Genomic DNA, 57671 nt, shown 5'->3' on the forward strand with positions numbered 1-57671 from the left:
TTCACTTTTTTCATTCCAAAGGAAAAAACGCCATGAAAATATGACAAAATGGCAAACCCGCCAGGCCCTGTATTTATTGGGCTTGACGGGTATTTTATACTTATTTTCTTGCAAAAGTCAGGAAAGAGGATGATAATACAAGAATTTTCTTGGGATTTCTTTGGCTTTGAAATTTTTTATTAGAAAAAAATGGCATTTATATGCTCTTGACAAACATAGTTTCGATTTCTATAATAAAATATATCTAACAAAAGATTCGTTTGCAGACCAGAGAGCATGAATTCAGGGCTTGTACTGGTTTCGACGGGGGTCTGGAAGTTGGAGAAGCCATCCGTAGCGGGACACTACGATAAAAGTTTCAATTAAATATAAACGCAGACGAAAATTTAGCGTACGCTGCCTAATATCGGCAGCAGTCGGTCTTAGGTCATCCGCTGCTTAAGTAACCGGCTTCAACAAGGCGGAGCACTTCGTTTCCAAAGCTTTGAGGAGATGGAAGAACTTATGAAGCTACTAAAGTCAGTAACCTGTCATTAGGTGACTGACGGAGGGAATGTCAGAATAATGACTGTGATGGGAGATGCTCTGGTGGATGGGCTTTCGGACGCGGGTTCAACTCCCGCCAGGTCCACCAAAAGGTCCTTACTCGAACTTTTTACCATAAAAAAATTTGGTTCGTTCGATGTAAGTTCAGAATATATTGGATTTGGAGAATCTGAAACATGAAAATCACATCCGTAGATATTGCGGATGTGATTTTTTGTCGTCTCTATTAATTCACTCAATTTCTTTAGCCCACTCCTTCGTGCCTGATTAACGTGGGCTACGGTATCTTTTATCGGCTCCAATATAGTGTCGAAGGGTGCCTTAAATTCTACATTAATATTAAGCCCATCATTTCCGTTGGATACTAAAAACCTAGATATAAGAGCTTGATTAATTAGGCGTTTAGTCATATCGTCGGCAGCTCTGTAAGTTGTTCCGCAGTCCTCGATAAGATCAAGGGCTAAATGCAGATTGGCTAAAATATTTTCAAAAGTCACATTATGCATATTAATTTCATGTTCAACGCCCGCTAATTCTTTAGCGATTTTTTTCTGTTCACTTTTCATTAAGTCTAGTGGAATAGCGTCAGAGTAATGTGCTTCAAGTAGCTTTTGGCGTTTATGTTCTAGAGATATTTTTGTACGATTCAGCCCATCGAGCTCTGAGTTGAACTTTTCGCGCTCTTTCAGAATAATTACCCGTAGATATTCTTCCAGATCTTGGCGTATTTCTGGCGGAAGCTGATAATTATCGTAGATTTGCTCAATTTTCTTTTCGACCACATCAATTAATACGGCTTTCATCGTGCAATCTTTTACTCGTTTACTGTGCCGTCCCGCACAGACAAAGTAGGGATATACGTCGCCATTCTTTTTCTTTTCGTTACTAACCATTAGTCGCGAACCGCATTCTGCGCAGTATACGCTGCTCTTTAGGAAATGCGGATGTTTTACTGTTCGTTCGCCATTTATTCTAGAAGCAAGGATATTCTGTACTTTATCCCAAGTCTCAATGCTAACTATCGGCTCATGACTGCCTTCATACTGAACATCCTTGTATACTACAATCTCTAGTTAAGATTGAGAGAGGCATCCAGCACATTACTGGCGTACAGCTTCGCGGAATTAGAGATTGTCTTGAGACAACTTATGATGAGTTGCTAAAATGACGAAGAACGGATTCTGAATAACGGTTTCCGTTCTATTTGTTTTGTGCGCCATAGGTACGCTCTAACGAGCGTAAGCTCCGAACATGTCCAGATAGCGGGAAGCGTATGGCTGAACATCAAGAGTATTCATCGTGAGGTGAAATCTGAAGGAGGCTATAAACATCTCTGCGTTATAACGTCGCCCTTGATACAGGAAATAATATTCGCATCATAGACTTTACATTCTTTATGTACTAATTTTAAATAAAAATCTCACGGCTTAGAGTAAGAGTCGTGAGAAAATGAGTCCTTGCGCCAATTCCGAAATCTACATAGAGCAAAAGATAAGAAAAATGATGAGTTCTATAGATGCATAAAAATAGGAAAAACTGTAAAACCGAGAGAATCGCCACTATATCGACTCGTCTCGTCCTTCAATAGTTAGGCGGCTCCATAAAATTTGGCCGTGATACCCACCGTTATCTCCAACACCTTCAACTATGTGGTATCCAGTAGTTAATATCTCAAAAATATTTGTCATTTCATAACAATCATGTTTCTTGAAATTCATGAGATTAAAAATAAATTTTTCATCGGATAATTCATATACGACACCTTCATCGAATGTAGCCTTTCCTGTTCCTATATCTGGCATCCCTAAGAGATCGGTAGTGAAATCTCTTTTTACAAAATATAAATTCCAGTTTCCAGAATAGTCCATCGAAGCCTCATCTCTGACAAAATCGATAAAATCAAACTCCTCATTTGCGGTTTCCGGAACAGATAAGAACTTAGCATAAATAGACTTAATAATCTGATACTTTGTTAGTTTTTGGAAGCCTTTAATTATATTAGGATTACCGTCATGATTAAAGAATTTCAGATAAGCCTCATCATATTTTCCTAAAAAGGTATTACATTTTTGGCATAACGTTCTTGCGGTTCTACCGGCACGATATAGTGGCTTAGAGAGCTTTTCATCGCATATATCGCCCACCACATCTTCAAAAGCCACATTATTAGCAAGTTTATTCGTAATCTCATTTCGAAATTCTTTAGATTGAATTACGTCCATCGCCTTCACTATATCAAAAGCAACTATATCTTCATTACCAACACTTCTTGCAGGATAATGTTCGTCGCTCATTTCGTTTTCCAAAAAATATTTCCCACATAATTTGCATTTATAGCTCTTATCATTTAAATCCTTCATAATACTCGCACCTCTCCAGGAAATAACTTCTCTCTAGAATTAGCTTACTTCACATTTCGATTAGGCGTCCAGTATTATTTTTCAAAGATATGCTAATCTATAAATAGAGTAATATGGAGCAAAAATGCAAAAATACTATGATAGATTAGCTGAGCTATTAAAAAGCAATAGCGAATTTGTAATTGATGAGAAGTTGAATAAAAATATGCTTGCCGAACTGGCAAGAAAATATGACGCCGGATTGTTTAGCTTATTGTTAAGCGATAACATTATTAAGGAATTATTTTTCACAGAGACTGAAGCTGGATTAATTTTCAAGAAAGATGTATTTCTTCAGTTTATTTTGCAAAAGGAATTCTTGCCGGACTCATACACGCGATTCTCTTCAAAGATCGGCTTGGCTTCCGGTGATAATTTTATATCCGACGATAACCGGGTCGTACTAAACTGGCCGTATAAAGATTGTGTTCTAGAAGGCGGTCAGACTAAAGAGGATCAAAAGCGCGACGAAGTCTTTTTTAATGAAGTTCTCGCTCCGGATCAAATAACCACCATTCTCGATGACAAAGTCTTTACTAACTGGAAACGCTACGACAAAGACGGCGAGCATGAATTAGATGAGCTAAAACCAGACGATAATCTTATTATAGAAGGCAATAACCTCATTGTCCTTCATTCGCTCAAGAAACGCTTTGCTGGCAAGGTTAAGCTTATCTATATTGATCCGCCGTTCAATACCGACAACGATAGCTTTATGTATAACGACAGATTTACTCGTTCAACTTGGCTTACATTTATAAAGAACCGGTTGCAGGTGGCAAAGGAATTACTTTCAGACGATGGCTCTATCTTTATTCATTGTGACGAAAATCAAGATGGTTATTTACGCGTGCTTTGCGACGAAATCTTCGGTGAGGATAATCTCATGAATGAGATAATTTGGCGCTATCGAACATATGTCGGCCAAGTAAAAGATTATTTTCCCAAAAAACACGACACCATATTCTGGTACAAGAAACATAATAGACCAAAGTTTAATCTAATTTACGAAGACAACATCGAGGAGACCGTGGATTATAAGAGGTGGGGTAAATTTATCGTGGATGGAAATAAAATAAGATATGGTAATCATCCTACCACAGATAGCAGATTTGCTGCATACTTAAGGAAATATATAAAGCAGTATGGCCAACCGGATGAAGGTGAGGTGATATATCAAGTGAATGGGTATATTATTGATGATGTCTGGGAGGACATTATTGCTCTTGATCCTAAAAACCTTTCGGAAAGGACGAAATTTTCTGGTGGCCAAAAACCAGAGGCGTTACTGCAGAGGATTATTGGATCCGTTACCGATCCTGGTGATATTGTCCTAGATTATCACCTTGGTTCCGGAACGACTGCCGCCGTAGCACACAAGATGGGGCGCCAGTACATTGGTATTGAACAGATGCATTACATTGAAGATATTTCCATAAAGCGCCTTAAGGACGTTATTGGCGGCCATAAGGGCGGCATATCGAAATCCGTTAACTGGACCGGTGGCGGCTCATTCGTTTATTGCAATATCAAGAATGACGCAAATAAATTCCGTGAGCGCATAAAAATGAGCAACGGAGACAATATGTCGGAGTTGCTCGATGAAGTTCTTCATTCATCATTCTTATCCTATCGCGTAGATCCGAAGAAAGTTAATGCGGATGAGTTCGAAAAATTATCATTAGCGGATAAAAAGCATATCCTTCTTGATCTCATAGATAACAACACGCTCTACTTGAATTATTCCGAGATTGAAGATAAAACCTACAATATTTCTGAAGCAGACAAAAAACATAACAAAGAATTCTACGGAGCATAAAAATGACTCCAGATAAACCACTATACGAGAAATATAACATGGTGACGGCATCGGGAATATCTTTCCCGTCGACGCCTAAGCATATTCGTGAGAACCTCTCCCATAAATTACGTCCATACCAAGAACAAGCCATTGGCAGATGGATGCACTATATAGATAATGATTCGGTAAACAAAAAAGTTCCAATTCAGTTGTTATTTAATATGGCAACTGGTTCTGGTAAGACTTTAATTATGGCGAGCCTTATACTTGATCTGTATAAGCGAGGCTATCGGAATTTTATCTACTTTGTAAACAGCAAGAATATCATCGAGAAGACGCGAGATAACTTCTCCAATCCCGGAAGTAGCAAATATTTGTTTTCGAATAATATTCAAATTGATGGCGAGAAAGTTGAGATTTGCGAGGTTGAGAATTTTTCTGAGACAGATAATAATGCAATTAATATTATTTTCACGACCATTCAAGGATTACATACAGATCTGAATATTCCTCGCGAAAATAAGCTTTCATATGAAGAGTTCGACAATAAGAAAATTGTATTAATCGGCGATGAAGCGCATCATAATAATTCCTCTACGCTTCTGTCAAAAGATGATTTAGAAGATAACCGTAGTTGGGAGTCGACTATTTCTAATATTATGGATATTGCGAAAGATCCCATCCTCCTTGAATTTACAGCAACAATTGATTTAGAAGATCCAAATATTTACTATAAATATTTCGACCGTATTATCTACAGATATGACCTAAAAAACTTTCGTCAAGATGGCTACAGCAAGGATGTCTTCATCTACGATGTCGACTCTGATCTTAGGAGCCGTATGCTTCAAGCGATTATTATTTCGCAATACCGAAAGAAAGTTGCTCTCAGGCATGGTATTTGGCTAAAGCCAGTTGTTTTATTTAAATCGAAAACCATCGCAGAAAACAAAGCTAATTTTCGAATGTTTAGGGAACTAATAACTTCTTTGTCAGTAAATGACTTAATAGAGCAGAAATCCGGTGCTTCAAATATATTGGCAGACGCTTTTAAAAAGATTAACCTAGAATTGACTGATATTGTTGAGGAATTAAAGAACGATTTTATGTCGGAACGGCTACTCCTCATAGATGGCAATAATATTGATTCAGACAAGCAGATTAGGCTGAATTCTCTCGAAGATAAGGACAATGAAATTCGTGCAATTTTCGCCGTAGATATGCTAAATGAGGGATGGGATGTCTTAAATCTTTTTGATATCGTTCGGTTATATGATACTCGCGATGCAAGGAATGGCGCTCCGGGAAAGACAACGATTAGAGAAGCGCAGCTTATTGGTCGTGGAGCACGCTACTATCCATTCGTAGTAGATAACCCTGAGCAGAAATATGTCCGGAAGTTCGACAACAACGAAAATGAAGAACTTCGGCTCATAGAGCAACTTCATTATCACTCGGCAAGTAATCCAAAATATATTCAAGAAATTCGACAAGCATTAGTCACGTCTGGATTAATGGATGAGAATTACGTCGAAAGGACATTAGAATTAAAAGAATCCTTTAAGAAGACGCGAACCTATACCGATGGCGTTGTGTATATAAATGAGCGCGTATCGCGAACCGAAGCATCTATTAAAGATATTCGCAAGGCTACTCTATATGGTTTTGATTTTCCGGAGATTGTCGAAATATCTCTTCCTACAAACATTGGGCATATAACGTCGGTTTTTGATGAAGTCCAAAATGAGCATTATAGTGCAGACGAGATAGTAAATCTTGAATTTGATTTTGGTAGATTAATCCCGGCTAATATACTCCGCCATGCTATCGCAAAGAATAAGGCGTTTCGATTCAACCGGATATCTAAAAAGATATTCGCTTTAAATAGTATTGAAGAGTTTATGACTATGGTTGGCAAAGTAAAAATAATTGTCACGGGCTCAAAAAATACCAAGAATAGCCTAACTTCTCGACAAAAGCTATATATAGCTGAATATGTTCTTTCAGTCATAGAAGCTCAAATTGACCAGAATGACGAACGATATATAGGAACCGAGCAGTTTATTGCTAAACCGATATCGCAGCTGTTCAAAGATTCAATAAGACGTAAGTATCATACCGTAGATGCTGGAAGTGATAAGGAATATGGCATACCTCAATTCATTGCGCAAAATCCAAAATACAGGTTAAATCTTGCACAAAAAGACTGGTACGCATATAAGGAAAATTACGGAACTAGCGAAGAAAAATCACTTGTTGTAACACTAGATAGCATGATAGAGAATCTTTCTGAAAAATGGAGCGACATCTATCTCTTGCGCAACGAAAAGGCTGTTACGATATATTCATTTGACGACGGACGAGCATTTGAGCCGGACTTCTTGCTATTTGCTAATGACAGGAAAACTGGAAATGTATCGTGGCAAATATTTATCGAGCCAAAGGGTGGCCAACTCCTCGAAAGAGATAAATGGAAAGAGGATTTTTTGCTTGAGATTACCGAAAAAAGCGACTCCCATATTCTCTTTGAGAATGAAGATACAAGAATTATTGGCATGCCTTTCTATAACGAAGAAAAAAGAGCGGAATTTATTGCGAAATTAGAGAATATTCAATAAGCTAAAGTAACGATACAAGAAGCTCCGCTAATCTGACACTACGGGAATAATGCCATTCATGAAATAAAATGCAGACAATGTCCATGCGAGTAAAATACCGCCGAGTTTAACTCGGCGGTTTAAAAATTATCTTGCATTTACTCCATTCACGAAAGCCAAATAGCAGGCGAAGTCTCCGATGGCCTTTCGGTTATACGGATCATCTTCTTCGTAGCCGAGTTCGTCACGCCATGCTGCGGTTTTGCCCTGTTGTTTTAAGTAACGCGCCAGCATATTAAAATGTATTATCACGGAGTTGTGGCAGGAAGTCCTGCCGGAGTCCTGCTCGTTTTTCTCCTCACGGCTAAGCAGCGGCCAATTTGCCCGAATCGCAGCATAGCGAGTTGCGACCTTCATTAACTCGTCATAAAGCTCCAACGCTTCCATGTCAGTGCCAATCTCGACGAGCATTTCCGCATGGATCGTTTGCATTTTTTCAAATATAATCGCTTTTGGCTGTTTCAAATATTCATCGTAAGTACAAACCATAATAACCCCACCTTTCCTTTTTAGGAATATAGCTTACGGCATATTTGGCAGGAAGTCCAGTGGATTCTTAATTAATATTTCGGCAGAATCAGCCGCTTTTCTACCACCTCGGCCACCAACTGCAAAGTATTCTGGTAGCCGGTTTTCTGCAAGATATTCTTGATGTGGTATTTGACTGTATTGGGCGTAATATCCAGATCCGCTGCGATCTCCTCATATTTTCTGCCTTGCGCAAGCTCCCGGATAATATCAAATTCCCGACTGGTAAACTCGGCGCTGTTGCTGTACCCGATTCGAATCATCGGCGTGTCCTCGGGATAAACAAATTCGCCGTTCATCACCCGGTCGCAGACCTCCATCAAAGCGGTACTGCCATACTCCTTGTACCAAAAGCCATTACAGCCACAAGCCTTAGCCTTTTGGATAAAGGAATGCTCCGGCATGGAGGTCATAATAATAATCTTGATTTTGGGGTTGTACTGCTTGATCTTTGCCGCAGCTTTCAAGCCGGATTCTTCGTCGGCAGTACAGACATCCATCAGGATCAGATCGACACGCCCGCGCAGACAGGCAATTTCTGCATTCGCCGCGTTTTCTATGGAGGCATACAGGACATATTTTTCAGATTTGGCGATCTGGCTCTCAATGGAATCCCGGGTGATCCTGGAATCTTCTACTACTAAAACCTGTATCATTTCCGTCCTCCTTTCTGGGAGTCATCTAAATCAAAGGGAATATCGACAATAAGGGAAACACTGTTGTCGCAGAGCACTTTTAGGGAGGCTCCTTCCTGCTCCAGCCGCTGCCGCAATGCGCTAAGGCCGTTACCTTCCGTAACGCTTGAAACAGATACACTGCCGTTGTCGGATATCTCTATATGATAGCTTTTCTCGTCTTGCTCGATTTTTACTGTCAGTTCCGTAGCCTCTGCATGGCGTACCGCATTGGTGAGTGCTTCCCGAATGGCAGCATACAAAAGCTGCAATGCCTTGCGGCTTTTTGGTTGTTCTCCAAGGAATATGACCTTACAGCCAATCAGCTCTGCTACCTGAAGAAGCTCAGATTGCAGGGTAGAATCAGGAACCGTCCACACGGTGGGAATATTGGAAAAATCACGAATGGCACTGTTCCAATTTTCCCGCAGTACATCGGCGTTTTCGGCCAGACTGTCTTCCGTAATCGCCTTGGTGGTGACCAGCAAACAATGACCCAGCTCATCATGGATATGCATTTTCGCGGCAAGAATCTCTTTATTTAAATTGACTTCCACGATGCTGTCCAGCAAGGATTTCTGTCGTTTTTGCATCTCCTGCAGCCGAATGGTGTTCTCGTACAGTTCTTCACTGAGCCGGTAGAGTTTGGTAATTTCCGCCGCCTCAATCTGAACAGTATTGGAATCAAGAAATCTCAGTTCAAAACGCCAGATCGAGCTGTCGGAGAAGCGGAAGAACAACTGTTGGCGGGGGCTTTCATTGTCCGTATCTTTCGGCAGCCAGGATTGGGGCAGCTTTTCCGCCTTGCCGTTATTGGCAAAGTCTTCAAGTTCCTCCCATGTTACCTTTGCGTTCAGGATCGTGTGTCCGGTCAGCTCCAGTACCAGCTTATTCATCTTTTTATTGACGAGAATGACCCGGCCATCCAGCGCGGAGAAGCAGATTCCGCCGGGATAGGAGTCGATTGCCTTTTTAATCATTTTCGCCGATGGTTTCTTTTTCATCATTGCGCCACCTCTCCTTCTTTCAAAAGCAGAAGCCGATAGCCTGCCGGAATCATTTCTGTCTGGAACCGATAGCCGTCTTCTAAAGAATGAGGAGCGAACCCGTGATCTGTACCGGTAATCTCAAAGCAAACCGTATCGCTGATTCGGATTGCCACAGAAGTCAGGCAAAAATCCGCCTCTTCTAAAATCTCCTCCAAAGCTTTCATAATGAGAAGAATCAGCTCCGGTTCTAAATTCGATGTGGGGCAAAAATCCAAGCTTGTCCGGATTCCAAGGTTCTTCATACCTTTCGCCATATCCTGTAAGCTGATGGCTAAGTCTCCCACCGGAATCATCTGCTGCTCCTGATAAGTGAGCCGCAAGTTGCAGAACCGCTTGATATACGTGCCGATGAGGCAAATGCGGTTCCAGTCGTTCTCTGAAAGGGATTCTTTTGATAAAAGTTCTGTCAGCAAGGTAAGCTGCCCAGACACCTCCGAGGATAGGCTGTCATAAATATCATTGCGCGCCTGAACGCTTGCTTCGTCCGATTGGATATGGATTTCCTGTGCCAGCAGATCTTGTTCTTCTTCCAGTTCCGCATTCAGCCTCTGAAGCTCCCGGAAAGCCTGGTTGATCTGCGAGAGATCGGTCTGCCAGATCATGCATCCGCCCGGGATTTGGTGCAGGTGCAGGATAATATCTTCCGTAACAGAAAAATTCTGATTCTGCTTTAGGGCTTCCAGCATAGCGGGCGTGATTTCCGTCGCGTTTTCCGATGTTGTAATCGTCTCCCCACTTGGGGAAATAATCTGCATCGCCACCGTAGACCGCCGGAACACTTCCTCGTACTGCGTGTTTACCGGAATCAGTCCGACCAGGATATAAAGCTCCCAGCAAAGCACAAGAATGAAGATCAGTCCCGCCGAATATTCCACAAGCTCAAACCGCACCACGTAGGCCGCCGCCGCATAAGGGATACTGAACAGGAACAGTAAAATCGGTTCATAGAAGGGAATCAGCTTCCGGTAAAGCGGATCTGACTTTGTTGTACCATTTCGCTGGTAGATCACATGTACCTGATGCGCAATCATCCACAATCCCCACAGATAGATGATATAGGTACCGATGTGGGGGTGAAAATACAAATTCGGCTGGGGTTCCTCCTGCACAATGTAATACAGAAAATGATGGAGGTCGTTGGTCAGCGCCATCACACTCAAAAAGCAAGCCGGTATCAGGAGCAGATACCACTTTTTGCTGATCCGGTAATCCTCCGATCTGCCGAGATAGAATGCGCCGTAAAGACCGAACAGCGGAATGAAGACAGCCGCTATATTGATAAAGTATCCGGTAAAGCGCATCCACGGAATATTGACATAGAGGAAAGCATCCTGAACAAAGCGAACCGTTAAATACAGGATACTGACGATATTTTGTGCAGTCAGGTGGCCGCGCATGGATTTCTGCATGATTTTTGTTGTAATGGTATATTGCCAGCCGAAAAGCAGAAGCATATAGACCACCCAGACAAGATATGGCCGCAGAGAATCCTCCGGCCAATACCGCATACTGAGCTGCCGGTATGCGGAGACTGCAAACAACAGCGCCGCCGCCCCAAAAAGCCGGACAATCGATTTTTTACGCTCGTCCATCGTATTCCCCCTTAGAAAAGATTATTCTAACCAATCTGCGCAGTTAGATAACGATAAGAATATTATAGCATGAAAGGTCAAATCCGCCCTACACAAAAGGGTAGTTTCTTGGAATAGGAGTAACGAATAAAAAATCATGCCCACAAGCGCGGGACATAGGAAATATCCTTTCGCTTGTGGGCATGTTATCATTGATTAATGATTAGATTTTGTTTTTTCGTCTTACAAAATAAGTACAGCTTAATCCAGCCGCAGATACGAGCATAACGATTATCCACAAAGCAATGTTCGCTGAATCTCCGGTCTTTGGTGATGTTGTATCCGTGTTCGGATTTGCAGAATCGCCAGGCGTAGATGGCGTTGTGCCGGAAGTCAATTTAGGGATGCTTTCCGTTTTTGTCGCGCCACAGGTCTTACAGGTATACGTTTTGATACCTTCCGCATCTTTGGCGGCTTCCTTTGTGACTTTTCCTTCATCCCAAACGTGAGCTTCTTTCTGGACATGTCCGCAGGAGCAGGTACGCTGGTGATTGCTGCCATCCTTGCAGTCTGTCCATCCGCCATAAGAATGTGTATGAGGCTTGTACCCGAGCATAACAGGAGAGGTGCCTGTCAGGCGGAAGGAGATGCCGTTCGCGCTCTCTGTTACTTCAGGGGTCTCCACTTCGCCGGCCTTGTGTCCGTTCACATCTTCATCAAACATATGGACAACGGTAAAATCATATTCCGTGCCATTGGTTCCCTCCGGATAAGGAAGTGTTACCTCAATGCCTTCTGCCGGGAAGTTCTCGGCAGTGACCGGAGTCCAGGTTTCACCGCCATTCTCACTGGTTACAAACTCAATATCGTACAGTACGGTATTATCCGCCGAATACCCTTCGTTGGAAAGGATGGTTTCCGTCAGCTTGCTTTCGATCTTTTCAACGGTATCGTATTCCGTATTGCTCAGATCACCGGTCACTTCGCTGAGACCTTCGGTAATGTTGACTTTGTTCTCTGCTTGTTCAGATACTTTAAAGCTTTCAGTATACAAGGAATCGACATCATCAAATGAGTAAATCTCTATTTCATTTGTTTCTTCATCATAAAAACATGAATATGAACGTCCGTCCGGTGTCCATTTAATTCCTTCCCCGTCATATAAATAAGTTTGTGTGCCACCTTCTGTATATGTGACTTTGAATTCTAATCCCTTTAAAGTTGCGGCAGATCCGTTTTCCTGTATATCTTTGATGACGCTGTCAGGAACCGACAAAAGCTCCATGTTTTTTATGCGCTTTATTTTCACAAGTTCAAAACGAGCATTGTCTGAGGCTGGCTGTACATAAAACGAAATGGGATCGCTGTCTGTTGTATAGTAGGTAGGATGGTTTCCGAGAATTGAGCCTTTAACTTGTCCGGAGGCATTCTCTACCCAAAGTCTGTATCCAATGTAATTGCCTGTCTGGTCTTTTGGCGGCTGATACAGATAATATAAATATTGTCCGGCCTGATCGGATATGTTGTAAACGGTGTCTAATTCAATCTCTGTAGGCTCAACTACTTCAAAATCAAAACATGCTTCTACACATGGATCAGGACCGACGTTTTCAGTATATAAGATTAAACCATCAGGACGTTCAAGCGGCTTATTTCCGGTAATAGTAAATATATAACCGGTAGAGTATGTCGTCACTGTGATGTCAATATCAGTAGTTACATAAGTGTAGCCCCATTGAAGATCCATTTGTTCTGTACTCACAGGTGACTTCGTTCCGTCCGGGCGAGTTTCAATAACCTGCGCTCTATATTGGATTGGCTGTCCAATGACTGCAGTTACTTTGTCTAAAGGTGTATTTGCAGAGTCGTCCCATCTGGAAAGAACCCATTCATAGGTTGCCTCTTGTGATGGTTCTTCCGGAGGCGTGCCAATTGAGAAGCTGTAAGTTGCCGTGATTACCGGATTACCATTCTCATCTTTATTTACGGTAACCTTCATAGGCTCTCTTTCACCAGTGCCATTCATATATTGTACATAAACATTGTTTTTCCCAGACAATACATAATAGTAATCTCCATGATAAGACTCAAATGATTGGAACGTCATTTTCATCGTATATCGACTATTATTCTGGAACGTATCCGTATCCGCCATTTTTTCGCCTGTACTGTCGTAAAATTCCTGAGTGACTTTGACAACATCAAGAATAGTATCGTCGTCCCACGTTGGTTCGGCCTTAACAGCCAACCAATCATAAGCCGGAGTATCGACCAGTTTATCAAGCGAAGGGAGCTGAACGATTAAATCGTTCTCGATAACCTCCTTTTCCGCATATGGCCCTGATGCTGCTAGGGCTACTGTTGGGAGCATCGTGAATATCATGCATAATGCAAGTAAGAGTGCTCCCCATTTTTTTAGTTTCATTAAAAATTCCTCCTTTTCGCACATATAAGATAAAAGCTTATTAAAGCTACTTTATAGTAACACTCCCAAAAGGAAAGCGCCCCACACAATCAGGTAGTTTTTTGAAAAAAATAAAAATATGTCCGCATTGTTCTTTTTTCTGATGTAATCATCCACGAATCCGATCCGCTGACATAGCAATAAAAGCAAGAAACCTCTCCAAGAGAAATCCTCGACGCCCGCAGCAGTGACGAGGATTTTTATGTATGACGGGTACGCCGTCAATCTGTGATGAAAATCCACAAGGGGCGCAGTTGCCGGTGAACTTCCATAGCGACCCACAAGGTTCACATCGTGAGGTTTGGGCGAGAATATCTACTTCGTAGCAGAAACTAAGGACTCAATGCCTTCGATGCAGCTCCGTTTAGTAGAAGAATCCAAGATTCACTGCGCTCGTGAGCATTTCAAGGCAATTAGCTCTGAAAACGTAGTTTACGATGTCGTAGACAGCTATGACGCATTACTTAATAAGGTAATGAAGTAGTAATAACAATATGGACTCGCTATTTTATGGCGAGCCCCCTATCTTAAATAGACTATACTTCAGAATGGGATGAATATTGTCATCGAAGATATCGTATTACTCATAATCCCATCTCGTCCGATTGGTTGATATATTGTTTCTCCTCAAGCATTTATATATAGTTCCATCGCATACTCCGAACATCTTAGCAATTTGCTTAACGGACTTCCGCTCTTCAGTATATAGCCGGATGACTTCTTCGGTCTTATACTTCCGCCCTTCGACGTGGCCAGAAACATCAATTCCCATTCTTTTTAGATTGTTGCTGATGGTGTATCTATGGCACCCAAATTCCTGAGCTAGGTCATATGTGGATACTCCGGCAAGATATTTCTGAGCTATTAGTTCGAGTTCTTCGTCCGATAAATGTTTTTGTTGCTGTTTTATCTCAGTTTTGATATTATATGCAGTAGCAAAATCTGCAGACTCAGAACTATCAATAACAGGGGTCGGCAGGGCGTATTTGACTTTTTCTAGGATTATCTTATAATTCTTCGAGTTGATTTCCGATAGTCCCACTTCGGAAATGTCTGTTTGACAGGCATTTCTTTTTTGTTACAGCATTTTTGAATGGAGGCAGTAGGATGAATATTAGAGATTTGAATGTGTTTTTTGCAGTTGTAGAGACAAAACATCTGACAAAAGCGTCGAAACTTCTTTATATGACGCCTCAAGGTATCAGTAAAGTGATTAAAAACCTGGAGAATGAATGTGACTGTGAACTTTTCATACGCACCAGCAGTGGAATGGAACTGTCTGAATGTGGAAAATGTTTTTTTGAATATGCTCAAAAAGCAAAATTTGACTATCATAATATGAGAAATGAAATGTTACGCATTAAGCAGAAAGAGCATGGAGTAGTAGATCTGCTTTCTGCATTTGGTATTTTGCGTCTTGTAACACCGGAGTGTCTTTTGGATTTTAAGCGAAGGTATCCAGAGATTGATTTTTATCATAGAGAATGCCCGGACAAACAGGTGGAACGATGGTTTTTGTCTGGAGAAGGCAATGTTGCTTTTTCTCTGGCACCTTGTGATGAGAAATTATATGATGTATCTGAATTGGCATCATTTCCTGTAAAGCTTTTGGTTAACAAAAAACATCGTTTAAGTAAAAAAAGTTCTGTGTTAATTCAGGATCTGGAAGGAGAGCCTCTATATATAGAAAGCAGAGAATTTAAAATCCACGACATGATTGTTGATAAATGTCGGGAGGCGGGCTTTGAACCCAATATTATGTTTGAGACGAGTGGCTTTAGTCTATGTCATAAGATGGTTAGGGAGAATAAAGGGATATCTGTTACGGTAGATTTTGTCTCTGATGATATGGGGCATGAGGATATGGTTTTAATTCCATTTTCAGATGGTATCTATGAATGGAAGATTTGTATGCTTACACGGAAGAATGAGGTGATAGGTAATGGTGTGGATATTTTTCAGCGTCATGTAAAAGAGTGGTTAGACAAGATCCAGATTGGAAGTATCACAAGATAGTTGAAAGCAAGTAACAAAAAGTTGATGAAGCTTCAAAAGTTTTACCTTTTATACAAAAAAAGATAAAACTTTCGAAGCTTTTTTTTGGGAAATCTCTATATATAGAAAGATACAATATACTCATAAAAAACACCGATGATTAGCTTGAAAAAAGGTGTGTTACAATAATAACAAATGAAAAGTGTTACAAATTAAGGAGGACATTGTGATGAATATTGGAGTAACAGAAATCAGCCCAAGAGCGGTACAGCAGGTGGCAGAGAAAAAATTTAAAGAAGGTTATTATTGTTGTGAGGCGTTAATCAGCGCAATTCGTGATGAATTTAAACTGGATGTTCCAGAGGAAGTAATCGCTATGGCATCTGGTATGGCAGTTGGTGCAGGAAAGTCAGGATGTGTCTGTGGTGCATTTAATGGAGGTATTCTGGCGCTTGGAATGTTCTTTGGACGTACTGAGCAGGATGGCCCTACTAATCCGAAGAGTGTAAAATGTATGGAACTTACCAAGGAACTTCATGACTGGTTCAAGGTAGCAAATCAGAAGAATGCGATCTGCTGTAGGGTCCTTACAAAAGAGTTCGATAAAGGACGTGGAGAACACAAGGAACAGTGCATTTTCTTTACAGGTCTTTGTACATGGAAAGTTGCTCAGATTGTCTGTCGTGAGTTGGGTATTAAGAATCTGGACGAGATTGATGAGCCGGCACCAAGACGTACGATTGCTGAGATTTAAATATAACGTTAAGCCAGAAAGGAATAGAGTGACATGAATATAATTAAAAAAGTTCCAGTGCCTCTTTGCGGTGTAATGCTTGGATTTGCAGCACTTGGAAATCTGCTTCAGAGTTATGGAGAGGGTATTCGCTTAGTATGTGGAATTGTAGCTGCATTTTTATTGATTTTGGTACTTTTAAAACTGATCATCTTTCCAAAGATGATCAAAGAAGATATGCAGAATCCAATCATGGCAAGTGTATCTGGAACATTTCCGATGGCATTAATGCTTCTTAGTACATATGTGAAACCATTCATAGGGCCGGCAGCAATGTATATCTGGTTCTTTGCGATCGGTCTGCATATTGTGCTGATTGTATATTTTACAGTGAAGTTTATCCTAAAACTTCAACTGCCAAAAGTTTTTGCTAGTTATTATATTGTATATGTTGGAATCGCAGTTGCAGCTGTTACGGCACCGGCGTTTGAACAGACAGGAATCGGTGCGGCAGCATTCTGGTTTGGTTTTGTGACATTGATTATCTTGCTGGTACTTGTTACGGTTCGATATGTAAAGTGTCCGCAGATCCCTGAACCAGCTCAGCCATTGCTCTGTATCTACGCAGCACCTACAAGTCTTTGTATTGCAGGATACGTACAATCCGTGACTCCAAAATCAAGAGGATTTCTTCTTGCAATGCTTGCAGTTGCAACCGTGCTTTACATCTTTTCAATTGTAAAAGCAATCGGATATTTGAAATTAAAATTTTATCCGAGTTATGCAGCATTTACTTTCCCATTTGTTATCAGTGCAATTGCAACGAAGCAGACAATGGCTTGTCTTGCCAATATGGGACAACCAATGCCAGTATTAAAATATGTAGTACTCATTGAGACTGTGCTTGCAGTAGTATTTGTGGTTTACACATTTATCAGATTTATGGGATTCCTTTTTATAAATCAGCCTGCTAAATAGAATGGATAGATGTACATAATAAAAATCAGGGAGAAATTTACAAAAAATTTCCCCCCTGATTTTTTGATATGTATTTATCATTACATAATTTAAATTAAAAAGTCAGATAAGCTTAAGTAAATTACTGTAATAATTCAATAAATGCACCGAGTCGTGTATCAATCTGAGCCTGATCGGCTGGCGAATAATCAGTATTGATTGCAATATAAGGAATATGCTTTTCTTTGGTAACGAATGTCTTTACAGCATCTGATTCAATGGCAAATGTATGACAGGCCTGTAATAAGACTTCTACGACACCGTCCACCTGATACTCATCAATCTGTACATCCAGTGCTTCTAAACGTCCTGGGTTTGGACTCATTACAGAACAGTTAACGCGAAGGTATTTTTCGGCAATTGCGGTAATTGGATCCTTTGTTTCATCGATCGGGTCTTTCTTCTCGCGAGGACCACAACAGTTCTCAAATCCAACAACGTCTGCGCCAAGTTCTTCAATTCGCTTGATAATCTTGTCCATAACGCCGGTGGTAGGGCAACCTGTAATGAGAATACGAGGTCTGGATGGTTTTCCTTTATATTCGCGCTCATAAAGGTCTTTTAATTCTGCAGTACGTTTTTCAAGAAAAGCAATCTTATCTTCCAGATTTGGAGAGAATTCATTGGAAGCAATCACTGTGGCAATCTCATAGCCCGTAATCGGAGATGGCTTCAGTCTGGCAACCTCAAAGAAATCAAGAACAGCTTTTCGTTCCCGGTTGCGAAGCTTGATAGCATCTCGTATCTTATCGTCGGTAATGGTTATATTGTAGAATTGTTCCAAATCTTCTTTTACACTAATGACTTCCTGTTTCCAGAATTCAAGAGCGCCGCGGCCAGTCTTTCCCGGTGGAAGCTGCATAATATGGCAGTGTTTTAATTCACCCATCAATTCATACATTTTTTTCTTACCGTCGCAAGTTGTCTCAGCAAGAACCATATCTGAGAAATAGAAGAAAGGACAACGATCGGTAACAGCTGCTCCATAACTGGCCTTGATCAGCGGGCACAAGTTTTTGGGAAGACGAACCTCAGCAGCAGGAATATTGTCATCTCCTATACCACATAACACAACTGCAACTGCATCAGCAGCCAGAATCAGTTCCCATGGAGTATAAGTACAAAAAACTCCAACAATACGATGCCCCTGTTCCTTCAATTCCTTCATTGTTAGAAAAGCTTTTTTGCGTGCTTCGGGATAAGTTTCAAAATTTTCGGGCAATGCAAATTCAGGCATGTCAGAATACCTCCTTTATGGATAGAAAATAATTATTAATTATATTATAGAAGCGTTAAAGAAAAATGAAAAATAGAAATGAATAATATATGTATAGAAGAAATCTATTAAAAAATGTCAAATGGGTACAGGGTGTTTTTTAAATGGGGACGTAGTAAAATGCAATTTTACTACGTCCCCATTTAAAAAATTCACAAAAGCGTCATAAATCCGTGCTATGATATAAAATATGAATAATAATTTGTTTGGGGTGATTTCATGGAGAAGATTAAGATATTAGTAGTGGATGATGAAAGTAGAATGCGCAAGCTGGTGAAGGATTTCCTGGAGCGGGAAGGATATGTTGTTCTGGAAGCTGGTGACGGTATGGAAGCGATGGAAATTTTTTATGAGGAGAAGGATATTGCACTGGTGATACTGGATGTTATGATGCCGAGAATGGATGGCTGGCAGACTTGTAGGGAGATTCGGCAGTCTTCTCAGGTACCGATTATCATGTTGACTGCGAGAGCGGAGGAAAGTGATGAACTTCAGGGATTTAATCTGGGAGTGGATGAATATATTTCCAAGCCATTTAGTCCGAAGATTCTGGTCGCACGTGTTGAGGCTGTCTTAAGAAGGTCCAATGCTATTGCGGCTGGTGAGACGATAGATGCCGGCGGAATTGTCATTGATAAAGCAGCACATCAGGTAAAGATAGATGGCGGGGAAATAGATCTGAGCTTCAAGGAATTTGAATTACTGACATATTTTGTGGAGAATCAGGGGATTGCGTTGTCTCGAGAGAAGATATTGAATAATGTGTGGAATTATGATTATTTTGGAGATGCAAGGACTATTGATACCCATGTGAAGAAATTGAGAAGTAAGTTAGGAGAAAAGGGAAATTATATTAAGACAATCTGGGGAATGGGATATAAATTCGAGGTTGATGAGGCATGAAACATTCTATTAAGCGACAGATGATTACGGTGTTTTTGGGGCTTTTGATTTTTCTTGTGCTGGCGCTTCTGGTAATTAATGTAAAGTTTCTGGAGCCGTATTATATTCGTAATAAAGAGACACAGTTTATCAATATGTATGAGAAGTTAAATGAAGCAAGAGAAAATGGAACTTTGGATGATGAAGAGGTCTCGAGTAATCTGGTGCATCTTGCAGAAAAAAACAATATTTCTTTTTTGGTGGAAGACGAACGAGGAGCTGTTTACACCAATGTGCATGATAAGAATCTGTTGAAAAACCAACTGGTAGGATATTTCCTGAATCAGGCACAGAAAGAAAGCAAGATATTGGAGAGTACGGAAGGATATCAGATCAATCAATCCTGGGATCCATGGAATCAGAATTATTATATTGAGATGTGGGGGACTTTCGATGATGGAAGCCAGTTCTTACTTCGGAGCCCACTGGAAAGTATCCGGGAAAGCGCAGCAATCTCTAATCGCTTTCTGATATATATTGCCAGTTTTCTGATCATAATATCAATTGTATTTATCTGGTATTTTTCTAAAAGACTTACCAATCCAATCCTTGAGTTGGCTGTGTTGTCTGATAAAATGGCCAACCTTGATTTTGATGCAAAATATACCAGTGGTGGAAGTAATGAGATTGGCGAGTTGGGTGCAAATTTCAATCGCATGTCTGAGAAACTGGAAAGCACGATATCGGAGTTGAAAAAGGCAAATAATGAACTGCAGAAAGATATTGAGCGGAAAGATAAGCTGGAACAGATGCGTAATGAATTCCTGGGCAATGTGTCTCATGAACTGAAGACTCCGATTGCTTTGATTCAGGGATATGCCGAAGGTCTGAAGGAGGGCGTCAGTGATGACCCTGAAAGCCGCGAATTCTATTGTGATGTTATTATGGATGAAGCGGCAAAAATGAATCAGATGGTGAAGAATCTTTTGACATTGAATCAGTTAGAGTTTGGAGATGAGGAGATTGAATTTACACGTTTCAATCTGACGGAGCTCATCAGAGGTGTTTTGCAGAGTATGGAGATTCTTGCGCAACAGGAAGATATTACCGTTATCTTTCGCCAGTCGGAGCCTGTCTGTGTATGGGGAGATGAATTCAAGATTGAGCAGGTCCTTCGTAACTATATCAGTAATGCATTTCATCATGTGAAAGGTGAAAAGGTAGTAGAAGTGAAGATTACGCTTGAACAACAGAAGGCGAAAGTGACAGTATTCAATACAGGTAATCCAATTCCTGAAAAGGATATTACGCACATCTGGGATAAGTTTTATAAAGTAGATAAAGCACATACCAGAGAATATGGCGGTAATGGAATTGGGCTGTCAATCGTAAAAGCAATTATGGAATCTTTCCACCAGAAATATGGTGTCAAGAATTATGACAATGGTGTTGAATTCTGGTTCGAACTTGATGTACAATAAGCCCATAGCAATGAGCGCAGAAGCAATCGGAGCAAGACAGGATGAGGAAAGGCGGGTTTGAACATTGATAGCAATTATAGATTACGATGCGGGAAATATTAAAAGTGTGGAAAAAGCCATGCAGTTACTGGGACAGGACGTAACCATCACCAGGGACAGAGAGACAATATTGCAGGCAGATAAGGTTATACTTCCTGGAGTTGGTGCATTTGGAGATGCCATGGGTAAGATACGTCAGTATGGTCTGGAGGAAGTCATTGGCGAAGTTGTAGACCAGAAGACTCCATTTTTGGGAATCTGCCTGGGACTGCAGTTATTATTTGAAAGAAGTGATGAGACACCGGGAGTGGAAGGCCTGGGAATTTTAAAAGGTGAGATCTTACGAATTCCGGACAAAGAAGGACTTAAGATTCCGCATATGGGATGGAATTCACTGAAGTTCCAGAATCAAGGAAGGTTATTTGCTAATCTGCCAGAAGAACCTTACGTTTATTTTGTACACTCTTATTATCTGAGAGCAGCAGATGAGGGGATTGTAACAGCAACAACAGAGTATAGTACACATATTCATGCTTCTGTTGAGAAAGACAATGTGTTTGCTTGTCAATTCCATCCGGAAAAGAGCAGTGATGTGGGAATTCAGATACTTAAGAATTTTGTGGAAATATAGGCGGAGGTTAAAGGATGCATACAAAGAGAATTATTCCATGTCTGGATGTAAATAATGGACGAGTAGTAAAAGGTGTCAACTTCGTTGATTTAAGAGATGCCGGTGATCCAGTGGAGATTGGTAAGGCATATGATAAAGCTGGTGCTGATGAACTGGTGTTTTTGGATATCACAGCATCTTCAGATGCCAGAGAAACTGTGATAGATATGGTTCGGAAGGTAGCAGAGACCGTATTTATTCCGTTTACCGTGGGCGGCGGTATTCGGACTGTAGACGATTTTAAGGCGTTGCTTCGGGAAGGAGCGGATAAGATTTCTATTAATTCTTCTGCTATTAATACGCCAAGATTGATTTCAGATGCGGCAGATAAGTTTGGCAGTCAGTGTGTAGTTGTAGCTATTGATGCCAAAAAAAGAGCTGATGGAAGCGGTTGGAACATATATAAGAATGGCGGACGTATTGATGTGGGAATCGATGCGCTGGAATGGGCTTCTAGAGTTGAAAAGTTAGGAGCCGGAGAGATACTTCTGACGAGTATGGATTGTGATGGAACGAAAGCAGGATATGATCTGGAACTTACAAGAGCTATTGCAGAAGAGGTATCCATTCCTGTGATTGCATCCGGGGGTGCCGGGACGCTGGAACATTTTTATGATGCATTGACGGACGGAAAAGCAGATGCTGCATTAGCTGCATCATTGTTTCATTATAAAGAACTGGAGATTAAAGAAGTAAAAGAATATCTGAAAGGACGAGGTGTGTCCGTACGTCTGTAGCAGAGAGGTGAATGTTATGGCTGCGATTAATAATGATTGGCTGGAGGCTCTTCAGGGAGAGTTTAAAAAGCCCTATTATAGAAAATTATTTGAAACGGTAAATCAGGAGTATAAGACGAGAAAAATCTTTCCGCCGGCAGATGATATCTTTAATGCGTTTCATCTGACACCATTACATAAGGTAAAAGTTGTGATTCTGGGACAAGATCCATATCACAATGATGGGCAGGCGCATGGACTTTGCTTTTCTGTAAAGAAAGGTGTAGATATACCTCCATCTCTGGTTAATATCTATCAGGAATTGCATGATGATCTTGGTTGTACGATTCCAAATCATGGATGTTTGACGAAATGGGCCGAACAAGGTGTTTTGATGTTGAATACAGTCCTTACCGTGCGTGCACATCAGGCTAATTCCCATCGCGGGATTGGTTGGGAGGAATTTACAGATGCGGCAATTATGGCGTTAAATAATCAGGATCGACCGATCGTGTTTATTCTATGGGGAGCACCCGCTCAGAAAAAAGAGAAGATGCTTACGAATCCAAATCATTTAATCCTGAAAGCGCCTCATCCAAGTCCGTTATCTGCATACAGAGGTTTTTTTGGCAGCAAACCTTTTAGCCAGACGAACTCATTTCTTGAAGAACATGGAATCGAACCGATTGACTGGCAGATTGAATAGAAGGGTAGAGATACCAGGAGGGATACGATGGGAAAACAATATGATCTTGTAATTATTGGAGCAGGTCCGGGAGGATATATAGCGGCAAAGAAAGCGGCAAAACTAGGGATGTCGGTTGTTATCATAGATAAGGGAGAGATTGGCGGTACTTGTATTAACCGTGGATGTATTCCTACAAAGGCTTTGATTCATGCGGCGACACTGTATCGTGAGATGACAGAGTGTGAGAAATTCGGACTTACTGCAGAGAAAGTTGGATTTGATCTGCAGAAGATATATGAATATAAGGAATTATCATCAGCCAGAATGCGAGAAGAATTGCAGAAAGAATTTGATGCACTTGGTATTGAATCCGTAAAGGGAACTGCTGTTATTCAAAGTGATCGCAGAGTGCGGGTAACAACATCTGACCAGAGAACAGAATATTATATTGGAAAAAATATTTTGATTGCAACGGGAGCGAAAGCACGGATGATAGACATTCCAGGAATGGATCTGCCTGGAGTTATGACAAGTGAAGAATTATTGACATCAGAAGAAAGCAGCTATGGCAGATTGTTGATTCTTGGCGGTGGAGTTATAGGAATTGAATTGGCAACAGTATTCAATGCACTAGGTGGTAAGGTGACGATTGTTGAGGTGTCTGACCGCCTTCTTCCGAATATGGATCAGGAATTTTCAGATGCATTAGAAGAGATTCTTACAAATCGTGGAATACATATTTGTAAGAAAAGTATATTGGAAAAAATTACAAAGGATGACAAAGGACTGGAATGCCGTTATGTATGTCAGGGGGAAAATCAAAAGACTTGTGTGGATGCGGTGCTGGTTTCTGTGGGCAGAGTTGCCAATACAACAGGATTATTTGATTCAGATGTTCCGATAAAATTAGAAAATGGCAGAATCGTTGTAGATGATTTCTATATGACGAATCTCCCTGGAATTTATGCGATCGGAGATGTGATTGGTGGAATTCAACTGGCACATGTTGCCTCTGCACAAGCGACATACGTAGTAGAACGCATGAATAATGTGGAGCCTTCTGTGATTGTGGAGATGGTTCCGAGCTGTTTGTTCACGTCTATTTCTATAGTTCCAAGTTGTCTGTATACAGATCCAGAGATTGCTTCTGTGGGAATTACGGAAGAAGAGGCAAGAAAGAAGGGAATACCGCTTCGCTGTGGAAAATACGTCATGAATGTCAATGGACAGTCCATTATTTCAAAAGAAGAGCAAGGATTCATTAAGGTATTATTTGCAGCCGATAGTGATGTGCTCCTGGGAGCGCAGCTTATGTGTCAGCGTGCAACGGATATGATTGGAGAATTGGCAACGGCAATTGCGAATGGATTAACATCTGCACAGTTAATGTATGCAATGCGTGCGCATCCGACATTTAATGAGGCAATCTCCTGTGCGGTAGAAAATAGCAGAGAAAGTCAGTCAAGATGGTAGAAATTCCTACAATATCTTGATTTTATATTAGATAAAAGAGTATAATAAAAGAGGTAGTGAGAACAAAAACGAAATGGAGGGCTTCATATGGAATTAAAACAAACGAAGACAATTTTGGATGTTCGCAGAGGTTACCTGATGACAGTTCTTGGGGTGAGCGTTGTCGCAATTATTGTAGCGGGGGTTATATCTAATTCATTTGTGCACAGCATTCCGATATTTACAATCTGTATATTTGCAGTTTTTATTATCATGCTGTCTTTGATCTACGATGTTTATATTAATTCAACCTATCGTATTTTTTTGGTTGATGATGATGTGTACATCTATTATCCAACTTATAGTTCAAGAGCCGGTAATGAATTCATTTTCTATAAAGTGCTCGAAGTAGACAATGCTACTGTAAAAGGAAGCTCTATTGTATTTAACGGAACGGTTTCAGTCGTAACTGATGCTATCGAGCGAAAAGGAATGAAAGAAGTTGCTAATCCAAAAGCATTATTTGAGGAAGTGTTTTCAGAAGATACATACTCTATTCAAAAGAGATTCCGTATATCCAGAATCTTTGACGGAGAGAATGAATTGATGGCAAAGCTTGCAAAGAAGAAAAAAGCAAAATAATGGGGAAATAAAAACAGAAGCGGGAATATACCTGCTTCTGTTTTTTTCTCTATAGGAAACTTCGTTTCCATAGAGTAAAAACCCTCCGGGAGGATGCGCACTCCGGCGAAAGCTGAAGATGTCGCAAGCGACCGCCGGAGGCGCGAGAGTTCTGCTCGCAGAACTCTTTGTTCTAGCAATGAAATTCGCAAAGTTAATCTCGTTTCTGCATAAATATATTGACAAAAGTATCAGAATGTGATTATATTTAAATATGAACATATGAATAATTGTTCATATGAAAAGATTTAACCAGCCAGGAGGATATAGATATGGAGAATCGGGAGAGAAGAAAGGAAACGGTATGTGAATGCGGCTGCGGACATGAGCACCACCATCATGAGATAGAAGAGCAAAGGATACCTTCAATGCCGGAAGGGGTAGAAAAAAGAGTTTATATTTTAGAGAATCTTGGATGTGCCAATTGTGCAGCTAAGATGGAACGACAGATTCGTGAGCTTCCAGGTGTTGAGATGGCAACGATTACATTTGCAACAAAACAATTGATTGTGGCAGCAGATAATCAGGAAAAGTTGTTGCCAGAATTCAGGAGAATTTGTGCTTCAATAGAAGAAGCAGTAATCGTAACACCAAGGGAAGATCGAAGTGTGAATAAGAAGAAAGAGAATCCTTTGGAAGAGAATAAGAAGGATATTCTGGCTATTGCTGTAGGTGCAGTTTTGTTCATCGCAGGTCAAATTGCAAGTCATATGCTTCCAGGTTCATGGATTGTGAGTATTGTATTTGTGGCTGCATATGTGATTCTTGGACTGGAAATTGTCTGGACAGCAGTTAGGAATCTGGCAAAAGGACACGTATTTGATGAGAATTTTTTGATGAGTGTGGCAACATTGGCGGCATTTGCAATCGGAGATTTTGCGGAAGCTGTAGGAGTTATGTTGTTCTATCGTGTGGGAGAAGTGTTCGAAGAGATTGCAGTAAGCCGTAGTCGGTCTCAGATAATGGAGGCGGTAGATCTTAGGCCTGAAGTCGTGAATCTGGTCAAGGGAGACGAAGTGAAGAGTATTCCGGCACAGGATGCAAAAGTTGGAGATATTATTCTGATTCGTCCGGGGGATCGTATTCCTTTGGATGGAAAAGTTATTGAAGGACGTAGTCAGATCGATACTTCACCGGTTACTGGAGAACCGGTACCTGTCAGTGTATTTCCTGGGAAAGAGATATATTCTGGATGTGTCAATGATCTGGGCGTGTTGAAGCTGGAAGTTCAAAAGCCGTTAGGTGAATCTATGGTGACACGTATTCTGGATTCGGTAGAAAATGCTGCGGCAAGCAAGCCAAAGATTGATCGCTTTATTACAAGGTTCGCCCGAATCTATACGCCAGTTGTTGTTTTTGCAGCGATATTGACGGCTGTGATTCCTTCCTTGATTACTGGTAACTGGAATTACTGGATCTATACGGCAATTACATTCCTGGTCATCAGTTGCCCGTGTGCATTGGTACTGAGTGTGCCGCTGGCCTTTTTCTCGGGTATTGGGGCTGGATCCAGACAGGGAATCTTATTTAAAGGCGGAATTGCGATTGAAGCGCTGAAAGATATAAAAGCTGTAGTCATGGATAAGACGGGAACCATTACCAAGGGAAATTTTGTGGTTCAGCGAGTAGAGTCATTGGGAAGATTAACGGAAAAGCAGATATTGACGATGGCAGCCGATTGTGAGCTGAATTCTACACATCCAATTGGAACCAGTATAGTGGCAGCAGCGAAAGAAAAAGGACTGGGGCTTGTCAGACCATTGGAAGCAGAGGAGATATCAGGGAAGGGAATCCGTGCAGTATTCCCGGAAGGAACAGTGCTTTGCGGTAATCGCGGATTGTTGGAATTATATGGTATAGATACCAATGATTATGAAGCAGGAATATATGGAACGGAAGTGTTGCTCGCCGTAGACGGCAAATTAGCAGGCTATCTGGTTGTTGCCGATGTGATTAAAGAGGAAGCGACTGATGCTGTGAGTCGGATGAAGTCTCAGAATTTGGTGACAGCAATGTTGACAGGAGATGCGAAGGATAATGCGATAGCTGTGGCCAAGAAGACAGGAATTGATGAAGTGCATGCTCAGCTCCTGCCTCAAGAGAAGCTGGAACATTTACAGAAGATTCGTGAACAATATGGTTCTGTTATGTTTGTAGGTGACGGGATTAATGATGCTCCAGTTCTTGCGGGGGCAGATGTAGGAGCAGCTATGGGAAATGGCGCAGATGCAGCAATTGAAGCAGCAGATGTCGTTTTCATGACTTCATCAATGAATGCAATTCCTGAAGCAGTAAAAATTGCCAGACAAACTGGTAAAATTGCAATGCAGAATGTCGCTTTTGCTTTGATTATTAAGTTCCTGATTATGATATTAGGAATTATGGGATATGCGAACATGTGGATGGCTGTGTTTGCGGATACGGGAGTTGCCATGTTGTGCGTGATGAATTCGATTCGTGTGCTGTATACTCAAAAAGAACGAATCAAATAGATATACAATAGTTACAAAATTATTAATTTTAATTTCATTTTATGCCAAATGGTTGAATTTGAAGAGGCCATTTGGCATAATTAATTGATAAGGTTTCTGATTTTTTGAAAGGAAGGAATGTATGAAGAGAACGGAAGCTGAGTGTTGCGAAGTTACATGTGTTCATACGGATACAGTTTACATGGTGAAGAACAAGATGCCGGAAGAAGATCTGTTAAAAGAACTGGCAGATTTTTATAAGGTATTTGCTGATTCGACAAGAATTAAGATTTTGTGTGTGTTATTGGAGGCTGAGATGTGTGTCTGTGATCTTGCCGAGGTGTTAGGCATGACGCAGTCAGCTATATCCCATCAGCTTCGAATATTGAAACAGATGAAGTTAGTGAAGAACCGCAGAGAAGGAAAGACCGTATATTATTCGCTGGCAGATGATCATATCCAGACAATTATCAGTCAAGGAATGGAACATATTATGGAGTAGTTTTCATATAGTGATTAAAGGGAATATCATATGACGGAGAAGTTGAAAAAAAGATGTATCATTTATAGTGTAGGGGTGTTGGTGTATGTGAGTGCGATTGAAGCTACCATACATCTGACGTTAACTGACAGAGTAAAATTTATATGGTTTCTTATTGCGTATCTGATCATAGGGTTTGATGCTTTTAAGAAACTGGAACAAAATCTGCTGCAGAAAAAGTTCCTGTCAGAATATACGTTAATAATCTTGGCCACAATTGGAGCTTTGGGAATTGGAAGGTATGTAGAAGGTGTACTTGTAATTCTTTTGTTTGAATTGGGAATGATTTTTGAAGCTTTTTCAAGAGACAGAGCGAAAAAAAATATTGAAGAGTTGATTAATATCCGTCCAGAATATGCAACAAGAAAGGTTCATGGAAGAGAATTCAAGGTAGATCCGTCCGCATTGAAGCCGGGACATATTATTGTGATTAAGCCGGGAGAGCGTATTCCGGTAGATGCTGTGATAACATCAGGCACTACGAGTATTGATACGAAGGCAATTACGGGAGAAGCAATTCCTCAATCTGCATGGCCGGGGGATAAGATTTATAGTGGATGTATTAATCTGAATGGTGTGATTGAAGCAAAAGTTTTAGAATTATATGTGGATTCTACCGTATCCAGAATCATGGAGATGGTGGAGGATGCGCAGAATAAAAAGGCAGAGAGTGAGACTTTCATCACCAGATTCTCCAGAATTTACACACCGCTTATGTTGTTGGGAGCTTTTGCGGTCATGATATATCCGTCACTGACATTTTCTTATGGAAATTGGGATACTTGGATTTACCGCGGATTGATTTTCCTGGTGATTGCCTGTCCCTGTGGATTGGTATTGTCAGTACCAATTGCATTTCTTGGAGGAATCGTAACGGCTGCACGCCATGGAATTGTAATGAAGGGCGGTAATTTCCTGGAAGATCTGGCAAAGGCTGATACATTTATTTTTGATAAGACAGGGACCCTGACGGAAGGTGTCTTTCATGTGAAGGAAGTCAAGGCAATTGGAATGCCGAACGAGGAACTCCTTAGGATCGCCGCACATGTTGAGTGCCACTCTAATCATCCGATTGCACAGTCACTGAGGGAAGCCTATGGGAAAGAGATAGCAGAGAATAAAGTATATAGAATGCGAGAGATACCAGGATATGGTGTCAATGCGACATTCGAAGGAGAGCGCGTCTATGTTGGAAATAACAGGCTGATGGAGAAGCAGCAGATACTTTGTGATGATGTCAGTCAGCCGGGAACTGTTATCTATGTAGCTGTCGGAAAGAAATATGCGGGATACATTGTTATTGCGGATACTATAAAAGAAGATGCCGTGGATACACTTCAATATTTGAAGGAAAAATGTAAGGCGGTATTGGTCATGTTGACTGGCGATACGAAGAGCGGAAGTATACAAGTGGCAAAAGAATTGGAGATGGATTATGCATATGCAGACTTGATGCCGGAAGATAAGCTGGAGCAGGTAGAAGATTTCCTGCGTATTCAGGATGGAACCGAGAGGCTGGTATGTGTAGGTGATGGAATCAATGACGCGCCAGTTCTTGCGAGAGCGGATGTGGGAATTGCCATGGGAGCGTTAGGTTCGGCGGCAGCGATTGAGGCAGCTGATATCGTATTGATGGAAGATGAACTTCCAAGAATTATAGATGCAATTAAGATATCCAGAGAGACATTAAGAGTAGTAAACCAGAATATTACTTTTGCATTGGTTGTTAAGGGATTGATTTTGATTCTTGCCATTATTGGCTATTTTGGTATGTGGGAAGCAATATTGGCAGAAGTTGGAGTAATGTTTGCTGCTATTTTAAATGCTGCGTGGGTAGCAAGATATAACGTATAGGAGGAAGTATGAAGCGTATAAGGGTAGTACTGTCCGTTTTACTTTTGGGAGTGTGTCTCAGCGGATGCGGGAAAAATCCTTCGGAAGAAGGAATAGAATATCTGGAAAATGGGCAGTATGAAGAGGCGATAGAACAATTTGAAGAGGCAATTGAAAAAGAGGTGAATGTGGGGGATGCCTACAGAGGAATCGGGATTGCCAAATGGGAACAAGAGGATTTTGAAGGAGCACGCGATGCTTTTGAAAGTGCACTGGAAAACAATGCGCAGAAGACAGGAACGATTTATAATTTTATTGGAATCTGTGAACTGAAATTAGAAGATCCGGATTCAGCAATTAATTATTTCCGTCTCGGTCTTGGTCAGGAAGATATCAGCGAGGAACTGAAGCAGGAGATGCAGTATAATGTAATTGTTGCATATGAACAGGCAGAGGACTGGGAAAGTGCAAAAGTGAAGCTGAAGGAATATCTGAATGATTATCCTGACGATCAGAATGCGCAGAAAGAACTGGAATTTCTGGAGACACGGTAAGGAAAGAGAAGATGATTGAATTAGATAAAGTAACCGAGCGGGTAATCTTAGTAGGAGTCAGTCTGTCGGATCAGGATGACACGCAGAAATCACTGGATGAATTAAAGGAGCTGGCAGCAACTGCAGGGGCAGAAACTGTTGGAACAGTAATTCAGAACAGAGAGCAGATGCATCCGGGAACGTATATCGGAAAAGGAAAGATTGAAGAGTTAAAAGACCTGTTGTGGGAGTTGGACGCAACAGGTATTATTTGTGATGATGAACTTTCGCCGGCACAGATGAAAAATCTTCAGGATGAGTTGGATACGAAAGTAATGGATCGTACGCTGGTGATTCTGGATATTTTTGCTTCCAGAGCATCTACCAGTGAAGGTAAGATTCAGGTAGAACTGGCACAATTAAAGTATCGTCAATCTAGATTGACTGGTTTCGGAACAGCGATGTCTCGTCTTGGAGGAGGAATTGGCACCAGAGGACCAGGAGAGAAGAAACTGGAGATGGATCGAAGACTGATAAAGAGTAGGATCGCCCAGTTGAACAGAGAATTGAAAGATGTAAAACGTCATAGGGAGGTTACACGAGAACAGAGGAACCGGAATCGAATTCCGGTCGCTGCTATTGTAGGATATACGAATGCAGGAAAGTCTACACTACTGAATTCATTGACAGGAGCAGGTATTCTGGCTGAGGATAAGCTGTTCGCTACTTTGGATCCAACGACCCGTGGATTGAAATTGCCAAGTGGGCAGGAGATTCTTTTGACAGATACCGTCGGTTTTATCCGAAAGCTTCCTCATCATCTGATTGAAGCATTTCGCAGTACACTGGAAGAGGCTAAATATGCAGATCTGATTCTGCATGTGGTTGATATGGCGAATCCGCAGATGGATGAACAGATGTTTATTGTATATGAGACGCTTAAGAATCTGGAGGTTACTGACAAACCAGTTATCACCATATTTAATAAGATGGATAAAGCTGGAAATCAACAGATCATTCGAGATTTTCATGCAGATTATACCGTAAAGATATCTGCAAAGATGAAAGATGGAATTTCAGAACTGCTTCAAACAATCGAGGCAGTTCTGCGTGAACAGAAAGTTGCAATTGAGAATCTGTATTCCTACCAGGAGGCAGGGAAGATTCAGTTGATCCGTAAATACGGTGAATTACAGCAAGAAGATTACCGGGATGATGGAATATTTGTAAGAGCCTTTGTACCGGTAGAAATCTATGATAAAGTTAGAACTTCAAAGTAAAGTCCCGGTCTCGCGTGGCGATTCATGGAAGAACTTCTTGTAAGCTCTGGAAAATGTAGAATAATCTTTAAAGCCACAATCAAAGCAAGCCTGTGTGCCTGACACACCGGTTAGTATTAATTCTTTTGCAAGCAGGAGCCGTTTTTGGGAAATATAGTGTCCAAGAGTGTAACCGGTTTCCTGCTTGAATAGTCTCATCATATAGTATTTACTGATGTAAAAATGATCTGAAAGGATATCGATGTTCAGATCATGGTTTAGATTTTCGTTAATATATTGCAGGATGTCCAGAATTTTGGTATTACAGTTATCTGTATCAATGAATTCCAGACGATTTTTTCTTGCAGCACGGTTCAGATGTATCATAAACTCCAGAAAGAGGACTTGGCGATAAAGATCGGAAGCGTATCCGTCATCGGAAAAAGATTTTTCTAATCGTGTGATTGACTGGAATAAAGAACTGTTTTTTAAGGAAGGAATTCTTAATACATTGGAATGCTCTTCTTCTGCTTTTTGAAAGCAATAACTTAAATCATAAGAATCTGTTTTGTATGCGTTCATAAAATTTGGTGAGATATAGACAATGATTCGTTCATAGATCTGGGAATTATCTACAACCAGACGATGTATGTCATTGTGTCGGACCAGAACAATGTCATAAGGAGACAATTCATAAGATTTTCCTTCAATCGTATAAATAACGTGTCCTTTGATAAAGATGGTAATCTTATCAAAATCATGATAATGGTATTTTACTTCACGAGTTTCTTGATCAGTCAGGTGGAATAGTCTGAATTCACTGTTCAGGTATCCTTTTTTTATATATTGTCCCATGAAAATCACCTCTTTCATTATCATATATGAAGAGAGCATTATTTGCAATATAATAAGCACTAATTACGTTGAAAAGGGAAAAAATGCCTGATATGATGTGCTTAGAACGACTTGGGGAAAACTCCCGTAAAAAAAGATGGAGGTATGTTATGAAAGTTGTATTGGAACGTTATCATGGGTTGGGAAATGATTATGTTGTATTTGATCCAAATAAAAATGAATTGGAATTGACACCGGAAAATGTAAAGATGATTTGTGACCGTAATGCGGGACTGGGCTCTGACGGTGTCCTGGAGGGACCAATCTTAAAAGAAGATGGCATGTATGTAAAGGTATGGAATCCAGACGGAAGTGAATCTGAGACTAGTGGTAATGGTGTTCGTATTTTTGCAAAATATCTGAAAGATGCAAGTTATGTGCAGAAGAAAAACTTCAAACTCTACACAGGCAATGGACCAGTGGAGGTGACTTTCCTGAATGAAGACGGCAGCCGTCTGCGTGTGTCAATGGGAAAATTATCTTTTTGGAGTGATGATATCCCAGTTACAGGGGAGCGTCGAGAAGTAATCAATGAAGATATGGTATTTGGAAGAACATTATATCCAGTCACTTGTGTCTCCATCGGAAATCCACATTGTGTCATTCCAATGCGTGAGATATCTAAGCCGTTGGTTTGCAAGATCGGAGATTACGCTGAGATTGCAAGATATTTTCCAAATCGTGTGAATACGCAGATTATGAAAGTTGTTGATAAAGAACATGTCTCTATTGAAATCTATGAAAGAGGCGCCGGTTATACACTGGCATCAGGAACAGGTGCCTGCGCGGCAGCGGGAGTTGCATATAAGCTGGGCATGACGAACAATAAAGTGATTGTTCATATGCCAGGCGGAGATCTTCAGGTTGAGATCGAAGATGACTGGAATGTCTATATGACTGGAGATGTATTCTATGTAGCAAAGATTACATTAAGTAATGAATTCGCGGAAAAATTAAGAAGTTTATAATATAGAATATATGAAGATAGTAGGGTCTGTCTGGCATCTGTCCGGCAGGCCTTTTCTATTGCCGTGCATCACTGATACAAGTGTGATATAATAAGCACAATAGCAATTCAGGGAGGGACAAGGATGTCTTTGCAATTTGTATTTGGGCCTTCTGGCTCTGGAAAATCACATGATTTATATCAGTACGTTATTGAAGAAGCCCGGAGATATCCGGAACGAAATTACATTGTTCTGGTGCCGGAGCAGTTTACTATGCAGACACAGAAGGATCTGGTGACGATGCATCCATGTCATGGAATTATGAATATTGATGTCCTGAGTTTTGGACGTCTTGCATATCGAGTGTTTGAGGAGACAGGTGGAGAGCCCCTTCCGGTATTGGATGATGAGGGAAAGAATCTAATTCTGCGAAAGATTGCGGGAGATTACGAGAATGAATTATGCGTTCTAAGAGGTAATATGAAAAAACTGGGATATATCAGTGAAGTAAAGTCTGTTATCTCAGAGTTTACACAATATGACATTGGCGAAGAAGAGCTGGAACGGGTAATGGAGACGGCAGGTGAGCAGTCGAGACTTTATTATAAGTTAAAAGATATCCAGATTCTATATCGTGGATTCTCAGAATATCTGGAGAAAAAATACATTACCAAAGAGGAACTTTTAGATGCTCTGAGTAAGGTAATCTGCAGATCAGATATATTAAAGAATAGTATGATCGTGTTAGATGGATTCACGGGATTTACACCGGTACAGAATCGTTTGATATTGGAACTGCTCAGGCATTGCCGTAAAGTGATAGTGACAGTTACGATGGATGACCGTGAAAATCCATATGTCTATCAGCACCCATATCAGTTGTTTGCACTGAGTAAACATACGGTTACTACGCTGATTCAGTTAGCTCAAGAGGAGAAAATTCCGATTGAAGAACCAATCTGTAAGTATGAAAAGCCGGTTTATCGTTTCCGTGAAAATGATGCTCTTGCGTTTTTGGAACGGAACTTGTTCCGTTATGGGAAAGATACATTTAGAAAAGAACAGGATTCGATAGGAATTCATGTTGCAAGAAATCCGAAAGAAGAAGCACTTGCTCTGGCAGGAGATATCCGGGCGCTGGTCAGACGAAAGGGATATCGTTACCGAGATATTGGAGTCATCGTAAGCAATATGGATGTGTACGGGGATTATCTGGAGCGGGCGTTTGAACTGTATGAGATACCGGTATTTATGGATCATAAGAGAAGTATCCTTTTGAATTCTTTTGTGGAGTATATTCGAAGCCTTTTGAATATGGCGGAACAGAATTTCTCCTACGAAAGTGTTTTTCGGTTCTTGCGCACGAATCTGGCAGGATTTACCTGTGATGAGATTGATGAATTAGAGAACTATGTGATTGGCCTGGGAATCAAAGGGTATAAGAAGTGGCAGGAAAAATGGGTACGTCGTCTGAAAGGTATGACGGAAGAAGAACTGGAACGTATGAATCATTTTCGCGTCCTTTTGGTGGAGAAGACAGATGCATTAATGTTTGTGTTAAAGCAACGAAAGAAAACGGTAAAGGATATTACCTTGGCGGTGTATGAGTTCATGGTCTGTGAAGAACTGCAGCTGCGCCTAAAAAAGCAAGAAGAAGAATTTCAGGCGATGGGAGAGCTGGCTTTGGCAAAAGAATATGCACAGGTATATCGGATAGTAGTGGAGCTCTTTGATAAGTTTGTGGAATTGCTGGGGGATGAGCCAGTAAGTTTGAAGGAATACTGTGAATTGCTGGATGCCGGTCTGGAGGAAGCAAGAGTAGGGGTGATTCCTCCGAGTATAGATCAGGTTGTAGCCGGTGATGTGGAGCGTACCAGGTTAAAAGATATCAAAGCATTATTTTTCCTGGGGGCAAATGATACGCAGCTCCCGGGTGCATTGTTGCAGACAGGGTTATTATCTGAACGTGATCGAGAGTGTTTTCAACGAGAGAAGTTGGCATTATCGCCTGGAGGAAAAGAAAAAGCTTATATTCAGAAGTTTTATCTATATATGAACCTGACGAAACCCTCTGATAAATTGGAAGTCTATTATAGTAAAGTATCTTCCGATGGGAAAAGTATCCGCCCTTCTTATCTGATACAGGAATTGCGTAGAATATTTCCTCTTATGAAGCTTCAGGATGAAGAAGAAAAAGAGTTAAAACAGCGAGAGTTTACAGAAAAAATGGGGCTGGATTGTATCATCCGGGGAATGCAGGGAACAGGAAATGGCATGGATGATACCTGGAAAGAATTGTATTCTTGGTATAGGAGAAATCCAAAGTGGCACGAGAAGGTAGAAAGCTTATTGAATGCTGGATATTATCAGCGTCCGATGGATGGATTGACGGAAGAAGTTGCAAAAAGACTGTATGGGGAGAATTTTGAGACAAGTATTACAAGAATGGAGCGGTTCTCGGCCTGTGCATTTGCACATTTTCTTACATATGGTTTGAACTTACGGGAACGACAGCAGTATGAGTTTCAGGCAGTAGATCTCGGAAATATATGTCATAGTGCGTTGGAGAAGTATTCACAAAAAGTGGAGAGAGGACATAAGGACTGGGTATGTTTATCAGAAGATGAACAGAAGTATTATATAGAAGAAAGTGTGGAAGAAGCAATTACTGATTACGGGAATTCTGTTCTCTATAGTTCTTCCAGAGATGAATATATGATTGTCCGTATAAAACGAATGCTGGAACGAACGATATGGGCATTGACAAAGCAATTGGAGGCCGGAGATTTTCGGCCGTCCGCTTATGAGTTCCGATTTGCCAATGGAAAAATTGACCGGATAGATACCTGCGAGGATCAAGAGAAAGTCTATGTGAAAGTAGTGGACTATAAGACCGGAAGTCAGGCTTTTGATATCGTATCGTTGTATCATGGCCTTCAGCTACAATTGATGGTCTATATGGATGCCGCTGTAAAGATGGAAACCCAAAAGCATCCGGGAAAAGAAGTAATCCCATCGGGTGTGTTCTATTATCGGATTCAGGATCCATTGGTAGAAAAGCAGAAGAAAGAAGAAATCGAAGATGCACTTTTGAAAGAATTAAAACCAGATGGCATGATAAACCTAAGTGGCGATACGTTAGAGCATCTGGATCGTAAGAAAAATGGAGAATCGCTTGCTGTTCCGGTAAAATATAACAAGAATGGGAGCCTTGCGAAAAGTTCCAAAGCGGTATCTGAGGAAGAATTTCAGATTATGATGCATCATGCTGTCCAGAAGATAGAAAAGACAAAGAGACAGATACTGGAAGGCAACACGGATGTGTCGCCTTATCGCAGAGGTCAGGAGACGGGCTGTGATTACTGTAAATATAAGCATGTCTGTGGTTTTGATACGAAGATACAAGGATATGCATATCGTGAGATAGGGAAAATGACTCAGGAAGAAGCAATTGCTGCGATGAAAGCAGAGACAAAAGAGTGGGAAGGAGAGGAATAGATCATGGGCGTGACATGGACGGAAGAACAGCAAAAAGTGATTGATCTGAGAAATCGGAATATCCTTGTCTCAGCAGCGGCTGGCTCTGGTAAAACAGCGGTTTTGGTAGAACGCATTATTACGATGCTGACAGCAGATGTGAATCCGATAGATGTTGATCAACTGTTGATCGTAACATTTACGGAAGCGGCAGCAGCTGAGATGAAAGAAAGAATTAGAAATGCGATAGAAAAAAAACTGGATGAATTTCCAGAGAATGAACATCTAAAGCAACAGGCAACTTTGATTCACAATGCTCATATTACTACGATACACAGCTTTTGTCTGTCTGTGATCCGAGATCATTTTCATGTGATTAATCTGGATCCTGGATTTCGCATTGGAGAAGAAGGAGAGCTGAAATTACTTCGTCAGGATGTTGTAAAAGAGATTCTGGAAGAAAAATATCAGCAAGGAAATCAGAGATTTTTGGATTTTTCTTTGGCATATGGAGGAGGCAAAAGTGATAAGAAGATAGAAGAGCTGATCTTGAAGATTTATGAATTTTCCAGAAGTTATCCAGATGCCAAAGAGTGGATAGAAAAATGTGTAAAAGCTTATCAGATAGAAGATCTTCAGGAACTGGAAGAATGTGATTATATTTGTTTCGCAATGAAGAATACAAGAAGCTATCTGGAAGAAGCTATGAAATTATTGGAGCAGGGAATCGCAATTTGCCAGACTGCAGATGGACCAGCGGTATATGAGACGACTCTTTTGAATGACAGTCAGGTCATTGAGAAATTGCGCTCTGCTGACACATTTGAGAAAATGACACAGGTATTTTCGGAAGTAAAGTGGGTGCGATTGGCGGTCAACAAAGACAAGATGGTATCAGAAGATAAAATAGAACAAGTAAAATCTATCCGAGAAGAAGTAAAAAAGATTGTAAAAGACCTAGAAGGACAGTATTTCTATCAGGATGTAAGGGATGTCCTGGAGGATATTCAGCTTTGCCGCCCGGCGATGGAGGAACTTGCGGAATTGGTGCAGATATTCGCAGAGCGATTTGAGGAGAAAAAACGGGCGAAAAATATGATTGATTTCTCGGATATGGAGCAGTATGCTCTACAGATTCTGACGGAGAAGACAGAACATGGTTTGTTGCCATCAGCAGCTGCCAGAGAATATCAGCAACAATTTCTTGAGATTATGATTGATGAGTATCAAGACAGTAACTTTATTCAGGAGACGATACTGACCAGCATCTCTAAGGTGTCTCAGGGACATTACAATATATTTATGGTAGGTGATGTGAAGCAGAGCATCTATCGCTTTCGTTTGTCCAGACCAGAACTTTTTATGGAGAAATTTCATACTTATAGTATGGAAGATAGTCAGACTCAGCGTGTTGATCTTCATAAAAACTTTCGAAGCAGGCGCGAGGTGTTGGACAGTGTGAATTTTATATTCAGACAGATTATGGTACGTAATCTGGGAGGAATTACCTATGATGATCAGGCAGCTTTATATGCGGGAGCGGACTATAAAGAAGGTAAGAATCTGAAGACAGAAGTCCTGGTGATTGACAGTGATCTGGAATCATGGCAAGGAGCAGACGTTGAGTTAAAAGAGGTTACCAGGATAACAGAGAGAGAATTAGAGGCGCGGGCAATTGCGGGCAGAATTCGAGAACTGTTGGCCAGCCATCAGGTGATCGACAAAAAAACCGGTGAGTTTCGTCCGGTACGATATTCGGATATTGTAATTTTGACCCGCAGTGTGAAAGGGTTTGCAGATGTATTTACAGAAGTTTTGAATCGACAAGGAATCCCGACATATGCAGGTACGCGAGAAGGGTATTTTGCAACGCAGGAAATAGGTGTTCTGTTGGATTATCTGAGAGTTTTGGATAATCGAAGACAGGATATTCCTCTGGCAGCAGTGTTAAGATCTCCTTTCGGTGAACTGACTGAAATGGAATTGGCATCTATCAAGAGCGTATATAGAGATGGTTCCTTTCATCAGGCAGTTACATCTTATTGTGCTGAGGGAAAAGATTCTGTGATTCGAGGAAAACTTGAAAAATGTCTGAAGAAGATGGATGAATTCAGGTCTATTCTGCCGTATACACCTATGCATGAACTTTTGTGGAAGATTCTCGAAGAGACTGGTTATGGTGATTATGTATCATCAATGCCCGGAGGAGAACAAAGAAGGGCGAATCTGGAGATGCTGGTTGAGAAAGCAAGAGCTTTTGAAGCCACTAGCTATAAAGGATTGTTTCATTTTGTCCGTTATATTGAGCAGCTTCAAAAATATGATGTGGATTATGGAGAGGCAAGTATTGAGGATGAGCAGTCAGATACCGTCCGTGTAATGACCATCCACAAAAGCAAAGGACTGGAATTCCCTGTCGTGTTTGTAGCTGGCTTAGGAAAGAAATTTAATATGCAGGATGCACGAAGCAGCGTGTCACTCCATGCCAAGATGGGGGTGGGACTGGATGCTGTTGATCTTGCGGCAAGAACCAAAAGCCCGAGTATCATAAAAAAAGTAATACAGAAAGAAGAAGCCTTAGACAGTCTGGGAGAAGAATTAAGGGTCTTGTATGTGGCACTTACTCGAGCAAAAGAAAAATTGATTCTTACGGGAACTATCTCGAATCTGGAAAAGAAAATGGCAGGGTATAAGATAGTGACTGAGCAGAAAGAAGATACGTTGTCATTCGAAAGATTAAGTAAAGCAGTAACTTATTGGGATTGGATTCTTCCTGCTATGCAGCGTCTGGGATCAGATGTTCCAATGGAGATGCGAATCTTAACAATTGAGGATATTGTACGGAACGAGGTGGAAGAAGAAACGGCTGGAAGACTTACCAGAACCATATTGGAAAACTGGGATACTCAGAAAATCTATGAAGAGGATGTTCATAAGATATTGCGGGAACAGTTCAGTTATCAGTATCCATATATGGACAGCCGACAGCAAAAGATGAAATTTACAGTGTCAGAATTAAAAAAGAGAAGCTATCTAAAGGAAAGTCTCGGAGAAGAGTTGGATGAATCAGGAGAACTTCTTTATGAGGAACCGGAAGTCGTGCCTCTTGTGCCTAGATTTTTGCAGGAAAAAGAGGAGTTAACGGGTGCTTCGCGTGGTACGGCATACCATCGGGTGATGGAGCTTCTGGATCTGTCGAAATCTTACGATACATTAACGTTACAATCTGCAATGGATGCTTATGTAGCAGACGGAAAGCTGGGACAAGATATGGCGGCATGTATCCGGACTGTGGACATAAAAGGATTTCTGGAATGCAGTGTGGGGCAGCGGATGAAAAAAGCCGCTGAGCTGGGGCATCTGTGGAAAGAACAGCCTTTTGTCCTCGGAGTAGATGCCCGAGAGATTTATCCGGAAGAGGAGGAGGGGGAGTTAATCCTTGTTCAGGGGATTATTGATGCGTATTTTGAAGAAGATGATGGTCTTGTTGTATTGGATTACAAGACAGATAAGATCTGCAGTCCAGACGAACTGGCTGAGAAATACCATGCGCAGCTCGATTATTATGCAAAAGCATTGGAGCAGATGACGCAAAAAAAAGTGAAAGAGAAGATCATCTATTCCTTTACGATGAAGAAGGAAATCGTTGTGTAGGAGGAAGTGTAGAGAGAGTACGGTGAGGAGTGGAGCTGGGCAGATGGTTTCAGATGTCTTTCGCTAAGAATCCATAAAAAAAGCAGGATAAAATTTCGCATGAGAATTTTATCCTGCTTTTTTAACACTTTCCACACAATATGTGTTGACAAACTATATTATACAACATATAATATAGGCATAAAAATAATATTGTATTTATAAATAATATTATAAATTCCAGCAAAGGAGTGAGAATATGGTATTTAACACCGGAGCTGCTCTCCTGGATGCAATCGTTTTGGCGGTTGTTTCGAGAGAGAAGGAAGGAACTTATGGGTATAAGATTACTCAGGATGTAAGAAAGACGATCGAAGTATCGGAGTCAACTTTATATCCGGTGCTGAGAAGACTGCAGAAGGATGAATGTCTGGAAGTATATGATCGGCAGTTTGATGGCCGGAACAGGCGATACTATAAAGTGACAGAAAAAGGAATGGTGCAGTTGAATTTGTATCGGACAGAATGGAAAAATTATTCTGGAAAAATCAATGAATTGTTTGAGGGAGGTGTAACTGCATGAATCGCATAGAGTTTATGACAGAATTAGCTTCATTATTACAGGATGTACCTGTGGAGGAACGAAAAGAAGCGATGCAGTATTATAATGACTATTTTGATGATGCCGGAGAAGAGAATGAACAACAGGTTATTGAGGAACTGGGAGAACCGGCAACTGTCGCAGCCAATATCAAAGCCGATTTGAGAGGAGATTTCCAGGATGCCGGCGAGTATACTGAAAATGGATATACGGATGCAAGATATGAGCAGAAGAATATGCCGACAGAACGTGAGAGTCATAAAGAATCTCAAGAGGAGTATCGTGGCGGCTATCAAAGCTATGAAGAACAACGTCCGCCGAGAACCAGCAAAATATTAAAAATTATATTAATTATTGCAATCATTCTTATGGCGGGTCCAGTTATTATCCCCGTTGCGTTGGGAATAGCAGCATTGATTATTGGATGTGTAGTTGTGTTATTTGCAGTATTTGTAGCACTTGTTATTGCCTCTATTGCAGTTGTGATTGCAGGAGTATCTGTCTTCTGTGTGGGAATCATTAATCTTATTCCGGAATTAGCGATTGGCCTTGCTCTTATTGGAACAGGATTGATTCTGTCTGTTCTTGGAGTGATAGCAACAGTGGCAAGTGTCAGACTTTGTATTATTGTGTTCCCAGGAATCTGTAGAGGAATTGTATGGCTTTGCAGAAAACCATTTCATAGAAGGGTGGTGGCGTAACGATGAGACGTGGCTGGAAGATATTCTGGATCGTGTGCGGAGTGACTGCCGGGATAGGTCTGGCATGTTGCGTGGCGGCATGGGGGCTTGGAGTTACGACAGAGGCATTGCATAGTAGATTCCCGAATGGAATTGGGTTTGGAGTGATTCATTGGGATGATGAATCAGAAGATGCAGGAGAATATATTGCGGAAGACATTCATCAATCTTTCCATGAAGTAAGAAAAATAAATGCAGAGATATTTGCAGGTGAAGTAGAGGTCCTGACATCGGACAGTGAAGATATAATCGTAGAGACAGACGGAATCAGTGAAAAATTGGGCTTTCGATGTTATATGGAGAATAATGAACTAAAACTAAGTACAAAAAAGAATCTGACACATATCAATCATATTGGAATTGGCACAATTCGAATCTATCTCCCAAAAGAAGCAAAACTGGGTGAAGTCTCTCTGGATATTGGCGCGGGAACATTATATGTGGAAGATGTATGCGCAGAAAGTTTTTCGGTAGATGTTGGTGCCGGTGAGGCAGAGATTGATCATTTTTCAGCTGCGAAGGTTGATCTTAATTGTGATACTGGTTCTCTGACTGCCAGAGGAAGTGCGGATCTAGATATGGAGATTGAATGCGGTGTTGGTGAGATTCAGTACACTGCAGAGGGGGAAGAACATGAATTTAATTATGATATTGAATGTGGCATTGGAGAAATTATTTGCGGTGAAAACAGTTATTCTGGTCTGTCAGTAGAAAAACGGATTGATAACGGAGCAAATAAGGAGATGCAGATTGAATGTGGTGTTGGAAACGTTACTGTTGAATTTGAAGAAATGCATCATGAAGAATAAAGGAGGATATGAGTATGGAACCTAAAAAGTTATACCGTTCAAGAAAAAACAGAATGATCTGTGGAGTATGTGGAGGAATTGCAGAATATTTTAATATAGATCCCACATTAATCCGACTGGCATTGGTACTTTTTGCATGTACAGGAACAGGAATTCTGGCATATTTTATTGCGGCAATTATCATTCCGGATGAACCGGCCAATTATTAAGGGATGGAAAACGTCTTTCTGAGGAGAGACGTTTTCTTTTTGGTAAAAGTTTGGACTTCCTTCCAGTATATTCTAAAGAAAACAGGTCAATACTTATGAAAAATGAAAGGGGTATGCATGGATATGGAAGAAAAGAAGAAAAGTATTCGACTTGATGAGCTGACGCAAGATGAAAAATTAAAATATGAGATAGCAGAAGAATTGGGATTGTTGGATAAAGTCATGGAAGAAGGGTGGAAATCACTTTCTTCAAAAGAAACAGGGAAAATTGGCGGATTGATGACAAAAAAGAAAAAAGAGACAGGGAAAAAATGACAAAAATATTAACAAGTGTGAACATTTGGACATAAAGGTTGAAAAGAGAATATCCATTTGCTATAATCGAAAAACTGGAAGTAATTTATGCAGGTGAAAATATGGACAGTAAGATTAGAGTTTTAGATGTAGATATAGATCAATGTTCAGCAAAAGAAGCAATGAAAAAAGCAATGTCTTACCTGGAAACAGAGCCGGTCAGTGTAATTGAGACCGCAACAGTGGAAGGATTGATGCAGGTCGATGACATGCCGTCAGTCAAAGAAGCTGTCAGTAAGTTTGATCTGGTTTTGGCTGGAGATAAGACGATCCTTGAGGCGGCAGATATTACAGACCGTAAGTTTTTACAGGAAACAGAAGGTCAAGTTTTCTTAAAAATGTTTATGAGATATCTCCACAAGAATCATAAAAGAGTCTATCTTTTGGTGGAATCAGAAGAAGAAGGACAGGAGATGTATAATTATCTTCAACGCCATTATGGGGGTACACAGATTATAGGTATGGCAAAAGTATCTGCACAAAATCGTGCGGATGATATGCTGGTCAATGCAATCAATGGAGGAGAAGTGGATTGTATTCTTGCAACACTTTCCTCACCTCTTCAGGAAACATTTATTATAAAGAACAGATCCCTTTTGGATGCGCGCTTATGGGTAGGACTTGGAAAGAAAAACACACCTGTGAAACAAACCGGTTTTGGGCAAGGATGGCTGGGACAATTCTTTATCAGGCATCTATTTAAGAACGAGATGGAAAAAAGAAAACGAGAAAAATAACTTTTCGTCACTATGTACATGACAAAAAAATGGATAAATGAAAATAAACTTGAGGAAATCAACAAAAAAATGTGATTTCCTCTTTATTTTTTTGTCTATATATATTAATATATAGTCTAGTAATGTGTGTTTTTAGAATTATTGAGCCTATTTTATTGTGAAAAATGCATATTGAAATGAGTGGAGGAGATGGAATATGATATCTAATCAAATACTTCAAAATACAATTGAAGGATTGAAAGGGATTACACGTATTGACTTCTGCGTAATGGACACCGATGGTAAATCTCTTGCAAGTACATTTACAGAACAGGAAAATTATGAGGATGAAATTGTTTCATTCGTAGAATCTCCGGCTGACAGTCAGGTTGTTCAGGGGTATCAGTTCTTTAAGATTTTTGATGAACATCAGCTGGAGTATATACTTCTTGTTAATGGCGGCAGTGATGATGTATACATGGTGGGAAAGATTGCTGCATTTCAAATTCAGAATCTTTTGATTGCTTATAAAGAAAGATTTGATAAAGATAATTTTATCAAGAATTTGCTGCTGGATAATCTGTTATTAGTGGATATTTACAACCGTGCCAAAAAATTACATATTGACACGGAAGTAAGACGTGTTATCTTTATTATTGAGACAAAGCACGAAAAGGACAGTACTGCACTTGATAATGTGCGGAATCTGTTAGGAAACCGGGCGAAAGATTTTGTTACGGCAGTTGATGAGAAAAATATTATTGTCGTGAAAGAACTGGAGCCTAATGATGGTCATGTGGAATTGGAGAAGATTGCTCAGAATCTGTATAACCTTTTGACAGAGGAAGGAGAAGAGGGAGTCCTGATTGCATATGGAACCATCGTCAATGATATTAAAGAAGTATCCAAATCATACAAAGAAGCAAAACTTGCTCTGGATGTAGGAAAGATCTTCTTTAGTGAAAGGAATGTGATTGCATATAGTGCTTTGGGAATTGGACGTTTGATCTATCAATTACCGATTCCATTGTGCAAGATGTTCATACGTGAGATTTTTGAGGGGAAATCTCCAGATGATTTCGATGAGGAGACGTTAACTACGATTAACAAATTCTTCGAGAATAATCTGAACGTATCAGAGACATCCAGACAATTATATATTCATCGTAATACACTGGTGTATCGGCTGGATAAATTACAGAAAAGTACCGGCTTGGATCTGCGTGTGTTTGAAGATGCAATTACCTTTAAGATTGCACTTATGGTTGTGAAGTATATGAATTATATGGAGTCGCTGGAGTATTAATAATCAGGAGGAAAATATGATTGAATTAAAAGAAGTAACGAAAGAGTACTCAAAAGGGGTTGCGGCCTTGAATGGTATAAATCTTACGATTGAACAAGGCGAATTTGTATTTATCGTAGGTGACAGCGGTTCTGGTAAATCAACTTTGATTAAGCTGATCATGAAAGAGCTTGAACCTACATCTGGAACTATTATTGTAAATGGTCAGAATCTGAATCGAATGAAACACAGAAAGATTCCGATGTATAGAAGAAATATTGGAGTTGTGTTCCAGGATTTCCGATTGCTGAAGGATAGAAATATATACGATAATATTGCATTTGCGCAGCGTGTAACAGAGACACCGACCAGAATTATCAAGAAGAAAGTACCGGCAGCATTGTCACTGGTTGGTTTAGCGCAGAAATATAAGTCATTTCCAAAAGAATTGTCCGGTGGTGAGCAGCAGCGTGTTGCGATTGCTAGAGCAATTGTAAATGAACCGGCGATTTTGTTGGCAGATGAGCCTACCGGTAACCTTGACCCGACAAATTCATGGGAGATTATGAAGTTGTTGGAGGAGGCGAATGACAGAGGAACGACCGTACTGGTAGTTACACATAACCAGGAGATTGTAAACGAGATGAAGAAGCGAGTTGTTACAATGAAAAAGGGAGTCATTGTAAGCGACGAGAAAAAAGGTGGGTATAATAATGAGAATTAGTACATTTGGATATTCGATGAAACAAGGGGTAAAGAACATAGGAAGAAATAAGATGTTTTCCGTTGCGTCTATTGCAACGATGGCAGCTTGTATTTTTCTGTTCGGACTTTTTTTCGCCATTGTTGTGAATTTTAATTATATGGTGGAAAAAGCAGAAGAAGGTGTAGCGATTACCGTCTTCTTTGATGAAGATGCATCTGATTCTACTAAAAAAGAGATAGGAAAACAGCTTGCAAATGCGGAAGGTGTGCTGGAAGTTAATTATGTAAGTGCAGATGATGCATGGGAGAACTTTAAAGAGGAATATTTTGGAGAATCCAGTGATCTTGCGGATGGATTTAAAAATGATAATCCGTTGGCAAGTTCAGATAACTATGAAGTGTATATGTCTGATGTGTCAAAGCAAAAGGATGTTGTAGAGTATGCAGAAAGTCTCGATGGGGTCCGTAAAGTTAATAAATCAGATGTAGTAGCTAAGACTTTGACTAGTGTCAATAAGCTGGTGGGATATATTTCTGCAGCAATTATCGCGATTTTACTTGCGGTTTCCATCTTCCTGATCAGCAATACAGTTACGATGGGTATTACAGTAAGGCGTGAAGAGATTGCGATTATGAAGTATATTGGTGCAAAGGATGGATTTGTCAGGGCGCCATTTGTAATAGAAGGTTTGTTAATTGGAGCAATTGGAGCAATTATTCCTTTGGTTGCATTGTATTTTATGTATGATAAGGCTGTAAGTTATATCATGACTAAGTTCAGCCTCCTGAATAATATTGTAGATTTCCTTCCGGTAATGGAGGTATACAAGACATTGCTTCCGGTTGGTATTGCTTTGGGAGTAGGAATCGGTTTTGTGGGAAGTTTCTTTACAATCCGTAAGCACTTGAAGGTATAATATCATAGGAGGTTACATATGATACGAAGAAAGAAGGCGCTTAGTTTTTTATTAGTGCTGGTATTGTGCCTTGGAATGGCGATTCAGGCGAATGCGACTGAAATCAGCGAAACGCAGAAAAAAGCGGAAGAGCTGGAAAAGAAGAAAAAAGATGCAGAGAAAGAAAAGCAGTCTTTGGAAAAACAGTTAGAGTCTATTGTCAGTGAGATGGAAGAGACAAAGACGAAGATTGAAGAGAAAGAAACAGAAATCAGTGCGAAAGAAGAAGAACTGATTCAGGCAAAGGTTGATGAAAATGACCAATACGAAAGCATGAAGAAAAGAATCAAGTACATGTATGAAAATGGAAATACACAGTTCGTTGAGATTTTGTGCGAGTCAAAAAGTATTGGTGAATTTCTGAACAATGCGGAATATATTACAACAATCTCAGAATACGACCGGACCATGCTGGTAGAGTTTCAGGCGGTTGTAAAAGATGTGGAAGAACAGGAAGCGGCGCTTCAGGCAGAATATGATGAACTGGAGACTATGCAGAATGATCTGATCACAAAGCAAGACAGTGTGACAGAGCTTATGGAAAGCAAGGATGCTGAGATTGAACAGATTAGCAGTGATCTTGGTGACACAAAGGATAAGCTGTCAGAACTGCAGGCAGCTGCGGCAGCGGCAGAGCGTAAGCAACAGGAGAAAAACAGTGGGTACAGTAATAATGCGGGAGCATCTGTGATTACTGGAAATGGAACATTTACACATCCTTGTCCGGGATATACTTACATATCCAGTGAATTTGGATATCGAGAACAGCCGATTGCGGGAGCAAGTACGAATCATAAAGGAATGGATTTTGCTGCTCCGATAGGAACACCAATCTATGCAGCAGCGAGTGGAACTGTGACTTCTGCAAGTTATAGTGGGAATGCCGGAAATATGATCGTAATCAATCATGGAAATGGACTTCAGACTTATTATATGCATTGCAATTCGATGTATGTCAGGGCAGGACAGACGGTGAGTAAGGGACAGAATATCGGTGCAGTAGGAAGTACAGGAAATTCATCCGGCCCACATCTGCATTTCCAGGTTATGCAGAATGGTACACCGGTGAATCCACGTAATTATCTGTAAGAATAAAGGTTGATATCTATGAAAGATAAAAAAAGTTTTGTTAAGGGGGCGCTTTTTGGCGCCCTTGCTATGTTATTGATTGCAGGACTTGTATCCTGTGGATTAAAACTGGGTGACAGCAGTAGGGAAGCTGTTACCAGTGAGACTGAAGAAAAAATTGCAGAATTAAAGAAGTTAATTGATAAAAATTATTTACATGACGTAGATGAAGAAGAACTTCAGGAAGGAATATATAAAGGCTATATTTCAGGATTGGATGATCCATACTCTGTGTATTATGATGAAGAAGAAACCAAATCTTTCTACGAAACAACAGAGGGAGAATATGACGGTATCGGTGCAGTACTGAGCCAGAATATGGATACTGGGATTATTACACTTGTTCAGATATATGATGATTCTCCGGCGATGAAGGCAGGACTTCAGGATGAGGACATTCTTTATAAGGTAGATAAAGAAGAAGTGACAGGAGAGGATCTGACGGAAGTGGTATCTCACATCAAAGGCGAGAAAGGAACTACCGTAGATATAACTGTGCTTCGGGGAGAAGAAAATGAGGAAGTTACAGTGACGGTAACTCGTGATACTATTCAGGCACAGACAGTAGAATATCGTATGTTGGAAGATAATCTGGGATATATTGCAGTTTCTGAATTTGACAGTGTTACTTATGATCAATATCAACAGGCATTAGAAGATCTTCAGAATCAGGGAATGCAGGGACTGATTGTGGATTTGAGAAATAATCCGGGAGGTAATCTGAGTACTGTCTGCGATATGCTGGATCTGATGCTTCCGGAAGGATTGATTGTCTATACAGAAGATAAAGATAGAAATCGGCAGGAAATGACGTCTGATGGTGAACATCAATTTAATCTTCCGATGACAGTATTGATGAATGGAAATAGTGCCAGTGCATCTGAAATCTATGCGGGAGCTATCCAGGATTATGGGCTTGGCAAAATTGTTGGAACACAGTCTTATGGAAAGGGCGTTGTGCAGCAGATCTTTGATTTGAAAGATGGAACTTGCGTGAAACTGACGATTGCAGAGTATTTTACACCGAATGGAAGAAATATTAACGGTGAGGGTATTACCCCGGATGTGGAAGTAGAATATGAAAAGGATGAAAATAACCCGGATGCAGATAATCAGCTTGAAAAAGCAATGGAAATCTTAAAGAGCGAATTGTAATAATTATACAAAGAGAAATACACAAGGTAGAAGGGAATGACCAAATTGGCATTCCCTTTTAGCATTCCATGTGATAAAATAAATTACAGTATGGAATGCTATATGGATATACTATTAATATGCTACCCAGTAGTGTAGACGACAGAAAGGACAATATATATGACGATTTTAATTCAGAATGGCCATGTAATTGACCCACTTACCAGAAAAGATGGATGTTATGATGTGCTGATTGAGAATGACCGAATCCAGAAAGTGGAAGAAAAGATTGAGGAAGAGGCAGATCGGATCATTGATGCCAAAGGATGTTATGTAATGCCTGGATTTATTGATCTCCATGTGCATTTTAGAGATCCGGGGTTGGAATATAAAGAGACCCTTGAGACAGGTGGTAAGGCAGCCGTGAGGGGCGGTGTTACCACGGTGTGTGCTATGCCTAATACAAAACCGGTTATTGATAACGGAGACAAGGTTTCGGCAGTACATGAAAGGGCAAAGAATGAATCTCTGTCTCATGTGATTCAGATTGGTGCGGTTACGCGGGAACAGAAAGGGCAGGAACTGGCAGATATAGAAGGAATGGCAAAGGCTGGATGCCATGCAATCAGTGAAGATGGCAAATCTGTGATGAATGCTTCTCTTTATAGAAAGGGAATGAAAATTGCAAAAGAAAATGGAATTGCAGTATTTGCTCACTGTGAAGACATTACCATGGTAGAAGGCGGCGTTATGAATGCAGATGAGAATGCTGAGCGTCTTGGGCTAAAGGGAATTACTAATTCGGTAGAAGATGTGATTGTAGCGAGAGATATTTTGTTGGCTAAAGAAACGGGAGTAAGACTTCATCTGTGTCACTGCTCGACAGCAGACAGTGTAAAAATGGTCAAACTAGCCAAAGAAGAAGGCCTTCCGGTAACTGGTGAGGTGTGTCCGCATCATTTTATCTTAAGTTCAGAAGATATCAAAGAAGATGATGGCAATTATAAGATGAATCCGCCACTTCGAAGTAAGGCGGATGTAGAAGCCCTAAGACAGGGACTGAAGGATGGCATTATGGATGTTATTTCCACAGATCATGCTCCACATGCAGCAGAGGAAAAGAATAAGTCTATTGCAAAAGCCGCGTTTGGAATTGTTGGGCTGGAAACATCTGCGGCACTTACGTATACCTCATTGGTAAAAACAGGACTTTTGAGTGTAATGGATATGGCCGAGAAGATGAGTTATAATCCTGCAAAGGTCTTAGGATTGGATGAAAAAGGCTCTGTATCCGAAGGAAAAATCGCAGATATTGTGATCTTTGACCCGGACAAGACATATAAGATTGATAAGAATACATTTGCATCAAAGGGCAAAAATACACCATTTGACGGATATGAAGTGACTGGTGAGGTTGCATATACACTTGCAGATGGAAAAGTAGTATACGAAAGATAACCGGATTGGAATAAGATGCTGATTGTATAATGAAGAAACTAGGAGGAATGAACAAGTGATTAACAAATTAGTAGCAAATATCAAAAGAACAGGAGCACCTATAGTAGTTGGGTTAGACCCGATGTTAAATTATGTACCGGAGCATGTGCAGAAAAAAGCATTTACAGAGTATGGTGAGACATTAGAAGGTGCTGCAGAAGCAATCTGGCAGTTTAACAAAGAAATCGTCGACAAAACTTATGATTTGATTCCGGCAGTGAAACCACAGATTGCAATGTATGAGCAATTTGGAATTCCAGGACTTCAGGCATTCAAGAAGACTGTAGATTATTGTAAAGAAAAAGGGTTGGTCGTAATTGGAGATATTAAACGAGGAGATATCGGTTCAACATCTGCTGCTTATGCAGTAGGACATCTTGGAAGAGTACAGGTGGGAAGCAACTCCTATGTTCCTTTCGATGAAGACTTCGCAACCGTAAATCCATATCTGGGATCTGACGGTGTGAATCCATTCTTAGACATATGCAAAGAAGAAAAGAAAGGTATCTTTGTTCTGGTCAAGACATCCAATCCATCTAGTGGAGAGTTTCAAGATCAGTTAATTGACGGCCGTCCACTCTATGAATTGGTAGGCGAGAAAGTGGCAGCCTGGGGAGCAGAAGCAATGGGAGAAGAATATAGTTACGTAGGAGCCGTAGTAGGAGCTACTTACCCAGAGATGGGAAAAATCCTTCGCAAAATTATGCCGAAAGCTTATATTCTGGTTCCGGGCTATGGCGCACAAGGCGGAAAAGGCAAAGATCTCGTACATTTCTTCAACGAGGATGGCTTGGGAGCAATCGTAAATTCATCCAGAGGAATCATCGCTGCATATAAGCAAGAAAAATACGCCAAATACGGTGCAGAAGCATTCGGAGATGCATCCAGAGCAGCTGTAGAAGATATGATTGCAGATATCAAAAATGCTATGTAAGGGACGTAGTATTTTTTAAAAGGTCTACGTCCCTAATTAACAAATGGGGTGTACCCAAATGAAAAATGGGGTGTACCCGAAAGGAGAAAACATGGATATGAAGAAAGAAAATGCTGTGGTTGTATCTCAGGAGATGCTGGCGGATGGGATCTTCAGTATGTGGATTCAAACGGATGCGGCCCAGACTGCGAAGCCTGGTCAGTTTATATCGATGTATACGAAGGATGGGAGTAAGCTTCTTCCGCGACCGATCAGTATTTGTGAGATAAATAAGGCTGATGGACAACTTCGTGTGGTCTATCGTGTGACAGGGGAGAATACAGGAACAAAGCAGTTTTCTGAGTTGAAAGAAGGAGACGAGATTCCGGTGATTGGTCCTCTTGGAAATGGTTTTCCACTGGAAAAAGCGGAGGGAAAGAAAGCATTTCTGATGGGTGGAGGGATTGGCGTCCCGCCAATCTTGGAACTGTCCAAGCAGTTATCCTGTGAGTGCAAGCAGATTGTGGTTGGTTATCGTGATGCGCATACGTTTTTGAAAGAAGAATTTGAACAAAACGGAAGCCTGTATATATCTACCGAAGATGGAAGTGTTGGAACAAAGGGGAATGTTATGGATGCAATTCGTGCAAATGCATTGGAGGCAGAGATTATCTATGCTTGTGGACCAACCCCGATGTTGCGCGCGATTAAGCAGTATGCGGAAGAAAATAATATTGTATGCTATATTTCGATGGAAGAGAGAATGGCATGTGGAATCGGAGCATGTCTTGCATGTGTATGCCAGTCTAAGGAAAAGGATCATCACAGCAATGTGCATAATAAGAGAATCTGTAAAGATGGTCCGATATTTCTGTCTACGGAGGTGGAAATCTAATGGATATGAAAGTAAATATTGCAGGTGTAGAGTGGAAGAATCCTGTGACAGTTGCTTCTGGAACTTTTGGCTCAGGTGCTGAGTTTTCTGAGTTTGTAGACTTGAATCAATTGGGAGCGGTAACGACCAAGGGGGTTGCCAATGTTCCATGGCCTGGTAATCCAACGCCAAGAGTGACGGAAGTTTATGGCGGTATGATGAATGCAATTGGACTTCAGAATCCGGGAATCGATTTGTTCTGCGAACGAGATATCCCGTTTTTAAGGCAATATGATACAAAGATTATTGTAAATGTCTGTGGAAAATCTACAGAAGATTATTGTGAAGTGGTAGAGAGACTTGCGGATGAAGAGGTAGATATGCTGGAAATCAATATCTCTTGTCCGAATGTCAAGGAAGGTGGAATAGCATTTGGTCAGAATCCGAAAGCAGCAGAGGATATTACAAAAGCAGTGAAAAAATATGCAAAGCAGCCTGTTATCATGAAGTTAAGTCCGAATGTAACGGATATTGCAGAGATGGCAAAAGCGGTAGAGGCAGGAGGAGCGGATGCCGTTTCATTGATCAATACTCTGACAGGAATGAAGATTGATATCCACAGAAAGACATTTGCCATTGCAAATAAAACTGGTGGAGTATCTGGGCCGATCGTGCATCCAATAGCAGTGCGTATGGTATATCAGGTGGCAAATGCAGTAAAAGTTCCGATTATAGGCATGGGTGGAATTTCATGCGCAGAAGATGCGATTGAAATGATTCTTGCCGGAGCAAGTGCGGTGTCTGTCGGAACTGCGAATTTTCATAATCCAGCAGTTACAATGGAGATCGTGGCTGGAATAGAAGATTATATGAAAAAAAATGGTTTTGAATCGGTTGAAGAGATGGTTGGAATTGTAAAATAAATATATAATATCCATATAAGGAAGGACTTATATGGATATTTTTTGTCTCCAGTTATTGGATTGAAAATGTGTGTCGGGTATGGTAAAATTGAAAGGAAATTTGTTGATATGGAGGTCTTAAGAATAATGGAAAGCTATAAGCAGGAATTTATCGAATTTATGGTAGAAAGCGATGTGCTCAAATTTGGAGAATTTACATTAAAGAGTGGAAGAAAATCCCCGTTTTTTATGAATGCGGGTGCTTATGTGACTGGTACACAGCTGAAAAAACTCGGTGAGTATTATGCCAAGGCGATCCATGATGCCTACGGAATGGATTTTGATGTGCTTTTTGGACCTGCATATAAAGGAATTCCGCTGGCAGTTGTAACAGCAATGGCATTCAGCGAGCTATATGGTAAAGAAGTACGTTACTGCTCAGATCGTAAGGAAGAAAAGGATCATGGAGCTGATAAAGGAAGTTTCCTTGGAAGTAAATTAAAAGATGGTGATCGTGTCATCATGATTGAGGATGTGACAACATCTGGAAAGTCCATGGAAGAGACGGTGCCAAAGGTTCGAGGCGCAGCTAATGTGGAGATTAAAGGATTGATGGTGTCTCTGAATCGTATGGAAGTTGGTAAGGGCGGAGAAAAATGTGCTCTGGATGAGATAAAAGATCTGTATGGATTTGAGACTGGTGCAATTGTAACAATGGAAGAAGTTGTGGATTATCTTTATAATAGAGAATGTCAGGGAAAAGTTATCATTGATGATACATTAAAAGCTGCAATTGACGCATATTATGAACAATATGGTGTGAAATAAGACCAGGAGGGAATCAGATGAACGAAAAGGTATATAAAGCAATGAATTTTGCAGGTGTGGCGAATATAGTTGTTGGTGTGATTGTAGCAATTATTGGGGTGACGGCAGGAATTATATCGATTGTAAGTGGAGCACGCTTACTGAAGGAAAAAAAAGGACTTACCTTTTAATTGGGTCCAGACTGAAAGGGTGCTATATTTTTGGAATTAAAGAGTAGAAAAAGAATCCGTATTCTCGGAAAGATATTCTTTGTATTATATATTATGTTTATTATATACTTTCTGATATTTTCTGATTGGTACGGACGGACAGGAGAGATGCAGGAATATCATTATAATCTTGTGCTCTTTAAAGAAATCAATCGATTCTGGGAATACCGGAATCAGGTTGGTCTGTTCGCTATGTTTACTAATTTGCTTGGCAATGTAATTATCTTTATGCCTTTTGGATTCTTTATGCCCATGGCAAGCAAATACAGAAGCTTTCTGGCTACTGTATTCTATAGTTTTGGACTTAGTCTTTGTGTTGAAACATTTCAGCTGGTTACGAAAGTTGGAAGTTTTGATGTGGATGACCTCTTATTGAATACAATCGGAGGTCTCCTGGGATATGTTATATTTGTAATCTGTGCGGCAATAAGGAGAAGACATGTTTATAAGAAAAAAGGTAGTAACAGAAGAAGATAGGGCAAAAGCTGTTGCGAAAGCCAGAGAAAAACAGAGAAAAAAGATGATAAAGACCAAGTACGGACAGACACCACTTCGACATGCAAGAAAGGGTGTCTATTCGTGTTGCTATGCGGCAGTAGTAGCAATGCTGCTGTTGCTGATGATAAGCATTTCTTTTATTGGCAAAGGTGATGTTGGTATTTTGATCGGATTTGTAGGATTGGGAACGATTGCATTATCCTGTATGGGGCTTGTATTAGGATTTCGCGGCCTAAAAGAAAGAGACAAAAATTACATAACGTGCAAGGTAGGGATCGGTGTAAATGCTGCGATACTTCTTGGACTGATTGGAATATTTATCAGGGGGCTTATATAGATGATAGAAGAAAGATATGAACTGGCAATTGGGCGGATCAAAGAGATGCGAGACGAAAAGGTTGTACAGCCACCTTTTCGAGAATTTTTTCAAAAGATGGCAGAATTTGTCATTATGCTGGATGAATTGAAGACGCAGATAGAATCAGGAGCATACGCCCAGTTCAAACTTAAAGAATTGGAAGAGTGGAATGAAAGGTTATATCAGGATATTCTTCCTCAACAATATAACACGAGCTATGCGAATCCATCCTATGCGGTGGAAATGCTTGGAGAAGGCTATGGACAGATTCTGAGTTTTTTGTATACAGAACTCAGAGCTGCTATAGTATATGTCTTTGAACAAAAGAAAGAGTATCTGGATATTTTATTTGAATTATTGATTGAAATTTATAATCAGTTTGAAGAAGAGCCGAATCTAAAAAATGTCAAAGAGACAATTTACTGGTATGCCAGTGATTATTGTGATGTATTTGCAGCAGATCGAATTTGCGAACAACTTGATCCTGCAGAATCGTTTGCGGTGGATATTATTATGAACAGTGATTTGAACAATGTGAATTACTTGTATCAATTTGGAGAATATATCAGCCACAATGAATTGCAGACTGCAAGACATCTTATGGAATTGGATGAAACGGTGATCCAAAAGATGGCAGATGTATACACAGAAGGTTATCGGATTGGGTTCATTAATACAGGCAAGGACCTTTCTAAAAAATCAATTGTCAATATTCGTTATGTTCTTGGATTCGAGAAGGTAGTGAAAAAAGCAATTGAAAATTTTGAAAAAATGGGATTAAAGCCTGTCATATATCGTTCTGGTGTGAGTGTCCTGACGAAACGTCAGCATCTGAAAATAGGATATTATGGCGCGATTGCTAATAAGCAGTATGAATATGATCACCGCAATGATCAGGCATTATTTTTGGATAAAAAGTTTATGGAACGCAAATTAGAAGTCATTCAGACTACGTATGAGCATCATAAAGAGCAGGCGGCACAATTTGCAGGTCCAGCCTGTATAGACATGTTTGGCGAAGAGCCTTTTTCACCAGGACAGAAAGAGGAGGTCATCCGACTTACGGACAGACAAGAAGAACTTGCACTTCAGTTTGACAGCCGACAGAGTCAGATTACGAATCAGTATATTCGCGGTGACGAGAGGAGTTTTACGATTATTGCTTATCCAGTGCCTGACATAGGAGAACAATATGACGAGATATTTGATGAGATTATCCGTATCAATACATTGGATGCCAAGACTTATGAGAAAGTGCAGCAGACGTTGATCGATGCACTGGATCAGGGAGAATATGTTCATATTCTGGGGTCTGATGGAAACAAGACAGATCTTAAGATTCAACTTCATCCGCTTCATGACCCGAATAAAGAGACTATATTTGAGAATTGTGTGGCAGATGTGAATATTCCGGTGGGAGAAGTCTTCACATCTCCTGTTTTGGAAGGAACCAATGGTGTGTTGCATGTGAGCAAGGTATATCTTAATGAATTACAGTATCAGGATCTAGAGATTACATTTGCCAATGGAATGATCGCAGACTATAATTGTAGAAATTTTGAAAGAGAACTAGAGAATAAAGAATATATTCGTGATAATATCCTTTATAAACATCCGACACTCCCGCTGGGGGAATTTGCAATTGGAACCAATACAACAGCCTATGTAGCAGCCAAAAAATATGGTATCGAGGAAAAAATGCCGATTCTGATTGCAGAAAAGATGGGACCTCATTTTGCAGTTGGAGATACTTGTTATAGCTGGAGTGAGGATATTAAGGTATATAATCCAAATGGGAAAGAGATTGTAGCAAAAGATAATTCGATATCTGCTTTAAGAAAAGAAGATGTTTCCAAGGCATATTTCCATTGCCATACAGACATTACGATTCCATATGAAGAATTGAAAAGTATTACAGTAGTGACAAAAAATGGAGAAGAGATTCTTCTGCTGGAAAATGGAAGATTTGTGTTGGAAGGAACAGAGATTCTGAATGAACCATTGAAAAATCTGGATAAATACGGTATAGTGAACGCATAGCAATGAAC

The 57671-nt window shown here is 40.5% G+C and carries 50 protein-coding genes, 1 other RNA gene and 1 pseudogene; 42 read left to right on the forward strand and 10 right to left on the reverse strand.

Features of this window, described 5'->3' with window-relative positions; genetic code table 11:
• Nucleotides 1-285: 285 nt before the first annotated feature.
• Nucleotides 286-634, forward strand: a transfer-messenger RNA (tmRNA) gene (gene ssrA / locus ABE613_RS12130).
• 688 nt (nucleotides 635-1322) lie between these two features.
• Here ssrA and ABE613_RS15205 read toward each other — a convergent pair.
• Together ABE613_RS15205 and ABE613_RS12135 are read right to left on the reverse strand one after the other, a co-directional pair.
• Nucleotides 1323-1613: pseudogene (locus ABE613_RS15205) on the reverse strand (recombinase zinc beta ribbon domain-containing protein); the annotation flags it as partial.
• A 492-nt stretch (nucleotides 1614-2105) separates the two neighbouring features.
• Complete coding sequence (locus tag ABE613_RS12135) at nucleotides 2106-2906, reverse strand: hypothetical protein (protein WP_347376497.1); 801 nt, start codon at nucleotides 2904-2906, stop codon at nucleotides 2106-2108.
• A gap of 124 nt (nucleotides 2907-3030) precedes the next feature.
• On the opposite strand from ABE613_RS12135, the gene ABE613_RS12140 reads away from it, so the two are divergent.
• On the forward strand, nucleotides 3031-4764 hold the full coding sequence (locus ABE613_RS12140) for a DNA methyltransferase (RefSeq protein ID WP_347376498.1): 1734 nt from the start codon (nucleotides 3031-3033) through the stop codon (nucleotides 4762-4764).
• A gap of 38 nt (nucleotides 4765-4802) precedes the next feature.
• Nucleotides 4803-7364, forward strand: a complete 2562-nt coding sequence (locus ABE613_RS12145) for a DEAD/DEAH box helicase family protein (RefSeq protein ID WP_347376499.1) — start codon at nucleotides 4803-4805, stop codon at nucleotides 7362-7364.
• Nucleotides 7365-7490: 126 nt separating this feature from the next.
• On the opposite strand, the gene ABE613_RS12150 is transcribed toward ABE613_RS12145, so the two are convergent.
• The 5 genes from ABE613_RS12150 to ABE613_RS12170 all read right to left on the reverse strand — a co-directional run bounded on the left by ABE613_RS12150 (nucleotide 7491) and on the right by ABE613_RS12170 (nucleotide 13650).
• On the reverse strand, nucleotides 7491-7892 hold the full coding sequence (locus ABE613_RS12150) for a hypothetical protein (RefSeq protein ID WP_347376500.1): 402 nt from the start codon (nucleotides 7890-7892) through the stop codon (nucleotides 7491-7493).
• Between the two features lie 71 nt (nucleotides 7893-7963).
• Nucleotides 7964-8587, reverse strand: a complete 624-nt coding sequence (locus ABE613_RS12155; RefSeq protein ID WP_347376501.1) for a response regulator transcription factor — start codon at nucleotides 8585-8587, stop codon at nucleotides 7964-7966.
• Nucleotides 8584-9612 carry a sensor histidine kinase gene (locus ABE613_RS12160; protein WP_347376502.1) on the reverse strand — a complete coding sequence of 343 codons (1029 nt, stop codon included), beginning with the start codon at nucleotides 9610-9612 and terminating at the stop codon, nucleotides 8584-8586. The genes ABE613_RS12155 and ABE613_RS12160 overlap by 4 nt, the downstream gene beginning before the upstream one ends.
• Nucleotides 9609-11246, reverse strand: coding sequence for a hypothetical protein (locus tag ABE613_RS12165; RefSeq protein ID WP_347376503.1), 1638 nt, complete (start codon nucleotides 11244-11246; stop codon nucleotides 9609-9611). Before ABE613_RS12165 ends, ABE613_RS12160 begins: the two co-directional genes overlap by 4 nt.
• Nucleotides 11247-11448: 202 nt before the next feature.
• Nucleotides 11449-13650 (reverse strand): LPXTG cell wall anchor domain-containing protein, encoded by a 2202-nt coding sequence (locus ABE613_RS12170; protein ID WP_347376504.1) that lies wholly within the window; start codon nucleotides 13648-13650, stop codon nucleotides 11449-11451.
• A gap of 340 nt (nucleotides 13651-13990) precedes the next feature.
• On the opposite strand from ABE613_RS12170, the gene ABE613_RS12175 reads away from it, so the two are divergent.
• A complete protein-coding gene (locus tag ABE613_RS12175; RefSeq protein WP_158371056.1) occupies nucleotides 13991-14173 on the forward strand; it encodes a restriction endonuclease in 183 nt (60 codons plus the stop codon).
• 96 nt (nucleotides 14174-14269) lie between these two features.
• Here the strand turns inward: ABE613_RS12175 and ABE613_RS12180 are convergent, their stop codons facing one another.
• Nucleotides 14270-14731, reverse strand: coding sequence for a helix-turn-helix domain-containing protein (locus tag ABE613_RS12180; RefSeq protein ID WP_158371054.1), 462 nt, complete (start codon nucleotides 14729-14731; stop codon nucleotides 14270-14272).
• A 65-nt stretch (nucleotides 14732-14796) separates the two neighbouring features.
• On the opposite strand from ABE613_RS12180, the gene ABE613_RS12185 reads away from it, so the two are divergent.
• From ABE613_RS12185 to ABE613_RS12195, 3 genes are all read left to right on the forward strand, one after another.
• Nucleotides 14797-15705 carry a LysR family transcriptional regulator gene (locus ABE613_RS12185; protein ID WP_235233920.1) on the forward strand — a complete coding sequence of 303 codons (909 nt, stop codon included), beginning with the start codon at nucleotides 14797-14799 and terminating at the stop codon, nucleotides 15703-15705.
• A gap of 208 nt (nucleotides 15706-15913) precedes the next feature.
• Complete coding sequence (locus tag ABE613_RS12190) at nucleotides 15914-16438, forward strand: C-GCAxxG-C-C family protein (protein ID WP_235233918.1); 525 nt, start codon at nucleotides 15914-15916, stop codon at nucleotides 16436-16438.
• Nucleotides 16439-16471: 33 nt separating this feature from the next.
• Nucleotides 16472-17395 (forward strand): TDT family transporter, encoded by a 924-nt coding sequence (locus ABE613_RS12195; RefSeq protein WP_347376505.1) that lies wholly within the window; start codon nucleotides 16472-16474, stop codon nucleotides 17393-17395.
• 121 nt (nucleotides 17396-17516) lie between these two features.
• On the opposite strand, the gene ABE613_RS12200 is transcribed toward ABE613_RS12195, so the two are convergent.
• On the reverse strand, nucleotides 17517-18671 hold the full coding sequence (locus ABE613_RS12200; RefSeq protein ID WP_235233914.1) for a double-cubane-cluster-containing anaerobic reductase: 1155 nt from the start codon (nucleotides 18669-18671) through the stop codon (nucleotides 17517-17519).
• Between the two features lie 258 nt (nucleotides 18672-18929).
• On the opposite strand from ABE613_RS12200, the gene ABE613_RS12205 reads away from it, so the two are divergent.
• From ABE613_RS12205 to hflX, 12 genes are all read left to right on the forward strand, one after another.
• Nucleotides 18930-19613, forward strand: coding sequence for a response regulator transcription factor (locus ABE613_RS12205; RefSeq protein WP_235233912.1), 684 nt, complete (start codon nucleotides 18930-18932; stop codon nucleotides 19611-19613).
• Nucleotides 19610-21073 carry a sensor histidine kinase gene (locus ABE613_RS12210; protein WP_347376506.1) on the forward strand — a complete coding sequence of 488 codons (1464 nt, stop codon included), beginning with the start codon at nucleotides 19610-19612 and terminating at the stop codon, nucleotides 21071-21073. Before ABE613_RS12205 ends, ABE613_RS12210 begins: the two co-directional genes overlap by 4 nt.
• Nucleotides 21074-21137: 64 nt before the next feature.
• Nucleotides 21138-21743 carry an imidazole glycerol phosphate synthase subunit HisH gene (gene hisH, locus ABE613_RS12215; RefSeq protein ID WP_235233908.1) on the forward strand — a complete coding sequence of 202 codons (606 nt, stop codon included), beginning with the start codon at nucleotides 21138-21140 and terminating at the stop codon, nucleotides 21741-21743.
• Between the two features lie 14 nt (nucleotides 21744-21757).
• Nucleotides 21758-22519, forward strand: a complete 762-nt coding sequence (hisF, locus tag ABE613_RS12220) for an imidazole glycerol phosphate synthase subunit HisF (RefSeq protein ID WP_235233906.1) — start codon at nucleotides 21758-21760, stop codon at nucleotides 22517-22519.
• Between the two features lie 16 nt (nucleotides 22520-22535).
• Complete coding sequence (locus tag ABE613_RS12225; RefSeq protein ID WP_235233903.1) at nucleotides 22536-23204, forward strand: uracil-DNA glycosylase; 669 nt, start codon at nucleotides 22536-22538, stop codon at nucleotides 23202-23204.
• 27 nt (nucleotides 23205-23231) lie between these two features.
• On the forward strand, nucleotides 23232-24659 hold the full coding sequence (gene lpdA / locus ABE613_RS12230; RefSeq protein WP_235233901.1) for a dihydrolipoyl dehydrogenase: 1428 nt from the start codon (nucleotides 23232-23234) through the stop codon (nucleotides 24657-24659).
• Between the two features lie 87 nt (nucleotides 24660-24746).
• Entirely contained in the window at nucleotides 24747-25280 is a 534-nt protein-coding gene (locus ABE613_RS12235) for a hypothetical protein (protein ID WP_347376507.1), read from the forward strand.
• A 311-nt stretch (nucleotides 25281-25591) separates the two neighbouring features.
• Complete coding sequence (locus ABE613_RS12240) at nucleotides 25592-27811, forward strand: heavy metal translocating P-type ATPase (RefSeq protein WP_510182358.1); 2220 nt, start codon at nucleotides 25592-25594, stop codon at nucleotides 27809-27811.
• Between the two features lie 121 nt (nucleotides 27812-27932).
• A complete protein-coding gene (locus tag ABE613_RS12245; RefSeq protein ID WP_235233896.1) occupies nucleotides 27933-28292 on the forward strand; it encodes an ArsR/SmtB family transcription factor in 360 nt (119 codons plus the stop codon).
• 30 nt (nucleotides 28293-28322) lie between these two features.
• The gene (locus tag ABE613_RS12250) at nucleotides 28323-30185 is read left to right on the forward strand and encodes a heavy metal translocating P-type ATPase (RefSeq protein WP_347376508.1); all 1863 of its coding nucleotides are present in this window, start codon (nucleotides 28323-28325) and stop codon (nucleotides 30183-30185) included.
• Between the two features lie 8 nt (nucleotides 30186-30193).
• On the forward strand, nucleotides 30194-30718 hold the full coding sequence (locus ABE613_RS12255; RefSeq protein WP_235233894.1) for a tetratricopeptide repeat protein: 525 nt from the start codon (nucleotides 30194-30196) through the stop codon (nucleotides 30716-30718).
• Nucleotides 30719-30729: 11 nt separating this feature from the next.
• The gene (gene hflX, locus ABE613_RS12260) at nucleotides 30730-31977 is read left to right on the forward strand and encodes a GTPase HflX (protein WP_235233890.1); all 1248 of its coding nucleotides are present in this window, start codon (nucleotides 30730-30732) and stop codon (nucleotides 31975-31977) included.
• Here hflX and ABE613_RS12265 read toward each other — a convergent pair.
• Nucleotides 31969-32811 (reverse strand): helix-turn-helix domain-containing protein, encoded by an 843-nt coding sequence (locus tag ABE613_RS12265; RefSeq protein WP_235233889.1) that lies wholly within the window; start codon nucleotides 32809-32811, stop codon nucleotides 31969-31971. The two genes, hflX and ABE613_RS12265, sit on opposite strands and share 9 nt — an antisense overlap.
• Before the next feature lie 149 nt (nucleotides 32812-32960).
• Here ABE613_RS12265 and dapF point away from each other — a divergent pair, with 149 nt between their 5' ends.
• The 23 genes from dapF to ABE613_RS12380 all read left to right on the forward strand — a co-directional run bounded on the left by dapF (nucleotide 32961) and on the right by ABE613_RS12380 (nucleotide 57663).
• Nucleotides 32961-33818 carry a diaminopimelate epimerase gene (gene dapF / locus ABE613_RS12270; RefSeq protein WP_235233888.1) on the forward strand — a complete coding sequence of 286 codons (858 nt, stop codon included), beginning with the start codon at nucleotides 32961-32963 and terminating at the stop codon, nucleotides 33816-33818.
• A gap of 123 nt (nucleotides 33819-33941) precedes the next feature.
• A complete protein-coding gene (gene addB / locus ABE613_RS12275; RefSeq protein WP_347376509.1) occupies nucleotides 33942-37295 on the forward strand; it encodes a helicase-exonuclease AddAB subunit AddB in 3354 nt (1117 codons plus the stop codon).
• Between the two features lie 3 nt (nucleotides 37296-37298).
• Nucleotides 37299-40928: a helicase-exonuclease AddAB subunit AddA gene (gene addA, locus ABE613_RS12280; RefSeq protein WP_347376510.1), complete on the forward strand. Its 3630-nt coding sequence runs from the start codon at nucleotides 37299-37301 to the stop codon at nucleotides 40926-40928.
• Nucleotides 40929-41166: 238 nt separating this feature from the next.
• Nucleotides 41167-41490: a PadR family transcriptional regulator gene (locus tag ABE613_RS12285; RefSeq protein WP_235233885.1), complete on the forward strand. Its 324-nt coding sequence runs from the start codon at nucleotides 41167-41169 to the stop codon at nucleotides 41488-41490.
• Nucleotides 41487-42209 (forward strand): DUF1700 domain-containing protein, encoded by a 723-nt coding sequence (locus ABE613_RS12290; protein ID WP_235233884.1) that lies wholly within the window; start codon nucleotides 41487-41489, stop codon nucleotides 42207-42209. The genes ABE613_RS12285 and ABE613_RS12290 overlap by 4 nt, the downstream gene beginning before the upstream one ends.
• Before the next feature lie 2 nt (nucleotides 42210-42211).
• A complete protein-coding gene (locus tag ABE613_RS12295) occupies nucleotides 42212-43057 on the forward strand; it encodes a DUF4097 family beta strand repeat-containing protein (protein ID WP_235233883.1) in 846 nt (281 codons plus the stop codon).
• Between the two features lie 14 nt (nucleotides 43058-43071).
• Nucleotides 43072-43266, forward strand: a complete 195-nt coding sequence (locus ABE613_RS12300) for a PspC domain-containing protein (protein ID WP_235233881.1) — start codon at nucleotides 43072-43074, stop codon at nucleotides 43264-43266.
• A gap of 123 nt (nucleotides 43267-43389) precedes the next feature.
• A complete protein-coding gene (locus ABE613_RS12305) occupies nucleotides 43390-43581 on the forward strand; it encodes an alpha/beta-type small acid-soluble spore protein (RefSeq protein ID WP_235233922.1) in 192 nt (63 codons plus the stop codon).
• 101 nt (nucleotides 43582-43682) lie between these two features.
• Nucleotides 43683-44357, forward strand: a complete 675-nt coding sequence (locus ABE613_RS12310) for a WecB/TagA/CpsF family glycosyltransferase (protein WP_235233880.1) — start codon at nucleotides 43683-43685, stop codon at nucleotides 44355-44357.
• A gap of 196 nt (nucleotides 44358-44553) precedes the next feature.
• Nucleotides 44554-45642, forward strand: coding sequence for a PucR family transcriptional regulator (locus tag ABE613_RS12315; protein ID WP_235233981.1), 1089 nt, complete (start codon nucleotides 44554-44556; stop codon nucleotides 45640-45642).
• A gap of 16 nt (nucleotides 45643-45658) precedes the next feature.
• The gene (ftsE, locus tag ABE613_RS12320) at nucleotides 45659-46345 is read left to right on the forward strand and encodes a cell division ATP-binding protein FtsE (RefSeq protein ID WP_235233982.1); all 687 of its coding nucleotides are present in this window, start codon (nucleotides 45659-45661) and stop codon (nucleotides 46343-46345) included.
• Complete coding sequence (ftsX, locus tag ABE613_RS12325; RefSeq protein ID WP_235233984.1) at nucleotides 46335-47243, forward strand: permease-like cell division protein FtsX; 909 nt, start codon at nucleotides 46335-46337, stop codon at nucleotides 47241-47243. Before ftsE ends, ftsX begins: the two co-directional genes overlap by 11 nt.
• An 18-nt stretch (nucleotides 47244-47261) precedes the next feature.
• On the forward strand, nucleotides 47262-48371 hold the full coding sequence (locus ABE613_RS12330) for a murein hydrolase activator EnvC family protein (protein ID WP_235233986.1): 1110 nt from the start codon (nucleotides 47262-47264) through the stop codon (nucleotides 48369-48371).
• Nucleotides 48372-48389: 18 nt separating this feature from the next.
• Nucleotides 48390-49565, forward strand: a complete 1176-nt coding sequence (locus ABE613_RS12335; protein ID WP_347376511.1) for a S41 family peptidase — start codon at nucleotides 48390-48392, stop codon at nucleotides 49563-49565.
• Between the two features lie 159 nt (nucleotides 49566-49724).
• Entirely contained in the window at nucleotides 49725-51002 is a 1278-nt protein-coding gene (locus ABE613_RS12340; protein ID WP_347376512.1) for a dihydroorotase, read from the forward strand.
• Nucleotides 51003-51057: 55 nt separating this feature from the next.
• Nucleotides 51058-51975 (forward strand): orotidine-5'-phosphate decarboxylase, encoded by a 918-nt coding sequence (gene pyrF / locus ABE613_RS12345; RefSeq protein ID WP_235233989.1) that lies wholly within the window; start codon nucleotides 51058-51060, stop codon nucleotides 51973-51975.
• Between the two features lie 91 nt (nucleotides 51976-52066).
• Entirely contained in the window at nucleotides 52067-52849 is a 783-nt protein-coding gene (locus tag ABE613_RS12350) for a dihydroorotate dehydrogenase electron transfer subunit (protein ID WP_347376513.1), read from the forward strand.
• Complete coding sequence (locus ABE613_RS12355) at nucleotides 52849-53751, forward strand: dihydroorotate dehydrogenase (protein ID WP_347376514.1); 903 nt, start codon at nucleotides 52849-52851, stop codon at nucleotides 53749-53751. Before ABE613_RS12350 ends, ABE613_RS12355 begins: the two co-directional genes overlap by 1 nt.
• 126 nt (nucleotides 53752-53877) lie before the next feature.
• Entirely contained in the window at nucleotides 53878-54558 is a 681-nt protein-coding gene (pyrE, locus tag ABE613_RS12360; RefSeq protein ID WP_235233992.1) for an orotate phosphoribosyltransferase, read from the forward strand.
• Nucleotides 54559-54575: 17 nt separating this feature from the next.
• On the forward strand, nucleotides 54576-54728 hold the full coding sequence (locus tag ABE613_RS12365) for a hypothetical protein (RefSeq protein WP_235233993.1): 153 nt from the start codon (nucleotides 54576-54578) through the stop codon (nucleotides 54726-54728).
• Between the two features lie 30 nt (nucleotides 54729-54758).
• Nucleotides 54759-55244, forward strand: coding sequence for a VanZ family protein (locus ABE613_RS12370; protein ID WP_235233994.1), 486 nt, complete (start codon nucleotides 54759-54761; stop codon nucleotides 55242-55244).
• Entirely contained in the window at nucleotides 55207-55602 is a 396-nt protein-coding gene (locus ABE613_RS12375; RefSeq protein WP_235233995.1) for a DUF6142 family protein, read from the forward strand. The genes ABE613_RS12370 and ABE613_RS12375 overlap by 38 nt, the downstream gene beginning before the upstream one ends.
• Complete coding sequence (locus ABE613_RS12380) at nucleotides 55603-57663, forward strand: aminopeptidase (protein ID WP_347376515.1); 2061 nt, start codon at nucleotides 55603-55605, stop codon at nucleotides 57661-57663.
• The last annotated feature ends 8 nt before the right edge of the window (nucleotides 57664-57671 follow it).

It is taken from the genome of Dorea chungnamensis, assembly GCF_039832125.1.
Classification (GTDB): Bacteria; Bacillota; Clostridia; order Lachnospirales; family Lachnospiraceae; genus JAFBIX01.

Excerpts from the sequence above, each read along its gene's own strand:
- hflX (WP_235233890.1), top strand. The coding sequence starts at position 30,730 with ATGATTGAATTAGATAAAGTAACCGAGCGGGTAATCTTAGTAGGAGTC.
- lpdA (WP_235233901.1), top strand. The coding sequence starts at position 23,232 with ATGGGAAAACAATATGATCTTGTAATTATTGGAGCAGGTCCGGGAGGA.
- ABE613_RS12150 (WP_347376500.1), bottom strand. The coding sequence starts at position 7,892 with ATGGTTTGTACTTACGATGAATATTTGAAACAGCCAAAAGCGATTATA.
- ABE613_RS12300 (WP_235233881.1), top strand. The coding sequence starts at position 43,072 with ATGGAACCTAAAAAGTTATACCGTTCAAGAAAAAACAGAATGATCTGT.
- ftsX (WP_235233984.1), top strand. The coding sequence starts at position 46,335 with ATGAGAATTAGTACATTTGGATATTCGATGAAACAAGGGGTAAAGAAC.
- pyrE (WP_235233992.1), top strand. The coding sequence starts at position 53,878 with ATGGAAAGCTATAAGCAGGAATTTATCGAATTTATGGTAGAAAGCGAT.
- addA (WP_347376510.1), top strand. The coding sequence starts at position 37,299 with ATGGGCGTGACATGGACGGAAGAACAGCAAAAAGTGATTGATCTGAGA.
- ABE613_RS12290 (WP_235233884.1), top strand. The coding sequence starts at position 41,487 with ATGAATCGCATAGAGTTTATGACAGAATTAGCTTCATTATTACAGGAT.
- ABE613_RS12240 (WP_510182358.1), top strand. The coding sequence starts at position 25,592 with ATGGAGAATCGGGAGAGAAGAAAGGAAACGGTATGTGAATGCGGCTGC.
- ABE613_RS12195 (WP_347376505.1), top strand. The coding sequence starts at position 16,472 with ATGAATATAATTAAAAAAGTTCCAGTGCCTCTTTGCGGTGTAATGCTT.
- ABE613_RS12315 (WP_235233981.1), top strand. The coding sequence starts at position 44,554 with ATGATATCTAATCAAATACTTCAAAATACAATTGAAGGATTGAAAGGG.
- ABE613_RS12365 (WP_235233993.1), top strand. The coding sequence starts at position 54,576 with ATGAACGAAAAGGTATATAAAGCAATGAATTTTGCAGGTGTGGCGAAT.
- ABE613_RS12285 (WP_235233885.1), top strand. The coding sequence starts at position 41,167 with ATGGTATTTAACACCGGAGCTGCTCTCCTGGATGCAATCGTTTTGGCG.
- ABE613_RS12250 (WP_347376508.1), top strand. The coding sequence starts at position 28,323 with ATGACGGAGAAGTTGAAAAAAAGATGTATCATTTATAGTGTAGGGGTG.
- ABE613_RS12375 (WP_235233995.1), top strand. The coding sequence starts at position 55,207 with ATGTTTATAAGAAAAAAGGTAGTAACAGAAGAAGATAGGGCAAAAGCT.
- ABE613_RS12225 (WP_235233903.1), top strand. The coding sequence starts at position 22,536 with ATGGCTGCGATTAATAATGATTGGCTGGAGGCTCTTCAGGGAGAGTTT.
- ABE613_RS12295 (WP_235233883.1), top strand. The coding sequence starts at position 42,212 with ATGAGACGTGGCTGGAAGATATTCTGGATCGTGTGCGGAGTGACTGCC.
- addB (WP_347376509.1), top strand. The coding sequence starts at position 33,942 with ATGTCTTTGCAATTTGTATTTGGGCCTTCTGGCTCTGGAAAATCACAT.
- ABE613_RS12305 (WP_235233922.1), top strand. The coding sequence starts at position 43,390 with ATGGAAGAAAAGAAGAAAAGTATTCGACTTGATGAGCTGACGCAAGAT.
- ABE613_RS12145 (WP_347376499.1), top strand. The coding sequence starts at position 4,803 with ATGGTGACGGCATCGGGAATATCTTTCCCGTCGACGCCTAAGCATATT.
- ABE613_RS12350 (WP_347376513.1), top strand. The coding sequence starts at position 52,067 with ATGGATATGAAGAAAGAAAATGCTGTGGTTGTATCTCAGGAGATGCTG.
- ABE613_RS12160 (WP_347376502.1), bottom strand. The coding sequence starts at position 9,612 with ATGATGAAAAAGAAACCATCGGCGAAAATGATTAAAAAGGCAATCGAC.
- ABE613_RS12205 (WP_235233912.1), top strand. The coding sequence starts at position 18,930 with ATGGAGAAGATTAAGATATTAGTAGTGGATGATGAAAGTAGAATGCGC.
- ABE613_RS12380 (WP_347376515.1), top strand. The coding sequence starts at position 55,603 with ATGATAGAAGAAAGATATGAACTGGCAATTGGGCGGATCAAAGAGATG.
- ABE613_RS12140 (WP_347376498.1), top strand. The coding sequence starts at position 3,031 with ATGCAAAAATACTATGATAGATTAGCTGAGCTATTAAAAAGCAATAGC.
- ABE613_RS12255 (WP_235233894.1), top strand. The coding sequence starts at position 30,194 with ATGAAGCGTATAAGGGTAGTACTGTCCGTTTTACTTTTGGGAGTGTGT.
- ftsE (WP_235233982.1), top strand. The coding sequence starts at position 45,659 with ATGATTGAATTAAAAGAAGTAACGAAAGAGTACTCAAAAGGGGTTGCG.
- ABE613_RS12340 (WP_347376512.1), top strand. The coding sequence starts at position 49,725 with ATGACGATTTTAATTCAGAATGGCCATGTAATTGACCCACTTACCAGA.
- ABE613_RS12155 (WP_347376501.1), bottom strand. The coding sequence starts at position 8,587 with ATGATACAGGTTTTAGTAGTAGAAGATTCCAGGATCACCCGGGATTCC.
- ABE613_RS12210 (WP_347376506.1), top strand. The coding sequence starts at position 19,610 with ATGAAACATTCTATTAAGCGACAGATGATTACGGTGTTTTTGGGGCTT.
- dapF (WP_235233888.1), top strand. The coding sequence starts at position 32,961 with ATGAAAGTTGTATTGGAACGTTATCATGGGTTGGGAAATGATTATGTT.
- ABE613_RS12135 (WP_347376497.1), bottom strand. The coding sequence starts at position 2,906 with ATGAAGGATTTAAATGATAAGAGCTATAAATGCAAATTATGTGGGAAA.
- ABE613_RS12185 (WP_235233920.1), top strand. The coding sequence starts at position 14,797 with ATGAATATTAGAGATTTGAATGTGTTTTTTGCAGTTGTAGAGACAAAA.
- ABE613_RS12310 (WP_235233880.1), top strand. The coding sequence starts at position 43,683 with ATGGACAGTAAGATTAGAGTTTTAGATGTAGATATAGATCAATGTTCA.
- ABE613_RS12245 (WP_235233896.1), top strand. The coding sequence starts at position 27,933 with ATGAAGAGAACGGAAGCTGAGTGTTGCGAAGTTACATGTGTTCATACG.
- ABE613_RS12170 (WP_347376504.1), bottom strand. The coding sequence starts at position 13,650 with ATGAAACTAAAAAAATGGGGAGCACTCTTACTTGCATTATGCATGATA.
- ABE613_RS12235 (WP_347376507.1), top strand. The coding sequence starts at position 24,747 with ATGGAATTAAAACAAACGAAGACAATTTTGGATGTTCGCAGAGGTTAC.
- ABE613_RS12190 (WP_235233918.1), top strand. The coding sequence starts at position 15,914 with ATGAATATTGGAGTAACAGAAATCAGCCCAAGAGCGGTACAGCAGGTG.
- ABE613_RS12165 (WP_347376503.1), bottom strand. The coding sequence starts at position 11,246 with ATGGACGAGCGTAAAAAATCGATTGTCCGGCTTTTTGGGGCGGCGGCG.
- ABE613_RS12330 (WP_235233986.1), top strand. The coding sequence starts at position 47,262 with ATGATACGAAGAAAGAAGGCGCTTAGTTTTTTATTAGTGCTGGTATTG.
- hisF (WP_235233906.1), top strand. The coding sequence starts at position 21,758 with ATGCATACAAAGAGAATTATTCCATGTCTGGATGTAAATAATGGACGA.
- ABE613_RS12200 (WP_235233914.1), bottom strand. The coding sequence starts at position 18,671 with ATGCCTGAATTTGCATTGCCCGAAAATTTTGAAACTTATCCCGAAGCA.
- ABE613_RS12355 (WP_347376514.1), top strand. The coding sequence starts at position 52,849 with ATGGATATGAAAGTAAATATTGCAGGTGTAGAGTGGAAGAATCCTGTG.
- ABE613_RS12265 (WP_235233889.1), bottom strand. The coding sequence starts at position 32,811 with ATGGGACAATATATAAAAAAAGGATACCTGAACAGTGAATTCAGACTA.
- ABE613_RS12335 (WP_347376511.1), top strand. The coding sequence starts at position 48,390 with ATGAAAGATAAAAAAAGTTTTGTTAAGGGGGCGCTTTTTGGCGCCCTT.